The organism is Nocardioides alcanivorans (assembly GCF_021555175.1).
Taxonomy (GTDB): Bacteria; Actinomycetota; Actinomycetes; order Propionibacteriales; family Nocardioidaceae; genus Nocardioides; species Nocardioides alcanivorans.
The window spans coordinates 1-48246 of sequence record NZ_JAKGRW010000036.1; the positions used below are offsets into that span (position 1 = coordinate 1).

The following is a 48246-nucleotide window of genomic DNA, read 5'->3' on the forward strand; positions in this document are numbered from 1 at the left end:
GACGCCGAGCGATTGCCATGCTTGACCACGAGCGCACCAGCGCCGGCGGCCACGACCGAGGACATCGTGGAGATGTTGACCGAGAACGATCGGTCGCCACCGGTGCCGACGATGTCGAGGCCGCGCCCGGGGACCGAGAGCGGGGTCGCCTTCTCGAACATCGCGTCGATGAGGCCACGCACCTCCTCGACCGTCTCGCCCTTGCTGCGCAGCGCCACCGCGAACCCGGCGATCTGCGACGGGCTCGCCTCCCCACCGAGGATCTCGCCCATCGCCCACGCGGCCTCGCCGGCAGAGATGTCCCTGCCGTTGACGAGGTCGGTGAGCAGTTGCGGCCAGGCCGTGCTCATCGGGCGGGCACGCCGGGACGCAGCACGTTGACCACGGCCTCAGCCAACTGCAGCGGGTCGATCGGGTGCGGAACCGCTGCCTCGGCCCGCGACCAGGTCGCCAGCCACGCGTCCTGGGGGCGGCCGGTCAGCACCACGACGGGTGGGCACCGATAGATCTCGTCCTTGAGCTGCTTGGCGATGCCCATTCCCCCGGCGGGCACGGCCTCGCCGTCGAGGATCACGAGATCGATCTTGCCCGAATCCATGTGCTGGATGACGACCGGCTCGGTCGCCACCTCGACGTACTCGAACTCCGGGAGATCAGGGTGCGGACCCCGCCCGAGGGCGAGGATCACCTGCTCTCGCGTGTTGACGTCGTCGCTGTAGACCAGGACCCGAAGGCGTGCAGCAGTGGAGTCACTCACGATTCGATCGTAGCCCCACCGGCGCTCGATGGGCGGTCGGGTTCGCTCAACGGTGCGTCACCGGTTCGTTCGGCAGCCGCTCGAACCGGTTCGGGCTCCGCTCCACCCTGCTCCGTGGTCACCTGGGCCGCGAGGCGCGCCTCCTCGCGGTCGAGAGCACGGTCGACCTGCTTGGCCTCCTGCATCGACTGCCTGACCCACTGCACGAACAACGTCGCGAAGAAGAGCAGTCCGATCGCGTCGCCCGAGGCCCACAGGATCGCGCCGGCCAGGTTCTGGTCGTCGGCCATCGAGGGCAGCCACGACCCCATCGGTCCGTCCCGCAACGCGCTGTAGTGCTCCTCGCCGATGATCGTCTCCTGCCCCATGATCGTGATGCCGAGGAACGCGTGGAAGGGCAACGTCAGCAGCAGGAGGAGCAACCGCAAGGGATAGGTCACCCGGCCCGGCACCGGGTCCACCCCGAGGAGCGGCCAGAAGAACAGCGTGCCGATCAGCACCAGGTGGACGTGCATCATCTGGTGCACGTACGTCGAGTCGAGCGACGCGTCGTACCAGCCGGTGAAGTAGAGCGCCCAGGGCGACAGGACATAGAGCGCCAGGGTCAGCGGCGCGAAGGAGAGCACCTTCGCGACGCGGGAGTGGACGACGGCGAGCAACCACTTCTTCGGACCCGAGCGGGTCCCACCCGGCAGGGTGCGCAGCGCGAGCGTCACCGGCGCCCCGAGCGCGAGCGCGAGCGGCACCCACATGGAGAGCACCATGTGCTGGACCATGTGCGTGCTCAGCAGCACGGTGTCGTACATCGCCACGCCACCTTGGGTCGCAAGGAAGAAGCCACCCATGCCGAGCACCACGAACGAGATGGTGCGGCCGATCGGCCACGAGTCCCCCCGGCGCTTCAACACGCTGACGCCGTAGAGATAGAGACCGGTGACCCAGACGCCGGCGATGAACAGGAACGGGTCGATGGCCCAGTCGGTCACCGCTCGGGACCACGTCCATTCAGGGAGGTAGTCGGAGGTCGGAGAGGCGGTGATCTGGAGCGTTCGAAGCACAGTGTGAACTTTATGACGCCCTCAAACCGGGGGTCGGGGTGCCCTCGACAACCGATACGTACATAATGAGGCCCGTGGCGACTGCAACTGCGATTCCGGCGTCCCGTCTTCACGGGCATCACGACCGTCCCAGCATGGTCAGCGTGGGAACGATCATCTGGCTCTCGAGCGAGCTGATGTTCTTTGCTGCGCTGTTTGCGTGCTATTTCACCATTCGGGCCCAAAGCCCGGACCTGTGGGCGAGCCAGACCGAGCTCCTGAACATCCCGTTCTCGACCGTGAACACCACGATCCTCGTGCTCTCCTCGGTCACCTGCCAGCTCGGCGTCTTCGCTGCCGAGCGCGGCCAGGTCGGCCGCTCGGGCAACCTGTTCCAGGTGAACAAGTGGGGTCTGCGTGAGTGGTTCATCCTCACGTTCATCATGGGCGCGATCTTCATCGGTGGACAGGCGACTGAGTACGCCGAGCTGGTCCACCACGGCGTGACGCTCTCGTCCAATGCCTACGGCTCGGTGTTCTACCTGACCACTGGCTTCCACGGACTCCACGTCACCGGCGGTCTGATCGCCTTCCTCTTCGTGCTCGGCCGCACCTACGTGGCGCGCAAGTTCACGCACGAGCAGGCGATCAGCGCGGTCGTCGTGTCGTACTACTGGCACTTCGTCGACGTGGTGTGGATCGGCCTCTTCGCGACCATCTACCTCATCAAGTAGCACCAGACCGTCAAGATCAAGGATTGATTCCGTGCGTTTCCTGAACCGCTCCGCAGGCCGGCTGTCGCGTCATCGCCGCAGCCGCTTGGCGGGCCTCCTGGTCATGCTGCTGGGCTTGCTCTTCATGGGCGGCCTCTACCAGGTCGTGCTCTCCCCTCCAACGCGGACACCCAGACCAAGTCCGACGAAGAGCTGATCCAGGAGGGCCGCGAGCTCTTCCTGGTCGGCTGCTCCTTCTGCCACGGGCAGAACGGCGAGGGCATCAACTCCGACGATGGCCAGTACGGCCCGTCGCTGGTGGGTGTCGGTGGCGCAGCCGCCGACTTCCAGCTCACCACCGGCCGTATGCCGATGCAGACCCCCGGACAGCAGGCTCCCTCGAAGACTCCGGTCTACAGCCAGGACGAGATCGCTGCCCTGACGGCCTACATCAGCTCGCTCGGCGCCGGCCCCGACGTGCCCACCGCGGCCCAGTACGACATCGACAAGTACGGCCTCAGCGCCGACGAGCGTCGTCAGGCCGTCGTCGACGGCGGACAGCTCTTCTTGACCAACTGCACCGCCTGCCACAACTTCGATGGTTCGGGTGGCGCCATGCCGTGGGGCAAGTACGCCCCCAGCCTCAAGTCGACCAGCAAGAAGAACCTCTACCAGGCGATGCTCACCGGCCCGCAGCAGATGCCGGTCTTCTCCGACGAGGTGCTCACGTCCAAGGACAAGGCATCGATCATCGCCTACCTGGACTCCATCGGCGAGGAGCCCCAGCACGGCGGCTTCGGCCTCGGTGGTCTGGGCCCGGTCAGCGAGGGCATGTTTGCCTGGCTGTTCGGCATCGGTGGTCTGGTCGGCTTCGCCTACTGGATCGCGGCCCACTCCACTCGTTCCACCAAGACCAAGTCCAGTGAGGGGACGCAAGCGTGACCGACCAGACCGACAACCTCCCGGTCGAGGAACCGATCCCCAACCCGGGGCTGCCCGAGCACGAGTGGCGCCCCACTGATGTCGACCCGGCCGCTGAGAAGCGCGCCGAGCGACAGGTTGCGACCTTCTTCCTGCTCTCCGTGGTGTCCGCGCTCGCGTTCTGCGTCGCCTACTTCACGATCGAGCCCGGCGACACCTTCATGGGCATGGGCGCGATGAACGTCGCGCTCGGCCTGAGCCTCGGCTTCGCGCTGCTCTTCATCGGCATCGGCATCATCCAGTGGGCACGCAAGCTCATGGGCGACCACGAGATCTCCGAGCAGCGTCACCCGGCCGCGTCCTCCGAGGAGGACCGCGCCGCCACGATCGCTGCCCTCCAGCAGGGCCTCGAGGAGTCCGGCATCGGCCGCCGCCCCTTGGTGCGCAACACCATGCTGCTCGCTCTCGGTGTCGTCGGCCTGCCCCTGATCGTGGGCCTGCGCGACCTCGGCCCGCTGCCGGGCAAGAAGCTCGAGAGCACGGTGTGGAAGCGCGGCACCCGGATCGTCAACGACGTCACCGGCCGCTGGATCCGACCGAGCGACCTCGAGGTCGGCCAGCTGGTCAACGCGGAGCCCGAGGGCCTCGTGAACCCCCGGACGCCGAGCACCTCGCCGGCCTCGAGGAGCGTGGCATCGAGCACCTCGAAGGCGTCGACCTGCAGGTCGCCAAGGCCAAGGCCTCGGTCATCATGGTTCGCATGGAGCCGAAGGACATCACCGAGGAGACCCAGAACTGGGGTCACGAGGGCATCCTCTGCTACTCCAAGATCTGCACCCACGTGGGTTGCCCGATCGCCCTGTGGGAGCAGCAGACGCACCACCTGCTGTGCCCGTGCCACCAGTCCACCTTCGACCTCGGTGACCGGGGTCGGGTCGTGTTCGGCCCGGCTGCTCGCCGGCTGCCGATGCTGCCGATCGAGGTCGACGAGGACGGCTACCTGGCTGCGCGCAGTGACTTCCTCGAGCCCGTGGGCCCGAGCTACTGGGAGCGCAACTCACCCTCCTACTGGGAAAAGCAGGAGAAGAAGTTCTTTGAGGAGGAGGCTGCCAAGTGAGCACCCAGAACGTGGCATCCACCAACGGCAAGACGGCCACCTCGGCCGGCAAGCCGGGTCGCGGTGCCCGCACCGTCGGTTGGGCTGACGAGCGCCTCGGCCTCGCCGGCCTGGCCAAGAAGAACCTCCGCAAGGTCTTTCCGGACCACTGGTCCTTCATGCTGGGCGAGATTGCTCTCTGGAGCTTCGTCGTCCTGCTGCTGAGCGGCGTGTTCTTGACCTTCTGGTTCCGCCCCTCGATGGCGGAAGTCGAATACATGGGCACCTACGAGCAGTTCCGTGGCCTGCACATGTCGGAGGCCTTCGCCTCCACCCTCGACATCTCGTTCGACGTCCGCGGCGGACTGATGATGCGTCAGATGCACCACTGGGCAGCCATGCTGTTCATCGCATCGATGCTCGTCCACATGATGCGCGTGTTCCTCACCGGCGCATTCCGCAAGCCCCGTGAGATCAACTGGGTCATCGGTGGCCTGCTGATCCTGCTCGGCATCGTCGAAGGATTCTCGGGCTACTCACTGCCCGACGACCTGCTCTCCGGCACCGGTCTACGTATCGCCCAGGGCCTCGTGCAGTCGACTCCGGTGCTCGGCACCTACATGTCGTTCTTCATGTTCGGTGGCGAGTTCCCGGGCGACGCGATCGTGCCGCGTCTCTACATGGCACACATCCTGCTGCTGCCGGCGTTGATCCTGGCGCTCATCGCTGCCCACATGCTGCTGCTCGTCTACCACAAGCACACGCAGTGGCCTGGCCCCGGTCGTACCGAGGAGAACGTCGTCGGCTACCCGATGCTCCCGGTCTACGCAGCCAAGGCGGGCGGCTTCTTCTTCATCGTGTTCGGCTGGTCCGCCTTCATGGGTGGTCTGATGACGATCAACCCGGTGTGGAAGTACGGCCCCTACGACCCGACCAAGGTCACCGCCGGTTCGCAGCCGGACTGGTACATGGGTCTGGCCGAGGGCACCCTGCGCATCATGCCCGGGTGGGAGTCCCACTTCCTCGGCGTCACGCTGTCGTGGAACATCCTGATCCCCGGCATGGTCGCGCCGATGGCACTGCTGGCCATGGTGCTCGCCTGGCCGTTCCTCGAGGCCTGGGTGACTGGCGACAAGCGGGAGCACCACCTGCTCCAGCGTCCGCGCAACGCCCCAACCCGTACGGCGTTCCTCGTCGCGATGATGACCCTCTACGGCCTGTTGTGGATCGGCGGCGGCAACGACGTCCTCGCCGTGCTGTTCAACCTCAACCTCAACCACATCACGTGGTTCCTGAGGGCGGCCATCTTCATCATCCCGCCGCTGGTGTTCATCTGGATCAGGCGTTGGTGCATCTCGCTCCAGCGTCACGACAACGAGATGCTGCTCCACGGCTATGAGAGCGGAATCATCATGCGCTCCCCCGAGGGTGGTTACAGCGAGCGTCACCTGCCGCTCTCCGACGACCACGCCTACAAGCTCACGGCCCGCGACCGCGACGAGGTCTACGACTCCGCCAAGGACGTCGACGCCAACGGCGTCGCCGCCCCGGGTGGTCGCGGCACGGCACTTCGCGAGAAGCTCTCCAAGAGCATGTTCGCGGACAACGTGCAGAAGCCGACCGCAGAGGAGCTCGAGGAGGCACGGCACCACGCCGCGCACGAGCACGAGCTCGAAGCCGGTCTCGACCACCCCGCCGACGGACACCAGTTCGACGGTCGTGGTCCGGTCGAGGGTGACGAACTCCGACACTGACCTCGTGTCCATGATCGTTGGCCCCGGAGCAGCTGCTCCGGGGCCAACGGCCATTTCACAGCGAAGTCGCTGCTCTTGCGCGCCGAGATGGCAGTTGTTGTTGCTCCCCGGGTTGGCGGAATTCCTCCGCGCGTACGGGTGTTCACCATCTGATCAAGTTTTCAATCTCAGCCTCCGGAGGTCTCCATGCATGCCCCGCTGCAGTTCGGTCTCGACACGTTCGGCGACGTGACCGTCGACCTCGACGGCGCACTGCTCCCCCAGCACCAGGTGATCCGCAACATCGTCGAGCAGGCCGTGCTCGCCGACCAGCTGGGCATCGACGCCTTCGGCGTGGGCGAGCACCACCGCGACGACTTCGCGGTGACCTCACCTGACGTCGTCCTCGCAGCCGCAGCATCACGGACCTCGCGGATCCTGCTCGGCACGGCGGTCACCGTGCTCAGCTCCGATGACCCGATCCGCGTCTACGAGCGCTTCGCCACCTTGGACGCCGTCTCCGCCGGCCGTGCCGAGGTCACCCTGGGTCGTGGCTCCTTCACCGAGTCCTTCCCGCTCTTCGGGCTGGATCTGGGCGACTACGAACGCCTCTTCGAGGAGAAGCTCGATCTCTTTGCGAAGCTCCGCTCCGAGGGGGAGATCTCTTGGCAGGGCACCGTGCGGGCGCCGCTCCAGCCCACCCACGTCTATCCCAAGACCGAGCGGGGCAGCCTGCCGACCTGGATCGGGGTGGGTGGCTCGCCGGAGTCCGTCGTCCGCGCAGCACGGCACGGCCTGCCGATGATGCTCGCGATCATCGGGGGTGACCCGGCCCGCTTCACGCCCTACGTCGAGCTCTACCGTCGCGCGCTCTCCGAGCTGGACCGGCCCGACCTCCCCGTGGGCGTGCACTCCCCGGGTTCATCGCTGCCTCCGACGATGCCGCCCGTGAACTGCTCCACCCGCACTTCGTGGCCAACCGCAATCGCATCGGGGCCGAGCGAGGCTGGGCCCCCACCACGCGCGCACAGTACGACGCGGAGATCGACCACGGCTCGCTCTATGTCGGGTCCCCTGAGACCGTGGCCCAGAAGATCGCCGGCACGGTGCGCGCCCTCGGGTTGCAGCGCTTCGACCTCAAGTACAGCAACGGACCGATGCCTCACGAGCAGCTCATGGAGAGCATCCGGCTCTACGGCACCGAGGTGATCCCGCGGGTCCGGGAGATCCTGGCGGGCTGAAGCCGGCCCCTTGACCGCGGATCACGCCAGGGCGGAACCCTGCTTCCACTCCTTGAAGGGCAGGTTCCAGTCGCCGTAGCCGTTCTCCAGCGTCATGGGGCGGTCGGTGCCGGTGTATTCGACCACGTCGCCGCGCTGCGTCATGTCATAGAGGATGGCGGCGTCGGCCGTGCTCATGCCCGTGCACCCGTGGGAGACGTTGGCGCTCCCCTGCGAGCCCACCGACCACGGCGCTGCGTGGATGAACTCACCCGAGTAGGTCAGCCGCATCGCATACTCGACGTTGTCGATGTCGTAGTACTCCGAGCTGCCCTGGTTGATCCCCACGGTCTCCGAGCGCATTCGCCGGGTGCGGAACTTCTCCATGATCACCTTGGTTCCGGAGCGGGTGATGAACCCGTCCTTGCCCGTCGTGATCGGGAAGGTGTGCGCCAGCTCGCCGTTGGTGAAGACCTGCATCTGGTGCGTCCGCGCGTCGACCTTGGTGACGTGGGCGTCGCCCACCGCGAACTCCACCGTGCGCGACTCCTGACCGTAGAGTCCGTCTCCAGCCGGCACGCTGTTGACGTCGGCGTTCACCGTCACCTTCGTGCCCGGCTTCCAGTAGCTCTTCGGGCGCCAGTGCACCTCCGTGTCGGAGATCCAGCGCCATGACCCCTTCTGCGCCGGGGTGCTCTCCACCGCGAGATGTTCCTCGATCGATCGGCGGTCGCCGATGGGCAGGTCGAAGGTGACGACAACAGGCATTCCGACCCCGACGGTCTCGCCCTGCAGCGGCGCCACGGACGGATAGACCTGCTGGTCGAGGGTCAGCTCCTCGGTGTTGAAGCGTCTCCTGACGCTCTGCTGCCCACCGTCCGCGTCGCGCACCTCTGCCGTGACGACGTACGACGTGCCCGGCTCGAGCCGCTCGGTGGCGGTCCACGAGGTGCTGTCGTCCGCCAGGTCGCCCGCGACGTCTGCGCCATCGACGGAACGCAACCGCACCGAGGTGAGGCTGCCTCCGGACACGTCTACGTCGACGAGCGTGTCGACAGGCGCGAGTGCCTTCTTCTTGACGTTGAACACCACGTCCACCTGTTCGGCGGCGCTCTCCCCTGGCTGTCGCCTCCGGGCCCTCCGCGTTCACCGGAGGAGCCGTCGGTGTCGCTCTGGCAGGCCGCCAGGAAGGAGCTCGCGAGGACGAACGAGGTCGCCAGGACGGCAGCACGGCGTACCCGCCGGATCGGCAACGACATGGGACTCCCCGTAGGACGTGGTTGGGACGAACTGCCACAGGGTAGCGCCCGAACCGAAACAATTCGGCCCCGCCACGAGGAACGTGACGGGGCCGAAGCGATGGATCAACCGATCAGTGGGCGAACTCTCCGCGGTAGTACTCGAAGACCCAACCGATGACCGTCAGCAGGCCCAGGAGGAACCCGATGATGACCAGCCACCACAGCGCCAAGGCCACGGCGAAGGTGCACAGCGCGAAGGTCAGGGCGACCCACAGCGGCCACCACGAGTAGGGCGGGAAGAAGCCCAGCTCACCGGCGCCGTCGGCGATCTCGCCGTCCTTGCGGTCCTCGGGACGCGGCTCCATCTTGGCAGCGTGGAAACCGAGGTAGAGGGCGATCATGATGACCAGCAGGGCGGTCATGACCAAGGCGGTCGTGCCGACCCAGTCACCCCCTGCTCGTTCATCGCGTCGGTGACGAACCAGTAGGCAGGCGCGACCAGCACGAAGAAGATGCCACAGGTCACGAAGAGCCAAGTTTCAGCCTTCATCAGTTGTTGTCCTCCGTGCGCTCGTCCAACATCTCCTGGCGACCCTCGACGTTGGGAGCGTCAGCCAGTCCGCCCTCTCGCTCGGCGTCGTTCTGGGCCAGCTCCAGCGCAGCAATCTCCGGGTGGTGCAGGTCGAACGCCGGCGACTCCGAACGGATGCGCGGGATCGACTCGAAGTTGTGGCGCGGGGGCGGGCAGCTGGTGGCCCACTCCAGGGAGCGGCCCCAGCCCCACGGGTCGTCCACGACGACCTTCGGGCCCTTGCTCGAGACATAGACGTTGTAGAGGAACGGCAACGTCGAGGCCGCGAGCAGGAAGGCACCCACCGTGGAGAACTGGTTGAGGAACGTGAAGCCGTCGTCCGGCAGGTAGTCGACGTAACGACGCGGCATGCCCTCGACGCCCAGCCAGTGCTGCACGAGGAACGTGGCGTGGAAGCCGACGAAGAGCAGCCAGAAGTGGATCTTGCCCAGTCGCTCGTCGAGCATCTTGCCCGTCATCTTCGGCCACCAGAAGTAGAAGCCGGCGAACATCGCGAACACCACCGTGCCGAACACCACGTAGTGGAAGTGCGCCACCACGAAGTAGGAGTCGGAGACGTGGAAGTCGAGCGGGGGCTCGCCAGGATGACGCCCGTCAGACCACCGAAGAGGAAGGTCGTGAGGAAGCCGATCGACCACAGCATCGGCGTGTCGAACGACAGCGAGCCGCCCCACATCGTGCCGATCCAGTTGAAGAACTTCACACCGGTCGGGACGGCGATCAGGAAGGTCATGCCGGAGAAGAACGGCAGGTTGACCTCACCGGTCACGAACATGTGGTGGGCCCACACCGCGATCGAGAGGATCGCGATGCCCAGGGTCGCGCCGACCAGGCCGACGTAACCGAAGATGGGCTTGCGGGAGAAGACCGGGAGGATCTCCGTCACGATGCCGAAGAACGGCAACGCGATGATGTAGACCTCTGGGTGTCCGAAGAACCAGAACAGGTGTTGCCACAGGATCGCGCCACCGTGTTCGGCAGCGAAGATCTGGGCATCGAAGAGCCGGTCCACCTCGAGGGACAGCAGCGCGCCACCGAGGATCGGGAAGGCGATGAGCACCAGGATGCTGGTGATCAGGGTGTTCCACACGAACAGCGGCATCCGGAACATGGTCATGCCGGGGGCACGCATGCAGATGATCGTGGTGATGAAGTTGACCGCACCCAAGATGGTGCCGATTCCAGCCATCCACAGACCCATGATCCACAGGTCCCCACCGACCTGCTAGGCACTGCCCGGCCGACGTCCGTTACTGTTCGGTCTATCCGTGCAGTTCGAGAGAGAGGCTCGTTCGTGGGTCTGAAACTCCCCAAGCGTGCCCAACATCTGGGCTTGGGTTTGGCGCTTGGTCTCACCCTCCTTTTGCTCGGCGCGTGCAACGCCGAGGACAAGGCCCAGGCCAAGCGTTGGGCCATGCCCGCCAATTCCCCGGGCACCGAACAGGCTGTCCACATCGCTGACCTGTGGAAGTGGGCGTGGATCGCACTGCTCATCACAGGTGTGCTGGTGTGGGGCCTGATCTTCTGGTGCGTCGCGGCCTACCGCCGTCGTAGCGAGGACGAGATCCCCGTCCAGACCCGTTACAACCTGCCGCTCGAGGTTCTCTACACCGTCGTGCCCGTCTTTGCCGTGGTCGTGTTCTTCTACTGGACCGTCACCGTGCAGGACAAGGTGCTCGAGGACAAGGACCCCGATGTCATGGTCGAGGTCGTGGCCCAGCAGTGGTCGTGGACGTTCAACCACTCCGACGGTGACGCCGAGACCGGCGGTCCGGTGATCTACGAAGGCGGAACCGCCTCCAAGATCCCGACCCTGGTGCTCCCGGTCGACAAGACCATCGAGTTCCGGTTGTCCTCGCCCGACGTCATCCACTCCTTCTGGATCCCCGGCTTCCTCATGAAGATGGACGTCATCCCGGGCCAGGAGGGCAACGACCGCAACCACTTCCAGGTGACCACCACCAAGCTCGGCGACTTCAAGGGCAAGTGTGCTGAGCTCTGCGGCACCTACCACTCGCGCATGCTCTTCAACGTGAAGGTCGTCAGCGACGCCGACTACCAGCAATACCTGGCCGACCAGAAGGCGGCCGGCTACTCGGCCGACGAACCGCTCCTGGGTGGCTCCGACGCCATCACCCAGCGCGGCCTGGCCGACGCCCACGACAGTGAGGGAGGCGAAGAGTGACCGCCACGGCTACTCCCGCGACCAGCGAAGAAACCGGTCGCAAGCCGCTCGGCCAGCAGGTCATGCGCCTGCTGACCACCACCGATCACAAGCTGATCGGCAAGATGTACCTCACCACCTCGTTCGCCTGGTTCCTGCTGGGCGGCCTGATGGCCCTGGTCATCCGTTCCGAACTTGCCTTCCCGGGCAACCAGTTCGTCAGCGACGAGACCTACAACCAGCTGTTCACGATGCACGGCACGATCATGCTGCTGCTCTTCGCGACACCGCTGTTCTTCGGTTTCGCCAACGTGATCATGCCGATCCAGATCGGTTCCCCCGACGTCGCCTTCCCGCGACTCAACATGTTCAGCTACTGGCTGTTCCTGTTCGGTGGTCTGATCGCGGCCTCCGGCTTCCTCACCCCGGAGGGTGCGGCAAGCTTCGGCTGGTTCGGCTACGCACCGCTCTCCAGCTCACTGCGTTCCCCCGGCATCGGTGGGGACCTGTGGATCATGGGTCTGTGGATGGCTGGAATCGGCACCATCTTGGGTGCGGTCAACTTCATCACCACGATCATCTGCATGCGTGCCCCCGGCATGACCATGTTCCGGATGCCGCTGTTCGTGTGGAACACCCTGATCACCAGCATCCTGGTGCTCATCGCCTTCCCGATCCTCGGTGGCGCGCTGCTGTCCCTCGAGGTGGACCGGCTCTTCGATGCCCAGATCTTCGCTGCCGAACACGGTGGCGCGATCCTGTGGCAACACCTGTTCTGGTTCTTCGGACACCCAGAGGTCTACATCATCGCGTTGCCGTTCTTCGGCATCGTGACGGAGATCCTCCCGGTCTTCTCCCGCAAGCCCATCTTCGGTTACGTCGGCCTGGTCGGCGCGACCCTGGGCATCGCGATCCTCTCGATCGCGGTGTGGGCCCACCACATGTTCGTGACCGGTGAGGTCAACCTGCCGTTCTTCTCCGGCATGACCTTCCTGATCGCCGTCCCGACCGGTGTGAAGTTCTTCAACTGGATCGGCACGATGTGGGGCGGCTCGCTGTCGTTCGACACGCCGATGCTGTGGTCGATCGGCTTCCTCACGACCTTCCTCTTCGGTGGTCTGACGGGCGTCATCCTGGCGAGCCCCCGCTCGACTTCCACGTCTCCGACTCCTACTTCGTGGTGGCGCACTTCCACTACGTGGTGTTCGGCACGGTGGTGTTCGCGATGTTCGCCGGCTTCTACTTCTGGTGGCCGAAGATGACGGGCAAGATGCTCGACGAGCGACTGGGCAAGATCCACTTCTGGCTGCTCTTCGTCGGCTTCCACGCCACGTTCCTCGTGCAGCACTGGCTGGGCGTCGAGGGCATGCCGCGTCGTTACGTCGACTACCTGCCGGACGACGGCTTCACGTTCCTCAACCAGTTCTCCACGGTGGGTGCCTTCCTGCTCGCGGCCTCGACGTTGCCGTTCCTCTACAACGTCTATGTCTCGAGCAAGGGCCCGAAGGTCGTCGTGGACGACCCGTGGGGCTGGGGCCGCTCCCTGGAGTGGGCCACCAGCTGCCCGCCCCCGCGCCACAACTTCGAGTCGATCCCGCGCATCCGTTCGGAGTCGCCGGCGTTCGACCTGCACCACCCGGAGATTGCTGCGCTGGAGCTGGCCCAGAACGACGCCGAGCGAGAGGGCGGACTGGCTGACGCTCCCAACGTCGAGGGTCGCCAGGAGATGTTGGACGAGCGCACGGAGGACAACAACTGATGAAGGCTGAAACTTGGCTCTTCGTGACCTGTGGCATCTTCTTCGTGCTGGTCGCGCCTGCCTACTGGTTCGTCACCGACGCGATGAACGAGCAGGGGGTGACTGGGTCGGCACGACCGCCTTGGTCATGACCGCCCTGCTGGTCATCATGATCGCCCTCTACCTCGGTTTCCACGCTGCCAAGATGGAGCCGCGTCCCGAGGACCGCAAGGACGGCGAGATCGCCGACGGCGCCGGTGAGCTGGGCTTCTTCCCGCCCTACTCGTGGTGGCCGCTGTGGGTCGCCCTGACCTTCGCGCTGTGCACCTTCGCCGTGGCCTTGGCGCTGTGGTGGCTGGTCATCATCGGGTTCCTCCTGGGCCTGCTGACGGTCATCGGTTGGGTCTTCGAGTACTACCGCGGAGAGTTCGCCCACTGATCGGTTGATCCATCGCTTCGGCCCCGTCACGTTCCTCGTGGCGGGGCCGAATTGTTTCGGTTCGGGCGCTACCCTGTGGCAGTTCGTCCCAACCACGTCCTACGGGGAGTCCCATGTCGTTGCCGATCCGGCGGGTACGCCGTGCTGCCGTCCTGGCGACCTCGTTCGTCCTCGCGAGCTCCTTCCTGGCGGCCTGCCAGAGCGACACCGACGGCTCCTCCGGTGAACGCGGAGGGCCCGGAGGCGACAGCCAGGGGAGAGCGCCGCCGAACAGGTGGACGTGGTGTTCAACGTCAAGAAGAAGGCACTCGCGCCTGTCGACACGCTCGTCGACGTAGACGTGTCCGGAGGCAGCCTCACCTCGGTGCGGTTGCGTTCCGTCGATGGCGCAGACGTCGCGGGCGACCTGGCGGACGACAGCACCTCGTGGACCGCCACCGAGCGGCTCGAGCCGGGCACGTCGTACGTCGTCACGGCAGAGGTGCGCGACGCGGACGGTGGGCAGCAGAGCGTCAGGAGACGCTTCAACACCGAGGAGCTGACCCTCGACCAGCAGGTCTATCCGTCCGTGGCGCCGCTGCAGGGCGAGACCGTCGGGGTCGGAATGCCTGTTGTCGTCACCTTCGACCTGCCCATCGGCGACCGCCGATCGATCGAGGAACATCTCGCGGTGGAGAGCACCCCGGCGCAGAAGGGGTCATGGCGCTGGATCTCCGACACGGAGGTGCACTGGCGCCCGAAGAGCTACTGGAAGCCGGGCACGAAGGTGACGGTGAACGCCGACGTCAACAGCGTGCCGGCTGGAGACGGACTCTACGGTCAGGAGTCGCGCACGGTGGAGTTCGCGGTGGGCGACGCCCACGTCACCAAGGTCGACGCGCGGACGCACCAGATGCAGGTCTTCACCAACGGCGAGCTGGCGCACACCTTCCCGATCACGACGGGCAAGGACGGGTTCATCACCCGCTCCGGAACCAAGGTGATCATGGAGAAGTTCCGCACCCGGCGAATGCGCTCGGAGACCGTGGGGATCAACCAGGGCAGCTCGGAGTACTACGACATCGACAACGTCGAGTATGCGATGCGGCTGACCTACTCGGGTGAGTTCATCCACGCAGCGCCGTGGTCGGTGGGCTCGCAGGGGAGCGCCAACGTCTCCCACGGGTGCACGGGCATGAGCACGGCCGACGCCGCCATCCTCTATGACATGACGCAGCGCGGCGACGTGGTCGAATACACCGGCACCGACCGCCCCATGACGCTGGAGAACGGCTACGGCGACTGGAACCTGCCCTTCAAGGAGTGGAAGCAGGGTTCCGCCCTGGCGTGATCCGCGGTCAAGGGGCCGGCTTCAGCCCGCCAGGATCTCCCGGACCCGCGGGATCACCTCGGTGCCGTAGAGCCGGATGCTCTCCATGAGCTGCTCGTGAGGCATCGGTCCGTTGCTGTACTTGAGGTCGAAGCGCTGCAACCCGAGGGCGCGCACCGTGCCGGCGATCTTCTGGGCCACGGTCTCAGGGGACCCGACATAGAGCGAGCCGTGGTCGATCTCCGCGTCGTACTGTGCGCGCGTGGTGGGGGCCCAGCCTCGCTCGGCCCCGATGCGATTGCGGTTGGCCACGAAGTGCGGGTGGAGCAGTTCACGGGCGGCATCGTCGGAGGCAGCGATGAACCCGGGGAGTGCACGCCCACGGGGAGGTCGGGCCGGTCCAGCTCGGAGAGCGCGCGACGGTAGAGCTCGACGTAGGGCGTGAAGCGGGCCGGGTCACCCCCGATGATCGCGAGCATCATCGGCAGGCCGTGCCGTGCTGCGCGGACGACGGACTCCGGCGAGCCACCCACCCCGATCCAGGTCGGCAGGCTGCCCCGCTCGGTCTTGGGATAGACGTGGGTGGGCTGGAGCGGCGCCCGCACGGTGCCCTGCCAAGAGATCTCCCCCTCGGAGCGGAGCTTCGCAAAGAGATCGAGCTTCTCCTCGAAGAGGCGTTCGTAGTCGCCCAGATCCAGCCCGAAGAGCGGGAAGGACTCGGTGAAGGAGCCACGACCCAGGGTGACCTCGGCACGGCCGGCGGAGACGGCGTCCAAGGTGGCGAAGCGCTCGTAGACGCGGATCGGGTCATCGGAGCTGAGCACGGTGACCGCCGTGCCGAGCAGGATCCGCGAGGTCCGTGATGCTGCGGCTGCGAGGACGACGTCAGGTGAGGTCACCGCGAAGTCGTCGCGGTGGTGCTCGCCCACGCCGAAGGCGTCGATGCCCAGCTGGTCGGCGAGCACGGCCTGCTCGACGATGTTGCGGATCACCTGGTGCTGGGGGAGCAGTGCGCCGTCGAGGTCGACGGTCACGTCGCCGAACGTGTCGAGACCGAACTGCAGCGGGGCATGCATGGAGACCTCCGGAGGCTGAGATTGAAAACTTGATCAGATGGTGAACACCCGTACGCGCGGAGGAATTCCGCCAACCCGGGGAGCAACAACAACTGCCATCTCGGCGCGCAAGAGCAGCGACTTCGCTGTGAAATGGCCGTTGGCCCCGGAGCAGCTGCTCCGGGGCCAACGATCATGGACACGAGGTCAGTGTCGGAGTTCGTCACCCTCGACCGGACCACGACCGTCGAACTGGTGTCCGTCGGCGGGGTGGTCGAGACCGGCTTCGAGCTCGTGCTCGTGCGCGGCGTGGTGCCGTGCCTCCTCGAGCTCCTCTGCGGTCGGCTTCTGCACGTTGTCCGCGAACATGCTCTTGGAGAGCTTCTCGCGAAGTGCCGTGCCGCGACCACCCGGGGCGGCGACGCCGTTGGCGTCGACGTCCTTGGCGGAGTCGTAGACCTCGTCGCGGTCGCGGGCCGTGAGCTTGTAGGCGTGGTCGTCGGAGAGCGGCAGGTGACGCTCGCTGTAACCACCCTCGGGGGAGCGCATGATGATTCCGCTCTCATAGCCGTGGAGCAGCATCTCGTTGTCGTGACGCTGGAGCGAGATGCACCAACGCCTGATCCAGATGAACACCAGCGGCGGGATGATGAAGATGGCCGCCCTCAGGAACCACGTGATGTGGTTGAGGTTGAGGTTGAACAGCACGGCGAGGACGTCGTTGCCGCCGCCGATCCACAACAGGCCGTAGAGGGTCATCATCGCGACGAGGAACGCCGTACGGGTTGGGGCGTTGCGCGGACGCTGGAGCAGGTGGTGCTCCCGCTTGTCGCCAGTCACCCAGGCCTCGAGGAACGGCCAGGCGAGCACCATGGCCAGCAGTGCCATCGGCGCGACCATGCCGGGGATCAGGATGTTCCACGACAGCGTGACGCCGAGGAAGTGGGACTCCCACCCGGGCATGATGCGCAGGGTGCCCTCGGCCAGACCCATGTACCAGTCCGGCTGCGAACCGGCGGTGACCTTGGTCGGGTCGTAGGGGCCGTACTTCCACACCGGGTTGATCGTCATCAGACCACCCATGAAGGCGGACCAGCCGAACACGATGAAGAAGAAGCCGCCCGCCTTGGCTGCGTAGACCGGGAGCATCGGGTAGCCGACGACGTTCTCCTCGGTACGACCGGGGCCAGGCCACTGCGTGTGCTTGTGGTAGACGAGCAGCAGCATGTGGGCAGCGATGAGCGCCAGGATCAACGCCGGCAGCAGCAGGATGTGTGCCATGTAGAGACGCGGCACGATCGCGTCGCCCGGGAACTCGCCACCGAACATGAAGAACGACATGTAGGTGCCGAGCACCGGAGTCGACTGCACGAGGCCCTGGGCGATACGTAGACCGGTGCCGGAGAGCAGGTCGTCGGGCAGTGAGTAGCCCGAGAATCCTTCGACGATGCCGAGCAGGATCAGCAGGCCACCGATGACCCAGTTGATCTCACGGGGCTTGCGGAATGCGCCGGTGAGGAACACGCGCATCATGTGGACGAGCATCGATGCGATGAACAGCATGGCTGCCCAGTGGTGCATCTGACGCATCATCAGTCCGCCGCGGACGTCGAACGAGATGTCGAGGGTGGAGGCGAAGGCCTCCGACATGTGCAGGCCACGGAACTGCTCGTAGGTGCCCATGTATTCGACTTCCGCCATCGAGGGGCGGAACCAGAAGGTCAAGAACACGCCGCTCAGCAGCAGGACGACGAAGCTCCAGAGAGCAATCTCGCCCAGCATGAAGGACCAGTGGTCCGGAAAGACCTTGCGGAGGTTCTTCTTGGCCAGGCCGGCGAGGCCGAGGCGCTCGTCAGCCCAACCGACGGTGCGGGCACCGCGACCCGGCTTGCCGGCCGAGGTGGCCGTCTTGCCGTTGGTGGATGCCACGTTCTGGGTGCTCACTTGGCAGCCTCCTCCTCAAAGAACTTCTTCTCCTGCTTTTCCCAGTAGGAGGGTGAGTTGCGCTCCCAGTAGCTCGGGCCCACGGGCTCGAGGAAGTCACTGCGCGCAGCCAGGTAGCCGTCCTCGTCGACCTCGATCGGCAGCATCGGCAGCCGGCGAGCAGCCGGGCCGAACACGACCCGACCCCGGTCACCGAGGTCGAAGGTGGACTGGTGGCACGGGCACAGCAGGTGGTGCGTCTGCTGCTCCCACAGGGCGATCGGGCAACCCACGTGGGTGCAGATCTTGGAGTAGCAGAGGATGCCCTCGTGACCCCAGTTCTGGGTCTCCTCGGTGATGTCCTTCGGCTCCATGCGAACCATGATGACCGAGGCCTTGGCCTTGGCGACCTGCAGGTCGACGCCTTCGAGGTGCTCGATGCCACGCTCCTCGAGGCCGGCGAGGTGCTCGGCGTCCAGGGGGTTCACGAGGCCCTCGGGCTCCGCGTTGACCAGCTGGCCGACCTCGAGGTCGCTCGGTCGGATCCAGCGGCCGGTGACGTCGTTGACGATCCGGGTGCCGCGCTTCCACACCGTGCTCTCGAGCTTCTTGCCCGGCAGCGGGCCGAGGTCGCGCAGGCCCACGATCAGGGGCAGGCCGACGACACCGAGAGCGAGCAGCATGGTGTTGCGCACCAAGGGGCGGCGGCCGATGCCGGACTCCTCGAGGCCCTGCTGGAGGGCAGCGATCGTGGCGGCGCGGTCCTCCTCGGAGGACGCGGCCGGGTGACGCTGCTCGGAGATCTCGTGGTCGCCCATGAGCTTGCGTGCCCACTGGATGATGCCGATGCCGATGAAGAGCAGCGCGAAGCCGAGGCTCAGGCCGAGCGCGACGTTCATCGCGCCCATGCCCATGAAGGTGTCGCCGGGCTCGATCGTGAAGTAGGCGACGCAGAACGCGAGCGCGGACACCACGGAGAGCAGGAAGAAGGTCGCAACCTGTCGCTCGGCGCGCTTCTCAGCGGCCGGGTCGACATCAGTGGGGCGCCACTCGTGCTCGGGCAGCCCCGGGTTGGGGATCGGTTCCTCGACCGGGAGGTTGTCGGTCTGGTCGGTCACGCTTGCGTCCCCTCACTGGACTTGGTCTTGGTGGAACGAGTGGAGTGGGCCGCGATCCAGTAGGCGAAGCCGACCAGACCACCGATGCCGAACAGCCAGGCAAACATGCCCTCGCTGACCGGGCCCAGACCACCGAGGCCGAAGCCGCCGTGCTGGGGCTCCTCGCCGATGGAGTCCAGGTAGGCGATGATCGATGCCTTGTCCTTGGACGTGAGCACCTCGTCGGAGAAGACCGGCATCTGCTGCGGGCCGGTGAGCATCGCCTGGTAGAGGTTCTTCTTGCTGGTCGACTTGAGGCTGGGGGCGTACTTGCCCCACGGCATGGCGCCACCCGAACCATCGAAGTTGTGGCAGGCGGTGCAGTTGGTCAAGAAGAGCTGTCCGCCGTCGACGACGGCCTGACGACGCTCGTCGGCGCTGAGGCCGTACTTGTCGATGTCGTACTGGGCCGCGGTGGGCACGTCGGGGCCGGCGCCGAGCGAGCTGATGTAGGCCGTCAGGGCAGCGATCTCGTCCTGGCTGTAGACCGGAGTCTTCGAGGGAGCCTGCTGTCCGGGGGTCTGCATCGGCATACGGCCGGTGGTGAGCTGGAAGTCGGCGGCTGCGCCACCGACACCCACCAGCGACGGGCCGTACTGGCCATCGTCGGAGTTGATGCCCTCGCCGTTCTGCCCGTGGCAGAAGGAGCAGCCGACCAGGAAGAGCTCGCGGCCCTCCTGGATCAGCTCTTCGTCGGACTTGGTCTGGGTGTCCGCGTTGGAGGGGAGAGCACGACCTGGTAGAGGCCGCCCATGAAGAGCAAGCCCAGCAGCATGACCAGGAGGCCCGCCAAGCGGCTGCGGCGATGACGCGACAGCCGGCCTGCGGAGCGGTTCAGGAAACGCACGGAATCAATCCTTGATCTTGACGGTCTGGTGCTACTTGATGAGGTAGATGGTCGCGAAGAGGCCGATCCACACCACGTCGACGAAGTGCCAGTAGTACGACACGACGACCGCGCTGATCGCCTGCTCGTGCGTGAACTTGCGCGCCACGTAGGTGCGGCCGAGCACGAAGAGGAAGGCGATCAGACCGCCGGTGACGTGGAGTCCGTGGAAGCCAGTGGTCAGGTAGAACACCGAGCCGTAGGCATTGGACGAGAGCGTCACGCCGTGGTGGACCAGCTCGGCGTACTCAGTCGCCTGTCCACCGATGAAGATCGCGCCCATGATGAACGTGAGGATGAACCACTCACGCAGACCCCACTTGTTCACCTGGAACAGGTTGCCCGAGCGGCCGACCTGGCCGCGCTCGGCAGCGAAGACGCCGAGCTGGCAGGTGACCGAGGAGAGCACGAGGATCGTGGTGTTCACGGTCGAGAACGGGATGTTCAGGAGCTCGGTCTGGCTCGCCCACAGGTCCGGGCTTTGGGCCCGAATGGTGAAATAGCACGCAAACAGCGCAGCAAAGAACATCAGCTCGCTCGAGAGCCAGATGATCGTTCCCACGCTGACCATGCTGGGACGGTCGTGATGCCCGTGAAGACGGGACGCCGGAATCGCAGTTGCAGTCGCCACGGGCCTCATTATGTACGTATCGGTTGTCGAGGGCACCCCGACCCCCGGTTTGAGGGCGTCATAAAGTTCACACTGTGCTTCGAACGCTCCAGATCACCGCCTCTCCGACCTCCGACTACCTCCCTGAATGGACGTGGTCCCGAGCGGTGACCGACTGGGCCATCGACCCGTTCCTGTTCATCGCCGGCGTCTGGGTCACCGGTCTCTATCTCTACGGCGTCAGCGTGTTGAAGCGCCGGGGGGACTCGTGGCCGATCGGCCGCACCATCTCGTTCGTGGTGCTCGGCATGGGTGGCTTCTTCCTTGCGACCCAAGGTGGCGTGGCGATGTACGACACCGTGCTGCTGAGCACGCACATGGTCCAGCACATGGTGCTCTCCATGTGGGTGCCGCTCGCGCTCGCGCTCGGGGCGCCGGTGACGCTCGCGCTGCGCACCCTGCCGGGTGGGACCCGCTCGGGTCCGAAGAAGTGGTTGCTCGCCGTCGTCCACTCCCGCGTCGCGAAGGTGCTCTCCTTCGCGCCGCTGACCCTGGCGCTCTATGTCCTGTCGCCCTGGGCGCTCTACTTCACCGGCTGGTACGACGCGTCGCTCGACTCGACGTACGTGCACCAGATGATGCACGTCCACCTGGTGCTGATCGGCACGCTGTTCTTCTGGCCGCTCCTCGGGGTGGACCCGGTGCCGGGCCGGGTGACCTATCCCTTGCGGTTGCTCCTCCTGCTGCTGACGTTGCCCTTCCACGCGTTCCTCGGCATCACGATCATGGGGCAGGAGACGATCATCGGCGAGGAGCACTACAGCGCGTTGCGGGACGGACCGATGGGGTCGTGGCTGCCCTCGATGGCCGACGACCAGAACCTGGCCGGCGCGATCCTGTGGGCCTCGGGCGACGCGATCGGACTGCTCTTCTTCGCGACGTTGTTCGTGCAGTGGGTCAGGCAGTCGATGCAGGAGGCCAAGCAGGTCGACCGTGCTCTCGACCGCGAGGAGGCGCGCCTCGCGGCCCAGGTGACCACGGAGCAGGGTGGAGCGGAGCCCGAACCGGTTCGAGCGGCTGCCGAACGAACCGGTGACGCACCGTTGAGCGAACCCGACCGCCCATCGAGCGCCGGTGGGGCTACGATCGAATCGTGAGTGACTCCACTGCTGCACGCCTTCGGGTCCTGGTCTACAGCGACGACGTCAACACGCGAGAGCAGGTGATCCTCGCCCTCGGGCGGGGTCCGCACCCTGATCTCCCGGAGTTCGAGTACGTCGAGGTGGCGACCGAGCCGGTCGTCATCCAGCACATGGATTCGGGCAAGATCGATCTCGTGATCCTCGACGGCGAGGCCGTGCCCGCCGGGGGAATGGGCATCGCCAAGCAGCTCAAGGACGAGATCTATCGGTGCCCACCCGTCGTGGTGCTGACCGGCCGCCCCCAGGACGCGTGGCTGGCGACCTGGTCGCGGGCCGAGGCAGCGGTTCCGCACCCGATCGACCCGCTGCAGTTGGCTGAGGCCGTGGTCAACGTGCTGCGTCCCGGCGTGCCCGCCCGATGAGCACGGCCTGGCCGCAACTGCTCACCGACCTCGTCAACGGCAGGGACATCTCTGCCGGCGAGGCCGCGTGGGCGATGGGCGAGATCCTCGGTGGGGAGGCGAGCCCGTCGCAGATCGCCGGGTTCGCGGTGGCGCTGCGCAGCAAGGGCGAGACGGTCGAGGAGGTGCGTGGCCTCATCGACGCGATGTTCGAGAAGGCGACCCCGCTCTCGGTCCCCGGGCGCGGCCTCGACATCGTCGGCACCGGTGGCGACCGATCGTTCTCGGTCAACATCTCCACGATGTCCTCGGTCGTGGCCGCCGGCGCTGGTGCGCTCGTGGTCAAGCATGGCAATCGCTCGGCGTCGTCGAAGGCTGGCTCTGCCGACGTGCTCGAGCACCTCGGGGTGCGTCTCGACCTCCAACCCGCTCAGGTGGAGGAGGTGGCCGAGCAGGCAGGTATCACCTTCTGCTTCGCCCCGGTCTTCCACGCCGCGTTGCGCTTCGCCGGTGCGACCCGCTCGGAGCTGGGCATCGCCACGTTCTTCAACTTCCTCGGACCGCTGGCCAACCCGGCGCGTCCGGCCGCCCAGGCGATCGGCTGCGCCGACCTCAGGATGGCCGAGGTGCTCGCGGGCGTCTTCGCCGTCCGTGGCGTCGACGCCTTGGTCTTCCGCGGTGACGACGGACTCGACGAGCTCACCACCACCACGACCTCCCGAGTCTGGGTGGTGCAGGGTGGCGACGTCCGTCCCGCGGTCATCGACCCGGCGAAGTTCGACCTGGCCCCGGCGACCGCCGAGGACCTGAGGGGTGGCGACGTCACCCACAACGCCGACGTCGTACGCCGGGTGCTCGCGGGCGAGACCGGCCCGGTGCGCGACGCCGTACTGCTCAACGCCGGTGCGGCCCTCGCCGTGCACGGTGGTGACCTCGACGATCTGAACGAGTCGGTCGCCGTCGGGATGGAACGCGCCGCCGAGGCGATCGACTCCGGGGCCGCTGCGGGGGCATTGGCGCGCTGGGTCGCTGCCTGCGCCGCTGCGTGAGGTAGCCGGCACGACCTTCGGAGAGGCCGTTCGCGCATCTGCGCGGGCGGCCTCTCCGGCATTTGCCGTGGCCGGGACCTCAGTCGAGACCGAGGGAGAAAGCTGCCTCGAGGTCGTGCTTGGAGAAGGTGCGGAAGGCGATGTGGGTCTCCGTCGAGGTAACGCCCTCGATCTTGTTGAGGCGGTCGGCGACCACACCCGCGACGTCGTCGATGTCGCTCACCCGCACCAGCACGATCAGGTCGATCTGGCCGGTGACGGAATAGACCTCGCTGACCCCTTCGAGGGCCGCGATCTTCTCAGCGACCTCGGGGATCCGGTGGACATCGGCGTTGACGAAGGAGATGGCGGTGATCACGCCGCCAGCCTAGACCTCGCCGTCGGCGAGCCGGCGGACGAGCCCGTACCCCGTTGGTCGAGCTTGTCGAGACCTTGCACCTGGGTGTCGTGACCCTGCCCCGGGCCGTGCCGTCCGGGGCAGCCTCCGTCGCTGGGGCGGCGCGTCGTGCGCACGGTTCTTCGTGTGGGTTGCGTCGGGCGGGCGCCCGCCGCGGCCAAGCCCCTTGACGCTCCGTCGGCAACCCCGGACGTCCCACCCCGCCCCTGTGCGCCGTTGGTCGGGCCCGTACCTCGTTGGTCGGTCTGTAGGTCGGTCGAGTTTGTCGAGACCGCTGCTGCACCCCGCCGATAGAGCCCATACGTCGTTGGTCGAGCCTGTCGAGACCGCCGCACCCCGCTGGTCGAGCTCGTACGTGGGTGGTCGGTCTGTACGTCGTCGGTCGAGCTTGTCGAGACCAGCTCTGACCCGCGGGGCAAGGTCTCGACAGGCTCGACCACCGGGATCTTGTTCGCGAGCCCACGGCATCCCCGCCGGTCGAGCTTGTCGAGACCCCACTCCGTTGGTCGAGCCCACGCGCCGCTAGTCGGTCTGTACGTCGTCGGTCGAGCCGTACTCCGGTGGTCGAGCTTGTCGAGACCCCTCTGGTCGGTGTGTGGGCGTGCCTGTGCCCCAGAAGAGACGAACGCTCTCCCGGGGATCGGGCTGTGGTGCTGTTCGGCAGGCGCTGCTTGGGGTGTCTTGCCAGCGCTGATGCTCAGTAGCTCTCGCTGATGTCGTGGGTGCCTTGGGGTGTGACCAGCCAGGTCCTGCCGTGCTGGCTGGTCCAGATATACGTCCCGTCCCTGGCCCGGCGATAACGCCACCTACCGTGGGTTTTCATCAGGTGATGACGCCGACACAACGGCGCCAGATTCTCCGGCCGGGTTTGCCCTGGCGGACCACCCTCACCAAGTGGGAGGTAGGGGTCGATGTGGTCGAGGTCGGCGTCCCAACTGGAGCGTTCACAGTTGGGATACACACAATGCGGATCACGCAACCGGACCAGCGTGTCCATCCATTCGGGTGGATCATGACGATCCACCGCATCGGTCCTGTTCAAATCCACGACCGGGGTGACGGACGCAAGCGAACCGTGGCGGGTGAGCCAGTCCCGTAGCTGGCTGGTGAGGACCTGCCCCAACCGGTCGGTGGAGGCGATGCCGTCGCCGTCGAGGCCGAGTTCGTGGGGGTCGAGGCCCAACGCGAACAGGTCCGCGATGCCGACGTGGGCCATCACCCGCAACCCACGACGGCGTCCGAACGGCCCGGGTGTCGTCACCAACCGACCCGGCTTCACCCCGACCCCCGGTTCGCCACCCGTCGTCGCAGCTTCGGACGAGGCGCTGCCGGCACCGGTGCCGTCGGTGCAGCCGCCGATACCGGCATCGGTGCGGTCGCCGGTACCGATAGCGATGCTGCCGGTGCCGTTCTCGCTGTCGCCGCCGGTGGTGCTGTCGGTGGTGGTGTAGTCGAGGGTGGGTTGGTCGGTGTCGTCGGTGAGCCGCCCGATCGCCTTGGCACGGCGCTGGTTCGACGTCGTCGGTGTCACCCAGGCGCCGCATCGGCTTCGGCCTCGTGGTTGAGGAGGTCCAGGAACCTGGTGAGATCCAACGAGTCACCGACGGCTTGGAGCTCCGAGGTGCCAGCGATGCCGCCGGCTCCTTCTTCGTGTCCGGCGTGGGGGTGGTGCAGCCACACACCCCAATCAGCCTTCCCTTTGGGCGCGCTTGGGTCTTTGACCAGTTCGGGGTGGAACTTGGCGATGGCCATCGCCAACCACTTCTCAATCGTCGGCCAGCCGGTGAGTCCGGTGGCGGCGAGGTGGTCGTCGAACCAGCGAGCGGCGGCGTACGACAGTTTCCTCGTGAGCAGGGCGACACGGCGGGCGTTCCACCCCGGAACCTCCAGGGCCTCGACCTTCGCCCACAGCTGCGGCAACCGGTGGACCAGGTCCAGGGCGTCGGCGACCAACGCGAACCCGGCAGCTACGCGAGATCCCGGCCGAGGCGGCGAGTTCCTCGACCGCGAACAACGCGACATCAGGGGTGCCGTCACCCGAGATCGGCTGTTCACAGTCGGTGGGAAACAGGGTCTCGTCACCCACCACCGCCTTCGGGTGCTCCGGAGACGGCGGGTGCATGATCGCCCACTGGTAAGCCAACCGCAGCTTCTTACGGATCACCTTCAACTCGACGACCCGGTCTTCTGCCAGGAAGCCGAGCAGGGTCCCGCCATCGAGGTCAGAGACCTCGTACGGCTGGTGGCGGGCGTCGATTTCGATCATGGAACCAGTCCAACATTTGGCTCCGACACAACCCGGGGATCACGAACTCACCCTGTGGACAACCACCACCGGGGCGTCAGGACGAGGTCTCGACAAGCTCGACCAACGGAGTACAGGCTCGACCAACGGGGTGGGCGAGGCGAGGGGTCTCGACAAGCTCGACCAACGGAGTACAGGCTCGACCAACGAAATGGTCTCGACAGGCTCGACCTCCGGTCCGGTCTCGACAGGCTCGACCTCCGCGGGGTGGGGCGGGGGTCTCGACAGGCTCGACCAACGAACCGGTCTCGACAAGCTCGACCTCCGGCCGGGTCAGTCGAAGTGCTGGAGGGAGCGGCGGGAGGTTTCGACGGCGTCGTGGAGGGCGAGGTGGCGGCCGGCGCCGCGGGCAGGCGTGGCCCACTCGCCGTCGACGTCGACGAGACGGATGCCGTCGGACTCGAGCCAGCGCAGGATCGACTCGGTCTCCTCCGCCGAGGCGGCGGGGACGGGGCCGGGACCGTGCAGGACGGTCTCGGCCTCGGCCCTGAGTCCGTCGACGAAGACGTGGGCGTCGGCTCCCGGGGGATCACGCCGGCTGCGGCGAGGCGGCCGTGACGCACGACGTGGACGGCCCAGCGACCGTCGTCCTCCCGACGGGCCGCGATCAGCTCGGCGCAGCGGGTCAGCGCGGTGAGGCGCTGGGTACGTGAGGCAGCGCGTAGAAAGCTCGAGAGCCGGTCGCGGTGGACGCTCGCCTCCTCGAAGCGCTCCTCGGCGACATAGCGTTGCATGCGGACGCTGATCGCCTCGACCACCGGATCGGGGTCGTGAACCAGCGCCAGACGGAGCCTGTGGACCATCTCGGCATAGGTGTCGGCGTCGACACTGCCGTCACAGGGAGACAGACAGCGGCCCATCTCGCCGAGAGCGCAGGGCGCGCGCTTCGGCTGCTTGCCGAACCGGTCGGTGCACTGGCGCACCGGGAACGCGTCATGGAGGGCTGCCAGGCATCTCTCGGCATGCGACTTCTTGGAGAATGGACCGAGGTAGTCGGCCTCGTCGTCCATCACCTGGCGCACCAAGGACAGCCGCGGCCAGGGCTCCCTGGTCAGCTTGAGGAAGTGCATCCTCTCAGGGAAACGGGAGCGCTTGTTGTAGCGCGGCTTGTGCTTGGCGATCAGTCGCAACTCACGCACGCGTGCCTCGAGCGGGGTGGCGCACTCCACGGCATCGACCTTGGCAGCCAACCGGACCATCTCACCCATGCGCGTACGCGTCTCGGACGCGGTGAAGTAGGAGCGCACCCGACTGCGCAGGTCGCGCGAGGTGCCGACGTAGAGCACCCGCGATTGGTCGTCGCGGAAGAGGTAGACCCCAGGAGCACGGGGAGGTGCTCGGCCAAGTGCCGCTTACGGCGTTGCCGGGGATCGACGCGCGACGAGTAGGTCTGCAGCTCCTCGAGGGTCTGCACTCCCTGCCCACCGAGCCGCTCCATCAGCCCGTGCAGGACGTCAACGGTCGCCCGGGCATCGGCCAGGGCGCGGTGGTTGGGGGTCGTGCTCGCCCCGAAGAGCACCGCCAGGGATCCCAGCTTGCAGTTGGGGGTCTCGTCGCGCGTCACCACGCGCCGCGCCAGCTTCGCGGTGTCGAGCACTTCGAATCCGGGCCACGGGTGCCCGAGCTCATCGGCATAGTGCTGCAGGAAGCCCACGTCGAAGGGTGCGTTGTGGGCGACCAGCACGGTGCCGCGGGCGAACTCGAGGAAGGACGGCAGTGCCGCCTCGATCGGTGGCGACGCGGCCACCATCGAGTTGGTGATGCCGGTGAGCACCGCGATGAAGGCCGGGATCTCGGCATGTGGGTTGACCAACGTCTGGAACTCGCCCAGCACCTCGCCGCCACGCACCTTGACCGCACCGATCTCGGTGATCCGCGACCCCGCCTTCACCGAAGCACCGGTCGTTTCGAGGTCGACCACCGTGAACGTGACGTCGCGCAGCGGACGGCCCAACTCGTCGAAGCTCCGTTGCGTCTCCCAGAGTGGGTGGGCAACGTCGGTGGCGGTGCTCATGTCAACGGACGGTAGACCGACCCCCGACACGAGTGGGCTCCCACGCGGGCACCGGCCGGCGCCCGCCGACTCGACGCGAGATTCCACACCCGGCGCAATGCCTGATGCGCGCCGCCCGCGCCGAAGCCCGCGCCCGCGCAACCTCTAGGATTGCGACGACGACCGTCCGACAGCTTGAGGAGTTTCCGTGACTGCATCCCTTCCCGACGCGACGAACCGTTGGCGGTGCGCAGGCTGCGGCAATCTCACCCGCTTCGACGTGACCCGCACCCGTCGTACGACCGAGTTCTGGCACTTCGACCTCGCCGGCGAACCCGTCGTCGAGGAGACCGAGCTGCTCACCGAGACCGTGGAGACCGTCACCTGCCGTTGGTGCACCCGGTCCGACGCGATCGAACTGGTCGACCGCAATGCGGTCGACGCCGAAGCCACACCGGGCAACTGAGCCCAGCAGCGCACGCTGCACACGAAGTCGGAAGGGGGAGCATGAGCGCCGATCCGTCGTACCCGATGCTCCCCGAGCAGGTCCGCACCCGAGTGATCGGGTGGGCCGCCGACGCCCTGCCGCTCCTCGCCGACCCGCCTGCCTCGCTCAAGCGGGTGGCGAGCTTCGCGCCCAACCGCCGCGCCAAGCTCGGCCGCAACATGATCGCGACCGCGCTCGAGACCGACGACGACTTCCGTGGGCACCTCGCCACCCAGGTCATCGCCGCGCAGGGGGACCTCGGGCACGCGGTGCAGGAGGGTACGACGCCTGCCGCCGCGGATCCCGTCGACGTGGCCGCGTTGCTGTGGCTGGGCCGGCCCGACGGCTGGGAGGCCCGCTTCGAGGTGATCGTCCGGCACCTCGCGCAAGCGACCCCGCCGCGTGACGAGGAGGCGCTCGAACGTCTCCGCGGCCGTCTCGAGGCTGCCGACGAGCAGGCCCGGGAGCAGCGCGTCCGCAACAAGGAACGCATCGACGAGCTCAAGACGGAGAACGCCTCGCTCCGCCGAAAGCTGGGGGAGGCTCGCGCGGCGCAGCGCTCCGCGAGCGAGGGGGCGAGCCAAACCTCGCAGGAGGCGGAGCAGCGCGCCGCCACGGCCGAGGCCTCGGCGGCCACCGCCGAGGCAGAGGTACGTCGCCTGCGCGCCCAGGTGGAGGAGCTGCAGCACCAGCTCACCGCCCACCGACGCGACCACCGCTCGGAGCGCGACCAGGTGACCCTGCGGGCCCGGATCCTGCTCGACACCCTGCTCGATGCCGGACAGGGGCTGCGCCGAGAACTGGCCCTGCCGCCGGTGACCGGATCGCCCGCCGAGGAGCTCGAGGAGCAGATCGGCCGGGCCCGCGAGGGCCGGGGCGACCAGCCGGTGCGGCGCCCCGCCGACCCGATGCTGCTGGAGAACTATCTCTCCATGCCCCGGGTGCGACTGCTCGTCGACGGCTACAACGTGAGCAAGGAGGGCTGGCCGTCCTCCTCGTTGGAGGCGCAACGGCTCCGCCTGCTCAACGCGATGGCGGCGCTGATCGCCCGCACCGGCGCCGAGACCACGGTGGTCTTCGACGCCGCCGACATCACCAACCGCCCGATGGTCAACGCGCCACGTGGGGTGAAGGTGCTCTTCAGCCCGCCCGGCGTGATCGCCGACGACGTGATCCGCGACCTCGTGGCCGCCGAACCCGAGGGCCGCCCCGTCGTGGTGGTCACGTCCGACCAGGCGGTGGCCCGCGACGTACGACGAGCCGGGGCGAGGGTGGTCGGGGCAGGCTCCCTGCTGGGGCTCATCACCCGCTGATCCTGCTCCGACGCAGGTTCTGTCGGGGGTGATGTCACTCTCTGCCCGAGCCGGGAACTTCCCCTTCCGGCACCGATGAGAGGAGAGCCTCGCATGACTCAGTACTTGCCTCACCTGCACCAGGGTCACGAGCACCACCAGCACGACCACGTCTCGGCCGCCGGAGCCACCCGGATCGACTGCGACACCTGCGCGGTGCGCGGGCCGGCCTGCAACGACTGCGTGATCAGCGTGTTGCTGGGTCCGCCGCCGGAGCTGGCCTTCGACGACGAGGAGCGTCGGGCCCTCGACGTGCTTGCCGCCGGGGGACTGGTGCCGCCGCTGCGGCTGGTCACCGCGGTGGAGGAACCCGTCGTCGACTCAGCCTGAGCCCGGACCCCCTTGCATGTGACCAAGGACACACCAGTGTCGCGAGGCTGTCCCCAACACTGAGACGATGCGTTTGGCGACCATGGCTTCCCCGTTAGCCTGATGCCTTGGCATCCGTACCAGTTGGTCAGACCGGACCGGCTCGGGTGCCGCGCCGGTTCCGGTGTCAGAGGTGGGGAAGCCGCTGACTTGGCACACATGCCTGTGCCGTGTGCCGGTGTTGAAGTAGAGGAGAACGTCAGCTCGTGCCTTCTGCACGGTTGCGGATCACCGCAGGACTTGCCGGCGCCATCACCGTCGTCGGGACCGTCTTGGTCTCCACCGCCCCCACTCACGCCGACCCCGACATCGATGACGTCCAGGCCAAGGTCGACCGTCTCTACCACGAGGCGGAGCAGGCCACGGAGCGTCATCACGACGCCGAGTTGCGCCTCGACGACCTGAAGGCCGACCTCAAGGACCTCCGCGCCGACGAGAGCGCGCAGTCCGAGAAGGTCGCCGACCTCCAGGCCGACGTCGACCAGGCACTGGCAGCCCAGTACGAGGGCCAGACCATCTCGGCGACCGGCCAGTTGGTGCTCTCCGACGACCCGGCGGCGTTCCTCAGCGAACTCACCACCATCTCGGCCTACAACGCCCACCAGAGCCTGACGGTCGACGAGCTCGCCCGTGAGCAGCAGACCCTCGAACTGCGCCGCGAAGCCACCGAGGACCGCGCCGCAGAGCTCAAGAAGCTCGAGAAGGCGCTCGCCGAGGAGAAGGCCGCTGCCGAGAAGAAGCACGCCGAGGCCGAAGAGCTCCTCGACGATCTCAAGGCCGAGGAGCGCGCCCGCGTTGCCGAAGCCTCCCGCTCGGGCAACACCACCCGGATGCCCACTGACGTCAAGGCCAGCGGCAGCGCCGCTGCTGTGGTGAAGTTCGCGCTGGCCCAGCTCGGCGACTCCTACGTCTACGGTGCCGCGGGCCCGAACGCCTGGGACTGCTCCGGCCTGACCATGGTGGCGTGGGCGCAGGCAGGCGTCTCGCTCCCGCACAGCTCGGCTGCCCAGAAGGGCTACGGCACCCCGGTCTCGTCCGACAGCCTCCAGCCCGGTGACCTGGTCTTCTACTACAGCCCGATCAGCCACGTCGGCATCTACATCGGCAACGGCCAGATCGTGCACGCGGCCAACCCCAGCACCGGCGTCGTGATCTCCGGCGTCTTCTCGATGCCCTACTCGGGCGCAGTCCGCCCGGGCTGACGCCCTGGACATCCGCTTCCTCCGGACCGGTCACTCACTGCGGTGGGTGGCCGGTCTGGTGCTTCCTGGGCTCTTGCTGGTCGGTGGCCTCACGGCATGCAGCGACGAGGACCTGCCGGAGGCCCCGTCGGCCGTCTCTGCCGATCCCGCAGCGGCGATCGAGCTGCTCGATGCGCTCACCCGCGCGATCGTTGCCGGTGAGGACAGCGATGGGCGTTGGCCGGCGTACGTCGTCGACAACGCTGGAGAGGCCGACGTCGTGGACTTCTCCGCCCGCTATCTCAGTGACGACGCCAGCGTCTCGGCCGGACTGCCGCCGGGGCAGTGGGCGGCGTCCGTCGATCTCGCCTGGCGCTTCGACGGACACGATCCGGCACCGGCTCGTGCCGAGGCGACCTTCGTCTTCGAGGGAGAGGGTGACGACCTCCGCCTGGCCTCGGTCGGCGGTGGCAACCGGGTCCAACCCCTTTGGCTGAGTGGTCCCGTCGCCGTTGCTGAGCGCCGGGGAGTGCTGGCGCTCGTCGCCGGCGCCCAGCCGGACAAGGCCGACCGCTACGCCGCGCTTGCCCTCCGGGGCCTGCGCGCGACCAGGGACACGCTGCCCACGGTGAAGGCTGCACAGGGCGTCGTGGTCGAGGTGCCTGCCAACGCCACCGAGATGGAGCGGGCACTGGCAGCCGATGCAGACAGCTACGGTGCCATCGCTGCGGTGACCACGACCGTCGATGCCTCCGATGCCCCCGGTTCGCCGGTGCACGTCTTCGTCAACGACTCGGTCTTCGGACGACTGGGCAAGCAGGGCGCACAGGTGGTGATGACCCACGAGGTCGTCCACCTCGTCACGGGGGCTGCCACCGAGATCGGCGTACCGCTGTGGCTGGCCGAGGGTTTCGCCGACTGGGTGGCGTTGCAGGACAGCCGGTTGCCGCTCGCCACCAGCGCGGCACAGATCATCGCCCAGGTGCGAGCCGACGGTCTGCCTGATGCGTTGCCCAGCGAAGATGTGTTCGAGGCCCGGTCGGCACACCTGGGTGCTGCCTATGAGGCCGCTTGGCTGGCGGTGCGGGTGCTGGGCGCACGCGGCGGTGCCGAGCCGCTGTTGGAGCTGCAGCGGAGACTTGCTGGCGGCGACGAACTCGACCCCGCGCTGCGGGCGACCTTTGACCTGACCGAAGCGGAGTTGGTGGAGCTGTGGCGAACAGAGCTGAGCAGTCTGTCGGAGTGACCGCTCCCGAACGGCCCGTCGCGCTCGGCGTGCTGGTGGTCAGCGGCCTCGCCTTCCTGCTGCTCGTGTGGTGGCTGGTGCCGTGGCAACCGGTGCCCGGTGGCATGCCCGACCCGGCCGTGCCCGAGAGTGCCTTCACGCAGGCGCAGCTCGACCGGGGTGAGGACCACGCCTCGGTGGCGCGCTGGCTCAGCTGGTCGTCGCTGGCGATCTCCCTGGCCGTGGCAGGCATCTTCGGCTTCACCCGGATGGGCGCCCAACTGCTGGCGCGTGCCGGTCGTCGCTGGGTGCGCTGGACGGTGGTCGCCAGCTTTGGGCTGATCATCATCGGTCGGCTGGCGACGCTGCCGTTCGCGCTCGTCAACCGTCAGCGACGACTCGACTTCGGCCTGACCAACCAGACCCTCGGCGCCTGGTTCGCCGACCTGCTCCGCAACATCGCCCTGGAGGGGGTGCTGACCTCGCTGGCGTTGGTGCTGCTTCTCGCCTGCGCGCGTCGGTGGCGGCGCTGGTGGCCGGCCATCGCAGCCGGGGAGCGGCGGCCCTGGTCGTGCTCGGCTCGTTCCTCTACCCCTCGTGGTGGAGCCGATCTTCAACGACTTCGAGTCGATGAGTGATGATCCGCTCAAGGAGCAGATTCTCGACCTGGCCGAGACCGAGGGCGTCTCCATCGACGACGTGCTGGTGGCCGATGCCTCGCGCCGGACGACCACCCTCAACGCCTATGTCTCAGGCTTCGGCGGAAGCGCTCGGGTGGTCGTCTACGACAACCTGCTCGACAGCGCCCCCGACGACCAGGTGCTCTCCGTGGTGGCCCACGAGTTGGCGCACGCCAAGAACCGCGACGTGCTGGTCGGTACGGCGGTGGGTGCTGCCGGCGCCGCCTTCGGCATCGGCCTGCTTGCCTTGGTCTGTTCGTCCGCAGCCGTACGTCGCCGCACCGGCACGGACGGTGTCACCGGAGCCGCCGTGGTGCCGCTGGTGCTCGCGCTCGTCGCGGTGGGCACCCTGCTGGCCAGCCCGGTCGAGTCGGGCATCAGCCGCAAGATCGAGACCCGCGCCGACGTGGTGGCCCTGGAGTCGACCCGGGACCCGGACGCCTTGATCGCGCTGCAGCAGCACCTGTGCATCCGGGCGGTGTGTGACCCGACGCCGGTGGGCTGGGCGCAGTGGTGGTTCGGCTCGCACCCGACGGCGTTGGAACGGATTGCCATCGCCCGTGCTTTCGGCGGTTCCTGACCGACGGGCGCTGCGCTGGGCCGAGTCGCGCCGTGCGCACGGGAGAGCTGTCACGCAAGCGACGTCGCAACAGGTTGGCAGTGTGATCTCAGCGGGTCAGTCGCCGCAGCCGAAGGCGGGGCAGACGCTCTCGTAGAGACCGGGCAAGGCGCCGCCCAGGGCAGCGACCGCAGCGAAGATCACAGCCGCGATGAGGGCAACCAGGAGGGCGTACTCGACCGCGCTGGCGCCGACGTCCGAGGAGCCAGCAGCGGTGGCCACGGAACCCCGGGAGCTCGGAGTGGGGTTGGTGGGGCTCATGGTCCTCGAATCTGGAACGGCTTGGCGTGGACATTCTTCCTCAAATGAGTGATGGTCGCAGACAAGTGCCTGCGACCATCAGATGACCCAAGTAACTCAGAATCAGGCAGGTGCTTCTCCACCAGGGAGCCGCTCTGACACGTTCTCGAAGAGAGTCGAGAGTTGGCCGCCGAGGGTGGTCACTGCGATGATGATTGCGACTGCGATCAGAGCGACCAGCAGGCCGTACTCGACGGCGGTAGCGCCCTTCTCGTCGTCACGCTTGGTGGTGAAGAAGGCCATCGTGCTGGCGTAGAGCTGGATGAGCTTGTCGTTCATGGTGTGTCCCCTTGTCCCTGTCCCACATGTCCGGTCCGAGCCGAGTGGCCCGTTCACACCACCAAGTCTCGCTGCGTGCAGACGTCTGGACCATCGGGCCTTCGGTCGCGCGGGCCTAGTCCTTTCGGGCCATCTTCGGCGCCTCAGGTGGGCTTCACGGTCGACAACAGGCCGATCCGCATCGCGGTCACCAGTGCCTGCGCCCGGTTGGTGGCACCGAGCTTCTGGTAGAGCTTGGCGATGTGGGTCTTCACCGTCGACTCGCTCATGTAGAGCTGGCCCGCGATCTGGGCGGTGCCCAACCCCTCGGCAAGCAGGTCGAGCACTTCCTTCTCCCGCTCGGAGAGCTTGGGGCGGTCGTCGTTGGCGCGGCGCATCATTGCACCGACCAGGCCGGAGCAGAGGAACGTGCGCGGCGAGATCGCGGCGTGTCGGGCGGCGCTGACCACCTCACGACTGGGGGCGTCCTTGCCGACGAACGCGCTGGCGCCGGCCTCCATCGCGGCGAAGATGTGGTCGTCGCCCGAGTGCATGGTGAGCACCACCAGTCCCATCCTGTCGTTCTGCTGGCGGATGGTCTTCACGATGTCGAGGCCGGTGCCGTCGGGCAGCTGCAGGTCGGTGACCACCGCGTCGGGCATCTGCTCGCTGATCACCTTGAGGGCCTGGCCGACGCTGGCGGCCACCCCCACCACCGACACGTCGCTCTCGCGCTCGAAGGCACGGGAGAGACCGGTGCGGATCAACTCGTGGTCGTCGACCAGCACCACGCGCAGCGGATTGCTCTCGTCACTCATCGTCATGTCTCCACTCTGCCGTAGTCGCGAGGTGATGGGGGCGTGAGGCCGGACTGATCTCCACGGAGAGTTCCGCGCCGGGTCGGCCCTCACGGTCGTGCAGCTCGAGGTGGCCGCCCACCCGCCGGGCGCGTTCGCGCATGATGCGCAGGCCGTGGGAGTCGTCGCGCGCACCCTGCAGGCCCCGACCGTTGTCGATCACCCGCACCCGGGCATAGGGCGGGTGCACCACGCAGGCGACCCGGATCCGGGAGGCACGGGCATGCTTCACGGCGTTGTTCATGCCCTCCTGCACGATGCGCAGCAGCTCCGTCTCCACGTCGGAGCGCAGCCGGGCGTCCGCCTCGTCCAGCGTGACGTCGATCGGCAGGCCGGTCCGCGTCGAGATGTGGTCGGCCATCGCCTGCACGCTCTCGCCGAGGCTGAGGGTGCTGGCCGCCTCGTTGCGCAGCCCGAAGATGGCCCGGCGCAGCTCGGTGACCACCCGGGAGAGCTCGTCGCGCAACTCCTGGGCCGCCGCCACCTGCCTGGGGGAGTCGGCGATGTCCTCCACCCCGTCGATGAGGTAGCCGAAGGCGGCCAGGTCCTGCGCGATGCCGTCGTGCAGGTCGCGGGCCAGTCGCTGCCGCTCCTCGGCCGTCGCACCGGCCTGGATGCTGGTGAAGAGCAACGCGGTGTCGAGCTGCACCGCCTCCGCGCTGAGCCGCTCCGAGATCGCGGCAAGCGCGGTGAGGGTCGTAGCGCGGGGCTGCCCGAAGGCCGGGTGCATTGTCGCCTGCACCACGGCGACCACGCCCAACTCGGTGCGCAGCGGGAAGGCGAGGTCGGAGCCCTGCACCGCCGGGCGTGCGGTTCCGAAGACCTGGGCCACGAGACCGTCGCGCAGCCCCTCGTCGCCCACCCGCACGTCGCCCTCGAGCAGCGGGTTGACGCCATGGGCGTCGTGGATGAAGACCACGGCCCCGGAGATGGGCAGCTCCTCCTTGGTCAGGTCGATCACGTTCTGCGCGATGCTCAACGGATCGAGGCCGTCGACCAGCTCACCGGAGAGGTCGAGCAGGCGGTTGATGAGGGTGCGGGCCTCCCGGTAGGAGCTGGCCGTCGTGCCCTCCTCGCCCTTCAGGTTGTGCACGACGGCACCGATGGCACCGAGCCCGATGCCGACCATCAGCCAGGTGAAGACCGTGGAGGCGAGGCTGAGATCGACCGTGATGCGGTCGTTGGGCAGGGTGGCCGCGAGCAGCACCACTGCCTCCGCCCCCAGCACCTCCAGCAGACCACGTGTACCACGTACCAGCCCCGCGATGAAGAGCGGCACCCCGAGGGCCGGGAGCAGCACCGGTGACTCGGCCAGGGTGAGGGCTGCCAGCACGGCGACGGAGCTGGCCTCGACCACCAGCGCCGGCATCACCGGCACCCGGGCGAAACCTTCGAGGAAGACCGCCAGCAGCCAGACCGCGGCCAGCACCACCACCGAGAGGATCGGCCCGATGGAGCCGTCGACCGCCACCGGGAGCGCGAGCATGAGCAGCGCGAAGACCCGGGCCCCGGCGGTGACCGAGGCATAGCGGGTGCGGTCGTCGAGGGTGGTCACTGGCTAATGCTCAACTTGAGAACGCGTCCATGATGCTCAGGATGCCGGGGCCGATGACGATGATCAGCAGGCACGGCAGGATGAAGAGGATCACCGGCACCATGATCTTCACCGGCACCTGGCCGGCCTTCTCCTCCGCGCGCTGGCGGCGCTTGGTGCGCATCTCACTCGACTGCACCCGCAGCACCTGACCGACCGGGATACCGACGGCGTCGGCCTGCACCATGGCGCTGACGAAGGTCTTGAGGTCCTTGACCTGGGTGCGCTCACCGAGTGCCCGGAGCGCGTCGGCACGGCTGCGGCCGATCTGCATCTCCTGCAGCACCCGGGCGAGCTCCCCGGCCAGGGGACCTTCGGTCTTGCGGGCCACCTGCTGCAGGGCCGCGTCGAAGCCGAGCCCGGCCTCCACCGAGATGGTGAGCAGGTCGATGGCGTCGGGGAGCTCCTTGAGGAGCGCCTCCTCGCGCTTGACCGCGGTGTTGTAGAGCCAGATGTTGGGAGCGAAGAAGCCCAGCGCTGCGCCCGCAGCGAGTCCGAGGACGATGACCGGAGCCGACTGCCCGGTGAGCACGGTGAAGTAGGCGCCTGCCCCGATGCCGATGACGGTGCCGAGGATCTTGCCGGCCGAGACCCGGTCGATGGTCCACCCGGCCGGGTTGCCGGCCCGGTCGAGTTGCTGTCGGATCCGTTCGGTCTGGTCGGCGCCGGTGATCCGACGCCCCAGCCCCTGGAAGCGCTCCAGCAGGGGCACCAGCACCCGTTCGGTGAAGGACTGGTCCTGCTCCTTGGCCAGCTCCTCGACGGAGGTGGAGGAGCCGGTCATCGCCTCGAGCACCTCGAGCGACCGGTTGACCCCTGGCGCTCCGCGCTCAGCCCACCGACGGCGGAGAAGACGAGGAAGAGGGCACCGAAGATGAGCAGGGCGCCCAGCAGCAACACCATCTCAGACCTCCACCTTGACGAGTCGGCTGATCATGAAGGCACCGAGCGCCAGCAGCGCACAAGCGGCTGCCAGCATCACGATGCCCAGGAACTCGGTGTAGAGCGGCCGGACGTAGTCACGGCGGGTCAGCAGCAGGTAGCAGAACATGGCCACGGGCAACAAGCCGAGGATCCAGCCCGACAGCCGCCCTTCGGCGGAGAGCGTCTTCACCTGACGACGCAGGTAGTCACGCTCACGCAGGGTGGCCGCGACCGTGTTGAGCAGCTCGGCCAGGTTGCCACCGACCTGCCGCTGGATCCGGATGGCCATGATGACCCACGCGAAGTCCTTGCTCTGGTAGCGCTCGGCCACCTGGTCCAGCGCGTCCTCGAGCGGCACCCCGAGACGCGCCTCCATGAGCACCTGCTTGAACTCACCCGCGATGGGCTCGTTGCCCTCCTGCACCACCGTGTCGATCGACTGCGCGAGCGACATGCCGGCGCTCAGCGACCCGGAGAGCAACGTCAACGTGTCGGCCAGGCTGCTCTGGAAGGCGTCGAGGCGCTTCTTGCGCTTGAAGCCCAGCCACAGCCACGGCACCAGGGCACCGGCGAGCAGGGCCAGCAGCAGCACGACCAGGTCGCCGCCACCCAGCAGCACGCCCACCAGGCCGCCGCCGATGGTCAGGCCGCCGTGGAGCAGGATCCACTCGGCCGCCTTCATGCTGGAGCCGGCCTGCACCAGGCGCGCGGAGATCCGCTCCTCGAGCCCCTTGTTGCGGTTGAGCACCTTGGCGGCAGCGCCCTTGGCCTGGTCGAGGCTCAGTGCCGGACCACCCTCCGTCTTGCTGACGGCTGTCTCGGTCATGACGCCGTAGGCGCTGATCCGCTCCTCCGCGGTGGGGGCGGCCTTGGGCGCGGTGGCCGTGTACATGACGCCGCCGAGCAGCACCAGCAGACCGACGCCGAGGGCGGCGAGACCGGCATACATCGCCGACTTCGGAACCTGCAGGCTGCTCGACTCCTGCTTGTCGGAGGCGGGAAGCGTGGGCGTCTCGGTGCCGGTGCGGAGGTAGACGAGGCGGGAGGCGGTCAGCTCGCCGGCGGTCACTTCGACCGTCCCCTCGCGGGCCGTGACGTTCGAGGGGATCGAGGCAGTGACCACGATCTGACGGCTCAGCGTCTCGGCCTCGGCGTCGAACGCGGCCCCCAGCGCCTCGGTGGTCGCCTCGATCACGGCACCGTGGCCGGCGTCGGCGAAGCTCTGCAGCGGACCGAGGTCGGCAGGGGACTGGTCGAGCGCGACCACGTCGACCTGCACCCCCGAGGCGGTGATCGCCTCGACGACGGACTCGTCGCTGGTGTCGGTGGTGTCCTTGCCGTCGGAGAGCACCAGTACCTGGCGCGCTCCTTGGTCACCGGCAGCGGCGACGGCCTCGATCACGCCGTTGTTGAGCGCGGTGTTCCGGGCGGTGGTGAGGCCTTCGATGACGGCCTTGGCCCGGTCCCGGTCGGTGCTGGGGGCCAGCTCGACCACCACGTCGTTGTCGAAGGTGACCACGCCGATCCGCACGTCTGCGGGAGCCGCATCGAGGAACGCGGTGGCGGCCGCCTTGGCAGGCTCGAACCGGTCGGCGTTGACCATCGAGTTGCTGGTGTCGATCGCCAGCACCGTGATGCGCTCGATGGTCTCGGTGGCGTCCTGGGCGAGCTCGGCCGACGTGTCGGCCGGCTGACCAGCGATCGTCACCCGTACGTCGTCAGGTGAGACCTTCGTGCCGCCCGGCACCGAGACGATCATCGCGAGATCGTCACCAGCTGCCTGGGCGTGGCTGATCACCAGCTCGTCGGCGGCCGACGCAGGTGCGGTGGCACCCAGTAGCACGGTGGCGGTCGCCAACGAGGCGACCAGACCACCGGCCAGCATCCGCAGGCGAGGTCGCATCAGAGGCCATCCATCGCGAAGATGGCCGGGTCGACGCTCACGTTGGCATAGGCCATCTTCTCGAGGAACTTCGGCCGCAGGCCGGTCGACCGGAGACGTCCGAGGCTCCGTCCGTTCTCGTCGAAGCCCGCCGAATGGTCATAGACGAAGACATCCTGGAGGGTGATCACATCACCCTCCATCCGCTCCACCTCGGTGATGTGGGTGATGTGACGTGAGCCGTCCTTGAAACGGGTCTGGTGCACGATCACGTCGACCGCCGAGGCCACCTGCTCCCGGATCGCCCGGATCGGCAGGTCCATGCCAGCCATCATCACCATGGTCTCGACGCGCGCCAGGGTGTCGCGGGGACCGTTGGAGTGGACCGTGCAGATCGACCCGTCGTGGCCGGTGTTCATCGCCTGAAGCATGTCGAGCGCGGAGGCGTCACGGACCTCACCGACGATGACGCGGTCGGGCCGCATGCGCAGGCTGTTCTTCACCAGGTCGCGGATGTCGACCTCACCCTTGCCCTCCAGGTTGGCCGGGCGCGACTCGAGGCGCACCACGTGCTCCTGGTGCAGCTGGAGCTCGGCGGCGTCCTCGATCGTCACGATGCGCTCGTCGCTCGGGATGAACGACGACAGCACGTTGAGCGTCGTCGTCTTTCCGGCACCGGTGGAGCCCGACACGATGATGTTGAGCCGGCCCCGCACGCAGGCGTCGAGGAAGTCGCTGGCCCGCTGGGTCATCGAGCCGAACCGCACCAGGTCGGCGGCGGTGAGGGGGTCGGTGGCGAACTTGCGGATCGTCAGGCTGGAGCCGTCGATCGCCAGCGGTGGGATCACCGCATTGACGCGAGAGCCGTCGGGCAGCCGGGCATCGACCATCGGGCTCGACTCGTCCACGCGCCGACCGATGCGCGAGACGATCTTCTCGATCGTGCGTCGCAGGTGGGACTCGTCGGTGAACTTCACGTCCACCCACTCCAGCCGACCCTTGCGCTCCACCCAGACCTGGTCGTGGCCGTTGACCATGACCTCGCTGACCTCTTCGTCGCGCAACAGCGGCTGGATCGGGCCGTAGCCGAGGATGTCGTCGGTGATCTCGAGGGTGACCTTCTGGCGGTCCGAGGCGCTCAGCGGTCGGTCCTGCGCCCCGAGCACGTCGCGCAGCACGCCGCGGACCCGCTGCTCGAGGTCTTCCTGGTCCATGTCGAGGTCATAGAGCTGGGGGCCGAGCTGACGCAGCAGCTCCGCGTGGATGTTGCCCTTCAGCTCCTCGAGTCGATCGGCGTGCTGGGTGGCGGCATGCGCCAGCCGGCGATTGACCGACGGATCGGTCGCCGAGGAGCCAGCCACCCGCTTGCCGACAGGATGCGGCGTCGTGCCGGTCGTCCCAGCCGTGCCGACCACGGTGGCGGCGGCCTCGGTGTCGCGGTTCTCGGTCGGCGTCTCCAGACCCGCCTTGGCGCGCGCGATCCGGTCACCCAAGCTGCTCATCGTGCGCTCACTTCCGGTTGCGGCGCCACAGGGCGCCCCTGCTGCTCGACTCGCTCCTGCTCGACTCGCCCTTGCCCGACCTGCCCTCGGGAGCAGCGGCGGGTTCCTCCTCGCCGGCGAGCTTGCGAGCGAGTTTGCGGAACTCCACGCTCGCCGGGTGCGACGGGTTGCCGATCACGATCGGTTTGCCGGCGTTGGTGGCGGCGGCGATGTCGATCGAGGACGGCACCATCGTGGTGATCGGCATGCCGAGGATCGTCTCGACCTTGCTGGGGTCGAGCCCCACCGCGTCATCGGCACGGTTGAGCACCAGGTGGCGGCTGCCCTGCGCGATGTTGAGCAGGTCGAGCGTCTCGAGGGCGACCTTCACGTTCTTGAGGGTGGGGACGTCGAGGGTCGCCACGATCACGCACTCGTCGGTCTCGTCGAGGGCCTGCAGGGTCTGCTCGTCGAAACTGGGGGAGGTGTCGACCACGACGTAGTCGAACTCTCGCTTCAGGGTGCGCATCATGCGTGCCACCAGCGTCGCGGTGACCCGGTCGCGTGCATCGGGCAGGCTCGGCGCCGCCAGCACCATGAGCGACTGCTCGTGACGGGTCAGCAGCGACTCCACGAGGGCGAAGTCGATCTGGTCCTCGCCGCCGATGGCCTCCTCGATGGTGTGGTGCGGGAAGAGCTGCATCGTGATCGCGACGTCACCGAAGGCGAGGTCGAGGTCGATCAGGCAGACCTTGCGGGCACCGCCGTCGGCCAGGGCCAGAGCGAGGTTGACCGAGGTCGTGGTCTTGCCGACGCCACCCTTGGGGAGAAGACGGTGACGACGGTGCCCTCGCGCTGGGTCTGGGCCTGCTGACCGCCGTGCAGGGCCTTCCAGTACTGCTCGGCGCGGCCGACGGCCGCCAGCAGGCCGGCCGTGTCGTCGGTCTGCACGACGTCGCGGGCGCCGGATTGCATCGCCTTGTAGAGGACCTCCGCGTCCACCTCCTCGCGGACGAGGATCACTGAGGTGGAGGGGCGGGTGTAGCGCATGCCCTCGGCGATGTCGATGGCGTCGGCGAGGGCCAGGCTGGGGCCGGCCACCACGGCGAACTCGCTCGTGTGCCGACCCAGCCACGAGTGCATGGTCTCCGCGGAGTCGACACCGTGGGCGCGTGGCAGGACGGCGGCCAGACGCGCGATGACCTCAGGATCCTTGTCGACGATGAGGGTCATCAGCGGGCCCGGGGAGGAAGTTGTCCTGCTTGACCACCGGGCCGTTGTCGACCTCGGAGTCCTCGTTGAGGAGGCCGAAGGCGAGCTCGCCGTCGTGCGATCCGAAGATGATCCGGGTTGCCTGCTCCTGGGTGACGGCCAGCGTCATCAGGGTGCGCGGGAGTTCCTCGGTGACCGACTCACCGCTCTCGTTGGTCGACGTCGTGGTGATGGTGGAGGTGGTGCCCACTCCGAGCACCAGCACCCGCTGCAACAGCGTGGCGGTGTATTCGGGCTGGTTGTTGTCGATCTCTTCGGTGAAGAAGATCGTGACCTCCGAGCCGGGGTTGACGAAACCCGCTACCCGCGCCGGGTCGGTGAGGTTGACGGAGATCGCCATCAAACCCTCGGGAATGGCGAGGGTGCCGCTCTCGACGGCACCGGAGCCGAACTTGTTGGAGGTGACCTGCTCGCCGGCGAAGAGCCGGGTAGTCGCCCGCAGTCCGCTCAACGACTGGGTGTCGGCCTGGGCGCCGGGAAGGATCTGATCCTTGGGCACCTCGACCGTCTTGATCTTGCCGGCGGTCACGGCGTCGTCGAAGTTCTCACCCGCGTCGATGTCCTCGACGGCCTGCAGGACGTCGACCGCCTCGATGTCCTCCTTGGCGCGGTCGTCTGCCCCCTGCACGTAGAGGAAGACGAGAAGGGTGCCGAGCGCTGCAATCACTGCCGCCAGGACGAGCAGGATCTTCCGACGGTCCATGACCACCACTTTCGAATGAGTCGCTACGAGACGTCCCGGCCCTCCTGACGAGGAATCTCGGCCGACGCGGGGTCAAAGATGCCAAAGATGGGGGATGAATGCGGAGTTGTTCTCGGGATATGGCTCGAAATGACTAGACCAGTTGTCCAATGGATGGACTCCGGCCTGCAGTCAGCCGACCGGAGCGCAGCGATCCGGCGCGAGGGTTCAGTGCGAGTAGAGCGCCTCGACGTCGTCGCGGAAGTCTCGCATGACCACGTTGCGCTTGAGCTTGAGGCTCGGTGTGAGCTCTCCGGTCTCCTCGGTCCAGTCGACGGGGAGCACGGTGAACTTGCGGATCGACTCGGCCTTCGAGACGGCCTTGTTGGCCTCCTCGACGGCTTCCTGGACCGCGGCGCGCAGGTCGTCGTCGTCCACGAGGTCGGCGATCTTGCCGGACTTGCCGTTCTCCTTCGCCCAGAAGGGGAAGTACTCCGGGTCGATCGTGACGAGCGCCGCGATGAAGGGCTGGCCGTCGCCGACCACCATGCACTGGCTGACCAGCGGGTGTGCCCGCAACCGGTCCTCGAGCACCGCCGGAGCGACGTTCTTGCCGCCGGCGGTCACCAGGATCTCCTTCTTGCGTCCGGTGATCCGGATGAAGCCTTCGTCATCGACCTCGCCCTGGTCGCCGGAGTGGAACCAGCCGTCGACCAGCGCCTCGGCGGTCGCGGCATCGTTCTTCCAGTAGCCCTTGAGCACCTGGCCGCCCTTGAAGAGCAGCTCGCCGTCCTCGGCCACGCGCACCGTCGTGCCGCCCAGCGGGCGGCCGACCGTGCCGACCTTGATGGCGTCGGGCAGGTTGACCGACAGCGCCGCCGTGGTCTCGGTGAGGCCGTAGCCCTCGAGCACGGTGAGGCCGATGCCCCGGTAGAAGTGGCCGAGCCGCTCGCCCAGCGGTGCGCCACCGGAGACGGCGTACTCACACCGACCTCCGAGCGTGGTGCGGAGCTTGCTGTAGACGAGCTTGTCGAAGAGCGCGTGCTGCAGCCGCACCGGCAGCGACACCTTGCCGGTGTCCTGGCCGCGGCTCCAGGCGATGGCGACCTCGGCGGCGCGGGCGAAGATCTTGCCCTTGCCGTCGGCTGCTGCTCGCTGCGACGCGGTGTTGTAGACCTTCTCGAAGACGCGCGGCACCGCGAGGATGAAGGTCGGCTTGAAGTTGCCGAGGTCCTCCACGAGGTTGGCGATGTCGGCACTGTGGCCGAGCTTCACCCGGCCCTTGATGCAACCGATCTGGATGATGCGGGCGAAGACGTGGGCGAGCGGCAGGAAGAGCAGGGTCGAAGCGCCCTCGGTGCCGAAGAGCCGCTCCAGCTCGTCGACGGCCACGCCGAGCTCGAACATGAAGTTGCCGTGGGTGAGCATGCAGCCCTTCGGCCGGCCCGTGGTGCCCGAGGTGTAGATGAGCGTGCAGACGTCGTCGGGCGTCGCCGTCGTACGGCGCACCTCGAGTTCGTCGTCGCTGATGCCGGCGCCCGCTTCGGCCAGCTGGGCCATTGCACCGTCGTCGAGGGTCCAGACCTGGGTGAGCTCGGGGAGGTCGGCACGCAGCGGCTCGATCCGGTCGCGGTGGTCTGCGGTCTCGGCAACGATCGCCTTGGTGCCGGAGTCCTCGAGGATCCACCGGACCTGCTCGGCGGAGGAGGTCTCGTAGATCGGCACGGTGATCGCGCCGGCGGTCCAGATCGCGTAGTCGAGCAGGGTCCACTCGTAGCGGGTCTTGGAGAGCAGGGCGACTCGGTCGCCCGGCTCGATCCCGGAGGCCACCAGGCCCTTCGCGGCCTCCTGCACCTGACGCAGGAACTCCGCGGCGGTGACGTCGGTCCACTCGCCGCCGACGTTGCGGCTGAAGACCACGGTGTCGCCGTGCTCGCGGCCGTTGGCGACGACGTCGTCGGTCAGATTTCCGGTGCTGGGGATCTCGACCGTCAGGGGAGTGGAGAACTCACGCAAGGGGATACCTCCTGAGAAAGTGTGTCGGGCGGCACGTTACCCCGGTCACCGCCCGCTCGGCGTACCGCCGGTATCCGGTACGCTCGCGTCGCCGAGCAAGCACATCGGGCAGGGAGAAGAAGCGATGGCTGAACAGACCACGTCGTCGATCGTCGTCGACGCACCGCCCAGCGCCGTGATGGACGTGATCGCAGACTTCCCCGCCTATCCCGCGTGGGCCAAGGGCATGCGCAATGTCGAGGTGCGGGGCGACCTCGTCGACGGTCGTGCGCAGGAGGTCTTCTTCGAACTCGACGTCGCGCCGATCAAGGACGAATACACGTTGGCCTACGTCTGGCAGGGCGACGAGCAGGTGACCTGGACCCTCGTGGAGGGCAAGATCCTGCGGGCCCTGGACGGTGCCTATGTGCTCCGCGACCTCGGCAACGGCTCCACCGAGGTGACCTATCGCCTCTCGCTCGACGTGACCATTCCGTTGATCGGCATGCTGAAGCGCAAGGGCGAGAAGATCCTCATCGACACGGCGCTCAAGGGCCTCAAGAAGCGCGTCGAATCCCTGCCGCCCGCGTGAGGATCCTCCTCTTCACCGGCAAGGGAGGGGTCGGCAAGTCCACGGTCGCGGCGGCCACCGCCGCGCAGGCTGCTGCGCGCGGGCTGCGCACGCTGGTGCTGTCGACGGACGCCGCGCACTCGTTGGCCGACGCCTACGGTGTCGAGGTCGGCTCCGACCCGACGCCGATCGCCGACCACCTGCACGTGCAGCAGGTCGACGCGCAGAAGCGCTTCGAGGAGTCGTGGGCCGACATCCAGCGCTACCTGCTCTCCGTGCTCGACGTGGCCGGGGTCGATCCCGTCGCGGCCGAGGAACTCACCGTCATCCCCGGGGCGGAGGAGGTGCTGGCGCTGCTCGAGCTGCGGCTGCACGCTCTCTCGGGCACGTGGGACGTGATCGTCGTCGACTGCGCCCCGACCGCCGAGACACTGCGGCTCCTGGCGTTGCCGGAGGCACTCGGCTGGTACATGGAACGGGTCTTTCCCTTCGAGCGCAAGGTGGTCAAGGCGCTCAAGCCGGTGCTCACTCGCGCAGCCGGCGTGCCGATGCCCCAGGACTCCGTCTTCGACGCCATCGAGCGGCTGCACGCCGAGCTCGACGAGGTACGTCGTCTCCTGTCGGGACCCGATGCCAGCGTGCGGATCGTGATGACCCCCGAGACCGTCGTGCTCGCCGAGGCCCGTCGGTCCTTCACGACGCTCTCGCTCTTCGGCTACCGCGTCGACGGGGTGGTGGCCAACCGGATCTTCCCGGAGGCGGACGGCGACCCCTGGCGGGCCGGCTGGGTGGAAGCCCAGCGTCGGGTGCTGGCCGAGGTGGACCAGTCGTTCGCCGGGCTCACGAGGTGGCGATCGACCTACCGGGCGCACGAGCCTGTCGGGGTCGACGCCCTGCGCCGGCTCGCGGACGAGGTCTATCTCGGCACGGATCCTCTCGCCCCGGTGGTCGGCGAGGGGCCCCTCAGGTTGACCCGCACGGCCGGCGAGGCCGTGCTGACGTTGGAATTGCCCGGCGTGGACCGCAGCGACGTCGACCTTGCCCGGCATGGCGATGACCTCGTCGTGACGGTCGGGGCCTATCGTCGACTGCTCACGTTGCCGCCGGGCCTCTCCCGACATGCCGTGCGCGGCGCGCGTGTGGTCGACGGGACGTTGCAGGTGCGATTCGAGGAGGTGGGCAGGTGAACGAGGACGAGGGCCACGTGCCCCCCGGCGCCGACGGCGCCCAGAATTCCGGCGAGGGCGCGGAACCGATCGGCTCCGTGGCCGAGGAGGCGCTCAAGCTCTTCGGGGCACTGTCGGACTGGGCCAAGGACCAGGGTGACGGCCTCGGAGACGGAGTCTCCGGCATGGCTGCCGGTGCTGCACAGGCATTCCACGAGGTCAACGAGCACATCGCGACGGGCAGTGAGGAGTGCAAGTACTGCCCCGTCTGCCGTGCCGTGCACACCGTGCGCGAACTCAGCCCGGAGGTGAAGGCCCACCTCGCCGTGGCCGGCAGCAATCTCCTGCAAGCCGCTGCCGCGCTGATGGCCACCGCCACCTCGGACCCTGCCCGGGAGCAGGGAAGGCGTGATGACGGCGTCGAGCACATCCCTGTCGACGAGGACTGGCCCGAGACATGAACCCGGCGCTGACCGTCGGGATCGACGTCGGTGGCACGAAGATTGCCGCCGGGGTGGTGGAGACCGGTGGTCGCGTGGTCGAGCGACGACTGGTGCCGAGCCCCGCAGGATCGGCCGACGCGCTGGTCGATGTGATCGTCGACCTCGTCGCGGAGCTGGGCGCAGGGCACCCGATCGCCGCGGTGGGGCTGTGCGTGGCGGGCTTCGTCGACGCCGACGCGAGCACCGTCGTCACCGCCCCCAACCTGGCATGGCGCAACCTGCCGCTGCGCGCACTCGTCGCCGAACGCACCGGGTTGCCGGTCGTCGTGGAGAACGACGGCAACGCTGCAGCCTGGGGCGAACGCATCCTGGGGGCCGGCCGGGGCGTCGACGACCTCCTGATGGTCGCTGTGGGCACCGGTGTCGGCGGCGGCATCGTACTCGGAGGAGAGCTGCGCCGTGGCGGTCACGGCATGGCCGCCGAGATCGGGCACCTCACCCTCGTGCCCGGGGAGAACCCTGTGGTTGTGGTCGGAGGGGGTGCCTGGAGCAGTACGCGAGCGGCTCGGCCCTCGTCCGGGCCGCCCAAGCGGTCCTCGGCAACGACCCCACGCTCGACGGACCGACGATCACGGCGCTCGCCCGGCGCGGCGACGTCAAGGCGGTCGAACTCATGGCCACCTTGGGAACCCACCTGGGGTGCGGCATCGCGTCGCTGGTCGCCGTGCTCGATCCGTCGGTGGTGGTGGTCGGTGGTGGTGTCGCGGCTGCCGGTGATCTCCTGTTGGAGCCGATCCGGATCGCGCTGCGCTCGGAACTGCCCGGTGGCGCCAGCCGACCTGCGCCCGAGATCGTGTCGGCTGCTCTCGGCAACGACGCTGGGGTGATCGGCGTCGCCCAGCTTGCCCAGCGCGAGGTCGGGGCGGCCAGCGGATGAGCGCCTCGCCCGTCGTCGGCATCGATGTCGGCGGCACCAAGATCATCGGCGGCCTCGTCGGGGCCGACGGCACTCTCCTGCGGACTGCCCGGT

The 48246-nt window shown here is 67.7% G+C and carries 49 protein-coding genes and 7 pseudogenes; 26 read left to right on the plus strand and 30 right to left on the minus strand.

The features are described from left to right. The 3 genes and pseudogenes from L1066_RS17230 to L1066_RS17240 all read right to left on the minus strand — a co-directional run. Positions 1 to 350: pseudogene (locus L1066_RS17230) on the minus strand (anthranilate phosphoribosyltransferase); the annotation flags it as partial. Continuing rightward, positions 347 to 757 (minus strand): Rv3143 family two-component system response regulator, encoded by a 411-nt coding sequence (locus L1066_RS17235; protein ID WP_235737477.1) that lies wholly within the window; start codon positions 755 to 757, stop codon positions 347 to 349. The pseudogene L1066_RS17230 and the gene L1066_RS17235, both read right to left, overlap by 4 nt. After that, positions 754 to 1815: a cytochrome c oxidase assembly protein gene (locus tag L1066_RS17240; RefSeq protein WP_235737478.1), complete on the minus strand. Its 1062-nt coding sequence runs from the start codon at positions 1813 to 1815 to the stop codon at positions 754 to 756. The genes L1066_RS17235 and L1066_RS17240 overlap by 4 nt, the downstream gene beginning before the upstream one ends. A 134-nt stretch (positions 1816 to 1949) precedes the next feature. Between L1066_RS17240 and ctaE (L1066_RS17245) the strand changes: the two genes are divergently transcribed. The 6 genes and pseudogenes from ctaE (L1066_RS17245) to L1066_RS17265 all read left to right on the plus strand — a co-directional run bounded on the left by ctaE (L1066_RS17245) (position 1950) and on the right by L1066_RS17265 (position 7466). Then, positions 1950 to 2528, plus strand: coding sequence for an aa3-type cytochrome oxidase subunit III (gene ctaE / locus L1066_RS17245; RefSeq protein WP_249224989.1), 579 nt, complete (start codon positions 1950 to 1952; stop codon positions 2526 to 2528). A gap of 31 nt (positions 2529 to 2559) precedes the next feature. Continuing rightward, positions 2560 to 2724 (plus strand): hypothetical protein, encoded by a 165-nt coding sequence (locus tag L1066_RS29185; protein ID WP_446499915.1) that lies wholly within the window; start codon positions 2560 to 2562, stop codon positions 2722 to 2724. Then, positions 2724 to 3449: a cytochrome bc1 complex diheme cytochrome c subunit gene (gene qcrC, locus L1066_RS17250; RefSeq protein WP_446499916.1), complete on the plus strand. Its 726-nt coding sequence runs from the start codon at positions 2724 to 2726 to the stop codon at positions 3447 to 3449. Before L1066_RS29185 ends, qcrC (L1066_RS17250) begins: the two co-directional genes overlap by 1 nt. Next, positions 3446 to 4545: pseudogene (qcrA, locus tag L1066_RS17255) on the plus strand (cytochrome bc1 complex Rieske iron-sulfur subunit). Before qcrC (L1066_RS17250) ends, qcrA (L1066_RS17255) begins: the two are co-directional and overlap by 4 nt. Further along, positions 4542 to 6278 (plus strand): cytochrome bc1 complex cytochrome b subunit, encoded by a 1737-nt coding sequence (gene qcrB, locus L1066_RS17260; RefSeq protein ID WP_235737480.1) that lies wholly within the window; start codon positions 4542 to 4544, stop codon positions 6276 to 6278. The pseudogene qcrA (L1066_RS17255) and the gene qcrB (L1066_RS17260) overlap by 4 nt, the downstream one beginning before the upstream one ends. 186 nt (positions 6279 to 6464) lie before the next feature. Then, positions 6465 to 7466: an LLM class flavin-dependent oxidoreductase gene (locus L1066_RS17265; protein ID WP_235737481.1), complete on the plus strand. Its 1002-nt coding sequence runs from the start codon at positions 6465 to 6467 to the stop codon at positions 7464 to 7466. Between the two features lie 53 nt (positions 7467 to 7519). Here L1066_RS17265 and L1066_RS17270 read toward each other — a convergent pair whose 3' ends face one another. The 4 genes and pseudogenes from L1066_RS17270 to L1066_RS17280 form a co-directional block, all read right to left on the minus strand. After that, positions 7520 to 8566 carry a L,D-transpeptidase gene (locus L1066_RS17270; protein WP_235737482.1) on the minus strand — a complete coding sequence of 349 codons (1047 nt, stop codon included), beginning with the start codon at positions 8564 to 8566 and terminating at the stop codon, positions 7520 to 7522. 283 nt (positions 8567 to 8849) lie between these two features. Continuing rightward, positions 8850 to 9140 carry a cytochrome c oxidase subunit 4 gene (locus L1066_RS17275; protein ID WP_312008127.1) on the minus strand — a complete coding sequence of 97 codons (291 nt, stop codon included), beginning with the start codon at positions 9138 to 9140 and terminating at the stop codon, positions 8850 to 8852. After that, positions 9137 to 9268 carry an aa3-type cytochrome oxidase subunit IV gene (gene ctaF, locus L1066_RS27935; RefSeq protein WP_312008129.1) on the minus strand — a complete coding sequence of 44 codons (132 nt, stop codon included), beginning with the start codon at positions 9266 to 9268 and terminating at the stop codon, positions 9137 to 9139. Before ctaF (L1066_RS27935) ends, L1066_RS17275 begins: the two co-directional genes overlap by 4 nt. Beyond that, a pseudogene (locus L1066_RS17280) lies at positions 9268 to 10532 on the minus strand (cytochrome c oxidase subunit I); the annotation flags it as partial. The pseudogene L1066_RS17280 and the gene ctaF (L1066_RS27935), both read right to left, overlap by 1 nt. A gap of 111 nt (positions 10533 to 10643) precedes the next feature. Here L1066_RS17280 and ctaC point away from each other — a divergent pair. From ctaC to L1066_RS17300, 5 genes and pseudogenes are all read left to right on the plus strand, one after another. Next, entirely contained in the window at positions 10644 to 11495 is an 852-nt protein-coding gene (gene ctaC / locus L1066_RS17285) for an aa3-type cytochrome oxidase subunit II (RefSeq protein WP_235737483.1), read from the plus strand. 62 nt (positions 11496 to 11557) lie between these two features. Beyond that, positions 11558 to 13233: pseudogene (gene ctaD, locus L1066_RS17290) on the plus strand (aa3-type cytochrome oxidase subunit I). Continuing rightward, positions 13233 to 13364, plus strand: coding sequence for an aa3-type cytochrome oxidase subunit IV (gene ctaF, locus L1066_RS27940; RefSeq protein ID WP_312008129.1), 132 nt, complete (start codon positions 13233 to 13235; stop codon positions 13362 to 13364). Before ctaD ends, ctaF (L1066_RS27940) begins: the two are co-directional and overlap by 1 nt. Continuing rightward, positions 13361 to 13651 (plus strand): cytochrome c oxidase subunit 4, encoded by a 291-nt coding sequence (locus L1066_RS17295; protein WP_312008127.1) that lies wholly within the window; start codon positions 13361 to 13363, stop codon positions 13649 to 13651. Before ctaF (L1066_RS27940) ends, L1066_RS17295 begins: the two co-directional genes overlap by 4 nt. A gap of 283 nt (positions 13652 to 13934) precedes the next feature. Continuing rightward, positions 13935 to 14981, plus strand: a complete 1047-nt coding sequence (locus L1066_RS17300) for a L,D-transpeptidase (protein ID WP_235737482.1) — start codon at positions 13935 to 13937, stop codon at positions 14979 to 14981. Positions 14982 to 15034: 53 nt separating this feature from the next. Here the strand turns inward: L1066_RS17300 and L1066_RS17305 are convergent, their stop codons facing one another. From L1066_RS17305 to ctaE (L1066_RS17325), 6 genes are all read right to left on the minus strand, one after another. Beyond that, positions 15035 to 16036: an LLM class flavin-dependent oxidoreductase gene (locus L1066_RS17305; RefSeq protein ID WP_235737481.1), complete on the minus strand. Its 1002-nt coding sequence runs from the start codon at positions 16034 to 16036 to the stop codon at positions 15035 to 15037. Between the two features lie 186 nt (positions 16037 to 16222). Next, positions 16223 to 17959, minus strand: a complete 1737-nt coding sequence (gene qcrB, locus L1066_RS17310; protein ID WP_235737480.1) for a cytochrome bc1 complex cytochrome b subunit — start codon at positions 17957 to 17959, stop codon at positions 16223 to 16225. After that, positions 17956 to 19056: a cytochrome bc1 complex Rieske iron-sulfur subunit gene (qcrA, locus tag L1066_RS17315; protein WP_235737484.1), complete on the minus strand. Its 1101-nt coding sequence runs from the start codon at positions 19054 to 19056 to the stop codon at positions 17956 to 17958. Before qcrA (L1066_RS17315) ends, qcrB (L1066_RS17310) begins: the two co-directional genes overlap by 4 nt. Then, positions 19053 to 19781: a cytochrome bc1 complex diheme cytochrome c subunit gene (qcrC, locus tag L1066_RS17320; protein WP_446499917.1), complete on the minus strand. Its 729-nt coding sequence runs from the start codon at positions 19779 to 19781 to the stop codon at positions 19053 to 19055. Before qcrC (L1066_RS17320) ends, qcrA (L1066_RS17315) begins: the two co-directional genes overlap by 4 nt. After that, a complete protein-coding gene (locus L1066_RS29190; protein WP_446499915.1) occupies positions 19778 to 19942 on the minus strand; it encodes a hypothetical protein in 165 nt (54 codons plus the stop codon). Before L1066_RS29190 ends, qcrC (L1066_RS17320) begins: the two co-directional genes overlap by 4 nt. 31 nt (positions 19943 to 19973) lie before the next feature. Continuing rightward, positions 19974 to 20552 carry an aa3-type cytochrome oxidase subunit III gene (gene ctaE, locus L1066_RS17325; protein ID WP_249224989.1) on the minus strand — a complete coding sequence of 193 codons (579 nt, stop codon included), beginning with the start codon at positions 20550 to 20552 and terminating at the stop codon, positions 19974 to 19976. A gap of 134 nt (positions 20553 to 20686) precedes the next feature. Here ctaE (L1066_RS17325) and L1066_RS17330 point away from each other — a divergent pair, with 134 nt between their 5' ends. Genes L1066_RS17330 through trpD form a run of 3 tightly spaced genes read left to right on the plus strand, consistent with a single transcriptional unit; the run spans position 20687 to position 23183 of the window. Next, the gene (locus tag L1066_RS17330) at positions 20687 to 21748 is read left to right on the plus strand and encodes a cytochrome c oxidase assembly protein (RefSeq protein WP_235737478.1); all 1062 of its coding nucleotides are present in this window, start codon (positions 20687 to 20689) and stop codon (positions 21746 to 21748) included. Then, entirely contained in the window at positions 21745 to 22155 is a 411-nt protein-coding gene (locus L1066_RS17335; RefSeq protein WP_235737477.1) for an Rv3143 family two-component system response regulator, read from the plus strand. The genes L1066_RS17330 and L1066_RS17335 overlap by 4 nt, the downstream gene beginning before the upstream one ends. Further along, entirely contained in the window at positions 22152 to 23183 is a 1032-nt protein-coding gene (gene trpD, locus L1066_RS17340) for an anthranilate phosphoribosyltransferase (RefSeq protein ID WP_235737485.1), read from the plus strand. The genes L1066_RS17335 and trpD overlap by 4 nt, the downstream gene beginning before the upstream one ends. A 79-nt stretch (positions 23184 to 23262) precedes the next feature. Here the strand turns inward: trpD and L1066_RS17345 are convergent, their stop codons facing one another. From L1066_RS17345 to L1066_RS17355, 3 genes are all read right to left on the minus strand, one after another. Next, positions 23263 to 23541, minus strand: coding sequence for an Lrp/AsnC family transcriptional regulator (locus L1066_RS17345; protein WP_235737486.1), 279 nt, complete (start codon positions 23539 to 23541; stop codon positions 23263 to 23265). Between the two features lie 736 nt (positions 23542 to 24277). After that, the gene (locus L1066_RS17350; protein WP_235737487.1) at positions 24278 to 25111 is read right to left on the minus strand and encodes an HNH endonuclease signature motif containing protein; all 834 of its coding nucleotides are present in this window, start codon (positions 25109 to 25111) and stop codon (positions 24278 to 24280) included. Further along, the gene (locus tag L1066_RS17355) at positions 25108 to 25533 is read right to left on the minus strand and encodes a hypothetical protein (RefSeq protein ID WP_235737488.1); all 426 of its coding nucleotides are present in this window, start codon (positions 25531 to 25533) and stop codon (positions 25108 to 25110) included. Before L1066_RS17355 ends, L1066_RS17350 begins: the two co-directional genes overlap by 4 nt. 634 nt (positions 25534 to 26167) lie before the next feature. Here L1066_RS17355 and L1066_RS27945 point away from each other — a divergent pair. Continuing rightward, entirely contained in the window at positions 26168 to 26443 is a 276-nt protein-coding gene (locus L1066_RS27945) for a hypothetical protein (protein WP_312008137.1), read from the plus strand. Between the two features lie 140 nt (positions 26444 to 26583). On the opposite strand, the pseudogene L1066_RS28820 reads toward L1066_RS27945, so the two are convergent. Continuing rightward, a pseudogene (locus L1066_RS28820) lies at positions 26584 to 27171 on the minus strand (DEDD exonuclease domain-containing protein); the annotation flags it as partial. A gap of 206 nt (positions 27172 to 27377) precedes the next feature. After that, positions 27378 to 27899: pseudogene (locus L1066_RS27955) on the minus strand (exonuclease domain-containing protein); the annotation flags it as partial. 187 nt (positions 27900 to 28086) lie between these two features. On the opposite strand from L1066_RS27955, the gene L1066_RS17365 reads away from it, so the two are divergent. The 7 genes from L1066_RS17365 to L1066_RS17395 all read left to right on the plus strand — a co-directional run bounded on the left by L1066_RS17365 (position 28087) and on the right by L1066_RS17395 (position 33752). Further along, complete coding sequence (locus L1066_RS17365; protein WP_235737489.1) at positions 28087 to 28344, plus strand: hypothetical protein; 258 nt, start codon at positions 28087 to 28089, stop codon at positions 28342 to 28344. Positions 28345 to 28385: 41 nt separating this feature from the next. Further along, on the plus strand, positions 28386 to 29678 hold the full coding sequence (locus L1066_RS17370) for an NYN domain-containing protein (protein WP_235737490.1): 1293 nt from the start codon (positions 28386 to 28388) through the stop codon (positions 29676 to 29678). A 93-nt stretch (positions 29679 to 29771) separates the two neighbouring features. Then, the gene (locus tag L1066_RS17375) at positions 29772 to 30047 is read left to right on the plus strand and encodes a hypothetical protein (protein WP_235737491.1); all 276 of its coding nucleotides are present in this window, start codon (positions 29772 to 29774) and stop codon (positions 30045 to 30047) included. Between the two features lie 245 nt (positions 30048 to 30292). Beyond that, a complete protein-coding gene (locus L1066_RS17380; RefSeq protein WP_235737492.1) occupies positions 30293 to 31288 on the plus strand; it encodes a C40 family peptidase in 996 nt (331 codons plus the stop codon). A 46-nt stretch (positions 31289 to 31334) separates the two neighbouring features. Further along, positions 31335 to 32513 carry a hypothetical protein gene (locus L1066_RS17385; RefSeq protein ID WP_235737493.1) on the plus strand — a complete coding sequence of 393 codons (1179 nt, stop codon included), beginning with the start codon at positions 31335 to 31337 and terminating at the stop codon, positions 32511 to 32513. Further along, positions 32510 to 33130 (plus strand): M48 family metalloprotease, encoded by a 621-nt coding sequence (locus L1066_RS17390; RefSeq protein WP_235737494.1) that lies wholly within the window; start codon positions 32510 to 32512, stop codon positions 33128 to 33130. Before L1066_RS17385 ends, L1066_RS17390 begins: the two co-directional genes overlap by 4 nt. After that, positions 33090 to 33752, plus strand: coding sequence for a M48 family metalloprotease (locus tag L1066_RS17395; protein ID WP_235737495.1), 663 nt, complete (start codon positions 33090 to 33092; stop codon positions 33750 to 33752). Before L1066_RS17390 ends, L1066_RS17395 begins: the two co-directional genes overlap by 41 nt. Positions 33753 to 33848: 96 nt before the next feature. Here the strand turns inward: L1066_RS17395 and L1066_RS17400 are convergent, their stop codons facing one another. The 12 genes from L1066_RS17400 to L1066_RS17450 form a co-directional block, all read right to left on the minus strand. After that, a complete protein-coding gene (locus tag L1066_RS17400; RefSeq protein WP_235737496.1) occupies positions 33849 to 34052 on the minus strand; it encodes a Flp family type IVb pilin in 204 nt (67 codons plus the stop codon). Between the two features lie 102 nt (positions 34053 to 34154). After that, positions 34155 to 34370 carry a Flp family type IVb pilin gene (locus L1066_RS17405; RefSeq protein ID WP_235737497.1) on the minus strand — a complete coding sequence of 72 codons (216 nt, stop codon included), beginning with the start codon at positions 34368 to 34370 and terminating at the stop codon, positions 34155 to 34157. Positions 34371 to 34513: 143 nt separating this feature from the next. Beyond that, positions 34514 to 35173, minus strand: coding sequence for a response regulator transcription factor (locus tag L1066_RS17410; protein ID WP_235737498.1), 660 nt, complete (start codon positions 35171 to 35173; stop codon positions 34514 to 34516). Continuing rightward, positions 35160 to 36761, minus strand: a complete 1602-nt coding sequence (locus tag L1066_RS27960; protein WP_235737499.1) for a sensor histidine kinase — start codon at positions 36759 to 36761, stop codon at positions 35160 to 35162. The genes L1066_RS17410 and L1066_RS27960 overlap by 14 nt, the downstream gene beginning before the upstream one ends. Before the next feature lie 10 nt (positions 36762 to 36771). Further along, a complete protein-coding gene (locus tag L1066_RS17420; RefSeq protein WP_235737500.1) occupies positions 36772 to 37584 on the minus strand; it encodes a type II secretion system F family protein in 813 nt (270 codons plus the stop codon). Beyond that, positions 37581 to 37703: a hypothetical protein gene (locus L1066_RS26960; RefSeq protein ID WP_283095485.1), complete on the minus strand. Its 123-nt coding sequence runs from the start codon at positions 37701 to 37703 to the stop codon at positions 37581 to 37583. The genes L1066_RS17420 and L1066_RS26960 overlap by 4 nt, the downstream gene beginning before the upstream one ends. A 1-nt stretch (position 37704) precedes the next feature. Next, positions 37705 to 39627: a type II secretion system F family protein gene (locus tag L1066_RS17425; protein ID WP_235737501.1), complete on the minus strand. Its 1923-nt coding sequence runs from the start codon at positions 39625 to 39627 to the stop codon at positions 37705 to 37707. Further along, the gene (locus tag L1066_RS17430; RefSeq protein WP_235737502.1) at positions 39627 to 41108 is read right to left on the minus strand and encodes a TadA family conjugal transfer-associated ATPase; all 1482 of its coding nucleotides are present in this window, start codon (positions 41106 to 41108) and stop codon (positions 39627 to 39629) included. The genes L1066_RS17425 and L1066_RS17430 overlap by 1 nt, the downstream gene beginning before the upstream one ends. Before the next feature lie 7 nt (positions 41109 to 41115). Continuing rightward, the gene (locus tag L1066_RS17435; protein WP_235737508.1) at positions 41116 to 41868 is read right to left on the minus strand and encodes a CpaE/TadZ family protein; all 753 of its coding nucleotides are present in this window, start codon (positions 41866 to 41868) and stop codon (positions 41116 to 41118) included. Beyond that, positions 41829 to 42320: a DNA-binding transcriptional response regulator gene (locus L1066_RS17440; protein ID WP_235737509.1), complete on the minus strand. Its 492-nt coding sequence runs from the start codon at positions 42318 to 42320 to the stop codon at positions 41829 to 41831. The genes L1066_RS17435 and L1066_RS17440 overlap by 40 nt, the downstream gene beginning before the upstream one ends. Beyond that, complete coding sequence (cpaB, locus tag L1066_RS17445) at positions 42292 to 43062, minus strand: Flp pilus assembly protein CpaB (RefSeq protein ID WP_235737503.1); 771 nt, start codon at positions 43060 to 43062, stop codon at positions 42292 to 42294. The genes L1066_RS17440 and cpaB overlap by 29 nt, the downstream gene beginning before the upstream one ends. Positions 43063 to 43269: 207 nt before the next feature. Continuing rightward, on the minus strand, positions 43270 to 45057 hold the full coding sequence (locus L1066_RS17450) for an AMP-dependent synthetase/ligase (RefSeq protein WP_235737504.1): 1788 nt from the start codon (positions 45055 to 45057) through the stop codon (positions 43270 to 43272). Positions 45058 to 45181: 124 nt separating this feature from the next. Here L1066_RS17450 and L1066_RS17455 point away from each other — a divergent pair, with 124 nt between their 5' ends. The 4 genes and pseudogenes from L1066_RS17455 (at position 45182) to L1066_RS17470 (ending at position 48153) form a co-directional block, all read left to right on the plus strand. Next, positions 45182 to 45628: an SRPBCC family protein gene (locus tag L1066_RS17455; RefSeq protein ID WP_235737505.1), complete on the plus strand. Its 447-nt coding sequence runs from the start codon at positions 45182 to 45184 to the stop codon at positions 45626 to 45628. Further along, entirely contained in the window at positions 45625 to 46794 is a 1170-nt protein-coding gene (locus tag L1066_RS17460) for an ArsA family ATPase (RefSeq protein WP_235737506.1), read from the plus strand. Before L1066_RS17455 ends, L1066_RS17460 begins: the two co-directional genes overlap by 4 nt. Further along, on the plus strand, positions 46791 to 47234 hold the full coding sequence (locus L1066_RS17465) for a DUF5304 domain-containing protein (protein WP_235737507.1): 444 nt from the start codon (positions 46791 to 46793) through the stop codon (positions 47232 to 47234). Before L1066_RS17460 ends, L1066_RS17465 begins: the two co-directional genes overlap by 4 nt. Next, a pseudogene (locus L1066_RS17470) lies at positions 47231 to 48153 on the plus strand (ROK family protein). The gene L1066_RS17465 and the pseudogene L1066_RS17470 overlap by 4 nt, the downstream one beginning before the upstream one ends. Positions 48154 to 48246 lie beyond the last annotated feature (93 nt).

Excerpts from the sequence above, each read along its gene's own strand:
- ctaE (WP_249224989.1), top strand. The coding sequence starts at position 1,950 with ATGGTCAGCGTGGGAACGATCATCTGGCTCTCGAGCGAGCTGATGTTC.
- L1066_RS17265 (WP_235737481.1), top strand. The coding sequence starts at position 6,465 with ATGCATGCCCCGCTGCAGTTCGGTCTCGACACGTTCGGCGACGTGACC.
- L1066_RS17275 (WP_312008127.1), bottom strand. The coding sequence starts at position 9,140 with ATGACCGCCCTGCTGGTCATCATGATCGCCCTCTACCTCGGTTTCCAC.
- ctaF (WP_312008129.1), bottom strand. The coding sequence starts at position 9,268 with ATGAAGGCTGAAACTTGGCTCTTCGTGACCTGTGGCATCTTCTTCGTG.
- ctaF (WP_312008129.1), top strand. The coding sequence starts at position 13,233 with ATGAAGGCTGAAACTTGGCTCTTCGTGACCTGTGGCATCTTCTTCGTG.
- L1066_RS17295 (WP_312008127.1), top strand. The coding sequence starts at position 13,361 with ATGACCGCCCTGCTGGTCATCATGATCGCCCTCTACCTCGGTTTCCAC.
- L1066_RS17305 (WP_235737481.1), bottom strand. The coding sequence starts at position 16,036 with ATGCATGCCCCGCTGCAGTTCGGTCTCGACACGTTCGGCGACGTGACC.
- ctaE (WP_249224989.1), bottom strand. The coding sequence starts at position 20,552 with ATGGTCAGCGTGGGAACGATCATCTGGCTCTCGAGCGAGCTGATGTTC.
- trpD (WP_235737485.1), top strand. The coding sequence starts at position 22,152 with ATGAGCACGGCCTGGCCGCAACTGCTCACCGACCTCGTCAACGGCAGG.
- L1066_RS17370 (WP_235737490.1), top strand. The coding sequence starts at position 28,386 with ATGAGCGCCGATCCGTCGTACCCGATGCTCCCCGAGCAGGTCCGCACC.
- L1066_RS17375 (WP_235737491.1), top strand. The coding sequence starts at position 29,772 with ATGACTCAGTACTTGCCTCACCTGCACCAGGGTCACGAGCACCACCAG.
- L1066_RS17400 (WP_235737496.1), bottom strand. The coding sequence starts at position 34,052 with ATGAGCCCCACCAACCCCACTCCGAGCTCCCGGGGTTCCGTGGCCACC.
- L1066_RS17405 (WP_235737497.1), bottom strand. The coding sequence starts at position 34,370 with ATGAACGACAAGCTCATCCAGCTCTACGCCAGCACGATGGCCTTCTTC.
- L1066_RS17410 (WP_235737498.1), bottom strand. The coding sequence starts at position 35,173 with ATGACGATGAGTGACGAGAGCAATCCGCTGCGCGTGGTGCTGGTCGAC.
- L1066_RS17420 (WP_235737500.1), bottom strand. The coding sequence starts at position 37,584 with ATGACCGGCTCCTCCACCTCCGTCGAGGAGCTGGCCAAGGAGCAGGAC.
- L1066_RS26960 (WP_283095485.1), bottom strand. The coding sequence starts at position 37,703 with ATGGTGTTGCTGCTGGGCGCCCTGCTCATCTTCGGTGCCCTCTTCCTC.
- L1066_RS17425 (WP_235737501.1), bottom strand. The coding sequence starts at position 39,627 with ATGCGACCTCGCCTGCGGATGCTGGCCGGTGGTCTGGTCGCCTCGTTG.
- L1066_RS17430 (WP_235737502.1), bottom strand. The coding sequence starts at position 41,108 with ATGAGCAGCTTGGGTGACCGGATCGCGCGCGCCAAGGCGGGTCTGGAG.
- L1066_RS17440 (WP_235737509.1), bottom strand. The coding sequence starts at position 42,320 with ATGACCCTCATCGTCGACAAGGATCCTGAGGTCATCGCGCGTCTGGCC.
- cpaB (WP_235737503.1), bottom strand. The coding sequence starts at position 43,062 with ATGGACCGTCGGAAGATCCTGCTCGTCCTGGCGGCAGTGATTGCAGCG.
- L1066_RS17455 (WP_235737505.1), top strand. The coding sequence starts at position 45,182 with ATGGCTGAACAGACCACGTCGTCGATCGTCGTCGACGCACCGCCCAGC.